This is a genomic window from Moellerella wisconsensis ATCC 35017 (assembly GCF_001294465.1).
Lineage (GTDB): Bacteria > Pseudomonadota > Gammaproteobacteria > Enterobacterales > Enterobacteriaceae > Moellerella > Moellerella wisconsensis.
On the sequence record NZ_LGAA01000014.1, the window covers coordinates 57,672 to 115,342 of the forward strand.

The 57,671-nt window shown below is 41.2% G+C and carries 46 protein-coding genes, 1 pseudogene and 1 riboswitch (1 of these 48 only partly in view); of the genes and pseudogenes, 35 read left to right on the forward strand and 12 right to left on the reverse strand.

Annotated features, from left to right (window positions below; all coding sequences use genetic code 11):
- Nucleotides 1-227 precede the first annotated feature (227 nt).
- On the forward strand, nucleotides 228-848 hold the full coding sequence (locus M992_RS06585; protein ID WP_053907838.1) for a malonate decarboxylase holo-ACP synthase: 621 nt from the start codon (nucleotides 228-230) through the stop codon (nucleotides 846-848).
- A 139-nt stretch (nucleotides 849-987) separates the two neighbouring features.
- Here M992_RS06585 and M992_RS06590 read toward each other — a convergent pair whose 3' ends face one another.
- Nucleotides 988-1,617, reverse strand: coding sequence for a glutathione S-transferase family protein (locus tag M992_RS06590; RefSeq protein ID WP_053907839.1), 630 nt, complete (start codon nucleotides 1,615-1,617; stop codon nucleotides 988-990).
- Nucleotides 1,618-2,049: 432 nt separating this feature from the next.
- On the opposite strand from M992_RS06590, the gene M992_RS06595 reads away from it, so the two are divergent.
- The 4 genes from M992_RS06595 to tehB all read left to right on the forward strand — a co-directional run bounded on the left by M992_RS06595 (nucleotide 2,050) and on the right by tehB (nucleotide 5,793).
- The gene (locus tag M992_RS06595; RefSeq protein ID WP_053907840.1) at nucleotides 2,050-2,607 is read left to right on the forward strand and encodes a cytochrome b; all 558 of its coding nucleotides are present in this window, start codon (nucleotides 2,050-2,052) and stop codon (nucleotides 2,605-2,607) included.
- A gap of 15 nt (nucleotides 2,608-2,622) precedes the next feature.
- On the forward strand, nucleotides 2,623-3,201 hold the full coding sequence (locus tag M992_RS06600; protein ID WP_053907841.1) for a YceI family protein: 579 nt from the start codon (nucleotides 2,623-2,625) through the stop codon (nucleotides 3,199-3,201).
- A gap of 400 nt (nucleotides 3,202-3,601) precedes the next feature.
- Nucleotides 3,602-4,681 (forward strand): linear amide C-N hydrolase, encoded by a 1,080-nt coding sequence (locus M992_RS06605; protein WP_053907842.1) that lies wholly within the window; start codon nucleotides 3,602-3,604, stop codon nucleotides 4,679-4,681.
- A gap of 239 nt (nucleotides 4,682-4,920) precedes the next feature.
- Complete coding sequence (tehB, locus tag M992_RS06610; RefSeq protein ID WP_053907843.1) at nucleotides 4,921-5,793, forward strand: SAM-dependent methyltransferase TehB; 873 nt, start codon at nucleotides 4,921-4,923, stop codon at nucleotides 5,791-5,793.
- A gap of 73 nt (nucleotides 5,794-5,866) precedes the next feature.
- On the opposite strand, the gene clcA is transcribed toward tehB, so the two are convergent.
- On the reverse strand, nucleotides 5,867-7,285 hold the full coding sequence (clcA, locus tag M992_RS06615) for a H(+)/Cl(-) exchange transporter ClcA (protein WP_053907918.1): 1,419 nt from the start codon (nucleotides 7,283-7,285) through the stop codon (nucleotides 5,867-5,869).
- Between the two features lie 392 nt (nucleotides 7,286-7,677).
- On the reverse strand, nucleotides 7,678-9,159 hold the full coding sequence (locus M992_RS06620) for an aldehyde dehydrogenase family protein (RefSeq protein ID WP_053907844.1): 1,482 nt from the start codon (nucleotides 9,157-9,159) through the stop codon (nucleotides 7,678-7,680).
- 320 nt (nucleotides 9,160-9,479) lie between these two features.
- Here M992_RS06620 and hcp point away from each other — a divergent pair, with 320 nt between their 5' ends.
- From hcp to M992_RS06635, 3 genes are all read left to right on the forward strand, one after another.
- On the forward strand, nucleotides 9,480-11,132 hold the full coding sequence (hcp, locus tag M992_RS06625) for a hydroxylamine reductase (protein ID WP_053907845.1): 1,653 nt from the start codon (nucleotides 9,480-9,482) through the stop codon (nucleotides 11,130-11,132).
- Nucleotides 11,133-11,177: 45 nt separating this feature from the next.
- Entirely contained in the window at nucleotides 11,178-12,230 is a 1,053-nt protein-coding gene (gene hcr, locus M992_RS06630) for an NADH oxidoreductase (protein ID WP_053907846.1), read from the forward strand.
- 616 nt (nucleotides 12,231-12,846) lie between these two features.
- A riboswitch (M-box (ykoK) riboswitch) is annotated at nucleotides 12,847-13,019 on the forward strand.
- A 74-nt stretch (nucleotides 13,020-13,093) separates the two neighbouring features.
- Nucleotides 13,094-14,170, forward strand: a complete 1,077-nt coding sequence (locus tag M992_RS06635) for a magnesium transporter (protein WP_053907847.1) — start codon at nucleotides 13,094-13,096, stop codon at nucleotides 14,168-14,170.
- Between the two features lie 111 nt (nucleotides 14,171-14,281).
- Here the strand turns inward: M992_RS06635 and M992_RS06640 are convergent, their stop codons facing one another.
- A complete protein-coding gene (locus tag M992_RS06640) occupies nucleotides 14,282-14,809 on the reverse strand; it encodes a SprT family zinc-dependent metalloprotease (protein WP_053907848.1) in 528 nt (175 codons plus the stop codon).
- A 113-nt stretch (nucleotides 14,810-14,922) separates the two neighbouring features.
- Here M992_RS06640 and M992_RS06645 point away from each other — a divergent pair, with 113 nt between their 5' ends.
- Genes M992_RS06645 through M992_RS06655 form a run of 3 tightly spaced genes read left to right on the forward strand, consistent with a single transcriptional unit; the run spans nucleotide 14,923 to nucleotide 16,106 of the window.
- A complete protein-coding gene (locus M992_RS06645) occupies nucleotides 14,923-15,246 on the forward strand; it encodes an ArsR/SmtB family transcription factor (protein WP_053907849.1) in 324 nt (107 codons plus the stop codon).
- A gap of 5 nt (nucleotides 15,247-15,251) precedes the next feature.
- Nucleotides 15,252-15,689, forward strand: a complete 438-nt coding sequence (locus M992_RS06650; protein ID WP_053907850.1) for a YeeE/YedE family protein — start codon at nucleotides 15,252-15,254, stop codon at nucleotides 15,687-15,689.
- 3 nt (nucleotides 15,690-15,692) lie between these two features.
- Nucleotides 15,693-16,106: a YeeE/YedE family protein gene (locus M992_RS06655; protein ID WP_053907851.1), complete on the forward strand. Its 414-nt coding sequence runs from the start codon at nucleotides 15,693-15,695 to the stop codon at nucleotides 16,104-16,106.
- Nucleotides 16,107-16,554: 448 nt separating this feature from the next.
- On the opposite strand, the gene metK is transcribed toward M992_RS06655, so the two are convergent.
- Entirely contained in the window at nucleotides 16,555-17,709 is a 1,155-nt protein-coding gene (metK, locus tag M992_RS06660) for a methionine adenosyltransferase (protein WP_053907852.1), read from the reverse strand.
- Nucleotides 17,710-18,381: 672 nt separating this feature from the next.
- On the opposite strand from metK, the gene speA reads away from it, so the two are divergent.
- The 3 genes from speA (at nucleotide 18,382) to M992_RS06675 (ending at nucleotide 22,790) form a co-directional block, all read left to right on the forward strand.
- The gene (gene speA, locus M992_RS06665; protein WP_053907853.1) at nucleotides 18,382-20,292 is read left to right on the forward strand and encodes a biosynthetic arginine decarboxylase; all 1,911 of its coding nucleotides are present in this window, start codon (nucleotides 18,382-18,384) and stop codon (nucleotides 20,290-20,292) included.
- Between the two features lie 225 nt (nucleotides 20,293-20,517).
- Nucleotides 20,518-21,438, forward strand: a complete 921-nt coding sequence (gene speB, locus M992_RS06670) for an agmatinase (RefSeq protein WP_053907919.1) — start codon at nucleotides 20,518-20,520, stop codon at nucleotides 21,436-21,438.
- 572 nt (nucleotides 21,439-22,010) lie between these two features.
- Nucleotides 22,011-22,790, forward strand: coding sequence for an acetoin reductase (locus M992_RS06675; protein WP_053907854.1), 780 nt, complete (start codon nucleotides 22,011-22,013; stop codon nucleotides 22,788-22,790).
- A gap of 139 nt (nucleotides 22,791-22,929) precedes the next feature.
- Here the strand turns inward: M992_RS06675 and M992_RS06680 are convergent, their stop codons facing one another.
- The 7 genes from M992_RS06680 to leuA form a co-directional block, all read right to left on the reverse strand.
- On the reverse strand, nucleotides 22,930-23,667 hold the full coding sequence (locus M992_RS06680; protein ID WP_053907855.1) for a TerC family protein: 738 nt from the start codon (nucleotides 23,665-23,667) through the stop codon (nucleotides 22,930-22,932).
- A gap of 108 nt (nucleotides 23,668-23,775) precedes the next feature.
- The gene (gene mutH / locus M992_RS06685; protein ID WP_047256327.1) at nucleotides 23,776-24,465 is read right to left on the reverse strand and encodes a DNA mismatch repair endonuclease MutH; all 690 of its coding nucleotides are present in this window, start codon (nucleotides 24,463-24,465) and stop codon (nucleotides 23,776-23,778) included.
- A gap of 544 nt (nucleotides 24,466-25,009) precedes the next feature.
- The gene (gene sgrR / locus M992_RS06690; RefSeq protein ID WP_053907856.1) at nucleotides 25,010-26,698 is read right to left on the reverse strand and encodes an HTH-type transcriptional regulator SgrR; all 1,689 of its coding nucleotides are present in this window, start codon (nucleotides 26,696-26,698) and stop codon (nucleotides 25,010-25,012) included.
- A gap of 463 nt (nucleotides 26,699-27,161) precedes the next feature.
- On the reverse strand, nucleotides 27,162-27,764 hold the full coding sequence (gene leuD / locus M992_RS06695) for a 3-isopropylmalate dehydratase small subunit (RefSeq protein WP_047256325.1): 603 nt from the start codon (nucleotides 27,762-27,764) through the stop codon (nucleotides 27,162-27,164).
- 14 nt (nucleotides 27,765-27,778) lie between these two features.
- A complete protein-coding gene (gene leuC, locus M992_RS06700; RefSeq protein WP_053907857.1) occupies nucleotides 27,779-29,182 on the reverse strand; it encodes a 3-isopropylmalate dehydratase large subunit in 1,404 nt (467 codons plus the stop codon).
- A 1-nt stretch (nucleotide 29,183) separates the two neighbouring features.
- Nucleotides 29,184-30,275 (reverse strand): 3-isopropylmalate dehydrogenase, encoded by a 1,092-nt coding sequence (gene leuB, locus M992_RS06705; protein ID WP_053907858.1) that lies wholly within the window; start codon nucleotides 30,273-30,275, stop codon nucleotides 29,184-29,186.
- A 2-nt stretch (nucleotides 30,276-30,277) separates the two neighbouring features.
- Complete coding sequence (gene leuA / locus M992_RS06710; protein WP_053907859.1) at nucleotides 30,278-31,855, reverse strand: 2-isopropylmalate synthase; 1,578 nt, start codon at nucleotides 31,853-31,855, stop codon at nucleotides 30,278-30,280.
- Between the two features lie 1,010 nt (nucleotides 31,856-32,865).
- On the opposite strand from leuA, the gene leuO reads away from it, so the two are divergent.
- From leuO to lpxC, 21 genes and pseudogenes are all read left to right on the forward strand, one after another.
- Nucleotides 32,866-33,846: a transcriptional regulator LeuO gene (gene leuO / locus M992_RS06715; protein WP_053907860.1), complete on the forward strand. Its 981-nt coding sequence runs from the start codon at nucleotides 32,866-32,868 to the stop codon at nucleotides 33,844-33,846.
- A gap of 400 nt (nucleotides 33,847-34,246) precedes the next feature.
- Complete coding sequence (locus tag M992_RS06720) at nucleotides 34,247-36,067, forward strand: AMP-dependent synthetase/ligase (RefSeq protein ID WP_053907861.1); 1,821 nt, start codon at nucleotides 34,247-34,249, stop codon at nucleotides 36,065-36,067.
- A 406-nt stretch (nucleotides 36,068-36,473) separates the two neighbouring features.
- Nucleotides 36,474-38,201, forward strand: a complete 1,728-nt coding sequence (ilvI, locus tag M992_RS06725; protein ID WP_053907862.1) for an acetolactate synthase 3 large subunit — start codon at nucleotides 36,474-36,476, stop codon at nucleotides 38,199-38,201.
- A 2-nt stretch (nucleotides 38,202-38,203) separates the two neighbouring features.
- On the forward strand, nucleotides 38,204-38,695 hold the full coding sequence (ilvN, locus tag M992_RS06730) for an acetolactate synthase small subunit (RefSeq protein WP_053907863.1): 492 nt from the start codon (nucleotides 38,204-38,206) through the stop codon (nucleotides 38,693-38,695).
- An 86-nt stretch (nucleotides 38,696-38,781) separates the two neighbouring features.
- Nucleotides 38,782-39,804: a catabolite repressor/activator gene (gene cra / locus M992_RS06735; RefSeq protein WP_047256317.1), complete on the forward strand. Its 1,023-nt coding sequence runs from the start codon at nucleotides 38,782-38,784 to the stop codon at nucleotides 39,802-39,804.
- A gap of 690 nt (nucleotides 39,805-40,494) precedes the next feature.
- On the forward strand, nucleotides 40,495-40,953 hold the full coding sequence (gene mraZ / locus M992_RS06740) for a division/cell wall cluster transcriptional repressor MraZ (protein ID WP_053907864.1): 459 nt from the start codon (nucleotides 40,495-40,497) through the stop codon (nucleotides 40,951-40,953).
- A 2-nt stretch (nucleotides 40,954-40,955) separates the two neighbouring features.
- Entirely contained in the window at nucleotides 40,956-41,909 is a 954-nt protein-coding gene (gene rsmH, locus M992_RS06745) for a 16S rRNA (cytosine(1402)-N(4))-methyltransferase RsmH (RefSeq protein WP_053907865.1), read from the forward strand.
- Nucleotides 41,909-42,226 carry a cell division protein FtsL gene (ftsL, locus tag M992_RS06750; RefSeq protein ID WP_047256315.1) on the forward strand — a complete coding sequence of 106 codons (318 nt, stop codon included), beginning with the start codon at nucleotides 41,909-41,911 and terminating at the stop codon, nucleotides 42,224-42,226. The genes rsmH and ftsL overlap by 1 nt, the downstream gene beginning before the upstream one ends.
- A gap of 28 nt (nucleotides 42,227-42,254) precedes the next feature.
- Nucleotides 42,255-44,024, forward strand: coding sequence for a peptidoglycan glycosyltransferase FtsI (gene ftsI, locus M992_RS06755; protein WP_053907866.1), 1,770 nt, complete (start codon nucleotides 42,255-42,257; stop codon nucleotides 44,022-44,024).
- On the forward strand, nucleotides 44,011-45,498 hold the full coding sequence (gene murE, locus M992_RS06760; protein WP_053907867.1) for a UDP-N-acetylmuramoyl-L-alanyl-D-glutamate--2,6-diaminopimelate ligase: 1,488 nt from the start codon (nucleotides 44,011-44,013) through the stop codon (nucleotides 45,496-45,498). The genes ftsI and murE overlap by 14 nt, the downstream gene beginning before the upstream one ends.
- The gene (murF, locus tag M992_RS06765; RefSeq protein WP_053907868.1) at nucleotides 45,495-46,877 is read left to right on the forward strand and encodes a UDP-N-acetylmuramoyl-tripeptide--D-alanyl-D-alanine ligase; all 1,383 of its coding nucleotides are present in this window, start codon (nucleotides 45,495-45,497) and stop codon (nucleotides 46,875-46,877) included. The genes murE and murF overlap by 4 nt, the downstream gene beginning before the upstream one ends.
- A complete protein-coding gene (gene mraY / locus M992_RS06770; protein ID WP_053907869.1) occupies nucleotides 46,871-47,953 on the forward strand; it encodes a phospho-N-acetylmuramoyl-pentapeptide-transferase in 1,083 nt (360 codons plus the stop codon). The genes murF and mraY overlap by 7 nt, the downstream gene beginning before the upstream one ends.
- 1 nt (nucleotide 47,954) lies before the next feature.
- Nucleotides 47,955-49,264, forward strand: a pseudogene (gene murD / locus M992_RS06775) (UDP-N-acetylmuramoyl-L-alanine--D-glutamate ligase).
- Entirely contained in the window at nucleotides 49,264-50,457 is a 1,194-nt protein-coding gene (gene ftsW, locus M992_RS06780; protein WP_053907870.1) for a cell division protein FtsW, read from the forward strand. The pseudogene murD and the gene ftsW overlap by 1 nt, the downstream one beginning before the upstream one ends.
- Complete coding sequence (gene murG / locus M992_RS06785; RefSeq protein WP_053907871.1) at nucleotides 50,454-51,539, forward strand: undecaprenyldiphospho-muramoylpentapeptide beta-N-acetylglucosaminyltransferase; 1,086 nt, start codon at nucleotides 50,454-50,456, stop codon at nucleotides 51,537-51,539. Before ftsW ends, murG begins: the two co-directional genes overlap by 4 nt.
- Before the next feature lie 97 nt (nucleotides 51,540-51,636).
- Complete coding sequence (gene murC, locus M992_RS06790) at nucleotides 51,637-53,055, forward strand: UDP-N-acetylmuramate--L-alanine ligase (RefSeq protein WP_218026257.1); 1,419 nt, start codon at nucleotides 51,637-51,639, stop codon at nucleotides 53,053-53,055.
- 2 nt (nucleotides 53,056-53,057) lie between these two features.
- On the forward strand, nucleotides 53,058-53,978 hold the full coding sequence (locus tag M992_RS06795) for a D-alanine--D-alanine ligase (protein WP_053907872.1): 921 nt from the start codon (nucleotides 53,058-53,060) through the stop codon (nucleotides 53,976-53,978).
- Nucleotide 53,979: 1 nt separating this feature from the next.
- Nucleotides 53,980-54,792 carry a cell division protein FtsQ gene (ftsQ, locus tag M992_RS06800; RefSeq protein WP_053907873.1) on the forward strand — a complete coding sequence of 271 codons (813 nt, stop codon included), beginning with the start codon at nucleotides 53,980-53,982 and terminating at the stop codon, nucleotides 54,790-54,792.
- Nucleotides 54,793-54,830: 38 nt separating this feature from the next.
- Nucleotides 54,831-56,087, forward strand: a complete 1,257-nt coding sequence (gene ftsA, locus M992_RS06805; protein WP_047256304.1) for a cell division protein FtsA — start codon at nucleotides 54,831-54,833, stop codon at nucleotides 56,085-56,087.
- 57 nt (nucleotides 56,088-56,144) lie between these two features.
- Nucleotides 56,145-57,302, forward strand: a complete 1,158-nt coding sequence (ftsZ, locus tag M992_RS06810; RefSeq protein ID WP_053907874.1) for a cell division protein FtsZ — start codon at nucleotides 56,145-56,147, stop codon at nucleotides 57,300-57,302.
- Between the two features lie 102 nt (nucleotides 57,303-57,404).
- On the forward strand, nucleotides 57,405-57,671 hold the beginning of the coding sequence (gene lpxC, locus M992_RS06815) for a UDP-3-O-acyl-N-acetylglucosamine deacetylase (RefSeq protein ID WP_047256302.1). The gene runs 651 nt beyond the window's last position; 267 of the gene's 918 nt are visible here — the first part of the coding sequence; the start codon lies at nucleotides 57,405-57,407; its stop codon lies beyond the right edge, outside the window.

Consider the following 57,671-nt stretch of genomic DNA (forward strand, 5'->3'; position numbering starts at 1 on the left):
TAGTTGTCTATATTTTTATCTATTAACTATGTTTTTTAATAACGATTTTTATAGTAAGTTTTATTGCATTAATTTAACCTCAAATTTATTTTTATTAATGATTTTTGTAATATGAAGAACAGCTACCTATGGCTTGTGATAACATGGAACCCGCGATTTAAGTCATTTTTTATGTATATACTAGCCATGTAAATTATACGATTGTTCACCATAAGGAATACCGCAATATGCAGCTTAACCCTCATGATTTTGTTTGGATTAATGATGCCAGTGAAATTATTTCAGAGCAGCCATTACCTGAATGGGTAAGTATGCAGTGGAACTCATCATTGCCGTTAATTGTGCTTAGAAAACAGCAATATGATGGAAAAATTGTTGTAGGATTGCGGGGAATAAAGCGCAGTGAAAGGTTCGATGTGCTTATTGATAAATCATCAATTACTCATATGATGAATATTGAATCGTTAGTTTCTAATCCTATCGAGTTACAGCGCTCAATGTTTATTGCTTTACCTCAGGTTCAGGTATTACTGTTAATTTCTCAGCATCAATGGCCATGGAAGTGGGGAGTAATCGGTAGCTGTGCTTATACATTGGTTACTGATATTCAGTCTATGTATTCAGATAGTGATCTAGATATACTAATCCGCTGTCCTACTTTGCAGCAGAAAGAAGATTTTGCCCAATTTGCTATCAAAGCTAATACACCATTGTGTCGCATTGATATTTATGTAGAAACACCAAAAGGTGAGTTTTCATTATCTGAATGGTTTAAAAATGATCAGGTTAGCTTAAAGACAGCAACAGGAACGATTTTAACTGCATTTCCTTGGGGTGAGAATATTTAACTAAGTAAGTGGGTTTATTATAACTAAACAAAAATTAGCGCTATAATAATTTTGATGTTCGAGTGGGTGATTTAATTTTATTCATATTAATTAATACCGCGCTTAAATAAACGTTAGGCGCGGCAGATAATACTTATGGTTAATGCTCGATCAGTTCTTCGTTGCTGGCGGCCTGATACCATTCTTGCATCGCGCTTAACGTTAATGTTTGTTCAACCCACTGTTGGACGAGGTCATTGACGGGGAGTTGATAACTTTGAATTCTAAAAGCAATGGGTGCGAAAAAAGCATCCACAGCGGTAAATTGCCTACCTGCTAACCAAGGACCGCCAAATTTATCTAATCCTTCTTGCCACAGTGTCTCTAGGCGCATGATATTTTTTTTAAGTTCGTTAGATATCTCGGGCATGACGAGGCGAGTCGTACATTCCATCGGACAATTTTGGCGTAGCGCTAGAAAGCCTGAGTGCATTTCTGCGGCAGCGCTTCTGGCCCATGCTCTTGCCTGTCTATTTTGTGGCCATACATGGGGATGATCTTCGGCGATATATTCACATATAGCGAGTGAATCCCAAATAATCTGTTGATCATCAATTAGGCAGGGAACTTGACCTGTGGGTGAAAATACGGTGAATTTTTCATAGCTGCTGCCGCCTGAATTAAACAAAGCTTGATGTTCTTTAAACGGAATATTTAAAACTTTGAGCAAAACCCAAGGGCGTAGAGACCAGGAGGAGTAATTTTTATTGGCTATCCACAGGGAGTACATTTTTTTTCCTACAACATGTTGTCGTACTAATAAATATAGTTTTTTTGACAGACGTTATCTAGTGAAGATTCTTTTGAATACCAATTTATATGGAATAATTTTACATTTGCTAAAAATAAGTCTCTCAGAAATTCACTAATATCATCGTATTGACGATTCTTGTTATAATATTTTATTATTTCTTATAGCTAAAGATAATTAATTTATAACTTTAATCAGATAAATTAATTTAAAACTAAGCTGATAAATTAATTTATTTATCCTTTGTCTTATTGACTTTTATAAAGATTAATTAAATTTAACTGAGTTGATGGAATTTGAATATCTTCAACAAAATATTTGTTGAAGAAAACGATATATAAAAATGAAAAATAGATTATGATTAACCTAAGTTAAATATTTACTCGATGATTAATATAAAAAGGTTATGATATGCAATGGAAGAATACTTCCACTCGCTATGGACATGTGTCACTTTTAATTCATTGGCTGGTGGCAATAACGGTATACGGCATGTTTGCTTTAGGCCTATGGATGGTATCGTTAGGTTATTATGATAGCTGGTATCACCAAGCTCCGGAGATACATAAAAGTATTGGCATTATCTTATTTATCGTGATGTTATTTAGAGTGATTTGGCGTTTTATTTCTCCGCCACCGAAGCCACTCCCAAGTTACAGTCGAGTAACTAAAATTAGTGCAGCCATAGTTCAAATACTTATTTATATATTGTTATTTAGTATTTTAATTAGTGGTTATTTAATTTCAACGGCTGATGGTCAAGCGATCAATGTGTTTGATTGGTTTAGTATTCCGGCTATTTTTACCGGGCAAGCCGCTCAGGCAGATACTGCCGGAGAAATACATCTTTATTTAGCTTGGTCTGTAGTTTTACTTTCTGTATTACATGCACTGGCTGCTTTTAAACATCATTTTTTTGATGCTGATTTTACCTTAAAAAGAATATTAGGATTTAATCCTAATAAATAAAACGTGGAGATAAATATGTTGAAGAAAACGGTTCTTAGCCTTGCAACAGGTGCACTATTATTAACCGCCGGTTCTGCGCTGGCAGCAACCTATAAATTTGATAAGCCAGGACAACATGCGTTTATTGAATTTCGTATTCAGCATTTAGGTTATAGTTGGGTATACGGAAGTTTTAAAGATTTTGATGGTAGCTTTACTTATGATGAAAAAGATCCGGCAAAAGACCGTGTTGATGTACTGATTAAAACTAACAGTATTGATACTAATCATGCTGAGCGAGATAAACATTTACGCAGTGCTGATTTCTTAAATGCAGCAAAATTCCCAGAAGCAAAATTTGTTTCAACCAACGTAAAAAAAGAGGGTGACAAATACCTCGTTAGCGGTGACTTCACCCTAAACGGTGTAACTAAACCGCTGACATTAAATGCTAAGATTCTGGGTGAAGGTAAAGATCCTTGGGGCGGTTACCGAGCAGGATTTGAAGCTTATGGTAATATTAAGCTGAAAGACTTTAACATCAAATCTGATTTAGGCCCTAAATCACAAGAAGTTGAGTTAATGATTTCTGTTGAAGGTGTACAGCAGAAATAAATTTTTAGATTTATATTCTTATTTCGAGACCCGCTTAATCACAATAAGATTAAGCGGGTTTTTTATTGTTTATATGTCACTTGAATAGTATAAAATCACAAATTAATAGATAAATAGCGATATACCATAAATAACATAATGTTACTTCAATTAAGTATCGGAAGTTATTATCATTCTTATTTTGTATTTAGTGTTTTGATGATTGGAAGAATTGATCTTTGTATAAACTCACTTACACTTATTCTTACTATAAAAGTATTATTTTCTGTATGCTGGAACCGCAGTTTATATAACGCAGTTTATATAAATAGTTGAGTGCAATTAACTAGATTATCGAGATACTGGCTAAATAGAATCGATAAATAATCTATCGATAATTTTAACCAAACCGGGAGGTTTGATGTCAATATTAAAGAAATGCATAGTGGCAGGGCTAACATTAGCCGCAACATCGATGACGGCGATAGTCAGCCAAGCATGTACTAGAATTGTTTATCTTGGTGAAAATCAACAAATTATGACCACCAGAACCATGGACTGGAAATATGATATTGGTACCAATTTATGGATATTTCCTCGAGGGATGGAACGCAATGGCGTCGCAGGGGAAAACTCCTTAAAGTGGCATTCTAAATATGGCAGTGTCGTTGCCTCAGGCTATGATATTTCTACCACTGATGGAGTGAATGAAAAAGGATTAGTCACCAATTTATTATGGTTAGCAGAATCGGAATATCCTAAAGAAGGCGATAAAAATCCGGCATTATCTATTTCAGTTTGGGCGCAGTATATGTTGGATAATTACGCCACGGTGGCTGAAGCTGTGGCTAGTTTAGAAAAATCCCCCTTATCGGTTGTCACAGATAACGTTCCTGGGCAAACTCGATTAGCGACACTGCATTTGGCTTTATCTGATGCTAGTGGTGACAGTGCTATTATTGAATATATCGATGGTAAGCAGGTTATTCATCATGGTAAGCAATATCAAGTGATGACTAATTCACCAACATTTGAAAAACAGTTAGCTATGGAAGAATACTGGCAAGGGATTGGTGGAACCGTCATGTTGCCCGGCACAAATCGTTCTGCAGATAGATTTGCTCGTGCCAGTTTTTATATCAATGCTATTCCACAAAACACGACAGCTAATAAAGCGGTTGCTAGTGTTTTCAGTGTGATCCGTAATGTTTCCGTACCTTATGGTTTAAATACTACGGATGCACCGGAGATATCATCAACTCGCTGGCGTACCTTAGTTGACCATAAGCGTCAGCTCTATTTTTTTGAATCCGCATTGACGCCTAATATCTTTTGGACCGATTTGAAGAAAATTGATTTTTCTGCTGAAACTGGCAAGGTGCAAAAATTAGATCTCGGTGTAGAGCAAAGCAATATTTTTTCTGGGGATGCGACTGCACTCTATAAAGAAAGTAAACCTTTTATATTCCAAGGGCTGACAGAAAAAGAGCTAGGGTATTAAGTTTTTATTTAGCTCAAATTTAGAGGGTATAATTCCTGAGTGAGTTTAATCAATCTCCCGATATAGCACGGCTATTAGTACGACCATAGTTCGGCATAGTTCGGAATAGTGAAATAGTGCTGAATACGTAGTACGGGAGATTGATATTTATCAAGCCCAATTAATTTGAGTAGATTACTCTTTGCAGAGTAACTTAATTAGCTATAAGATGTATTTAAAATGCAACTTAAGGTGATGATATGACAGATTTAGTATGTTATAAAATAATGCCTACTTGGAATAAAAGTACGCTTCCTTTGATGTTCCAACAGCGCCATAATACCCAAGAGGGCAGTTATGCTCAGTTGGTTATTCTGCAAGGTAGTTTAGATTTTGTTAGTTTTGAAGAAGATGGTCGCGAACAGTTGTTTCATTTTGATACACAACATCAGCCACCAATGATTGAACCACAAAAATGGCATCGCATTGCTGATTTTAGTGATGATATGCAATGCCAACTTTCTTTCTTTTGTCATCCTGATGTTAAGTTTTATAAGCAGTATGGGCTGTCATTACCGCATTCTGAAGTGCGATTTATGGTTGAACAGCAGATTATTAAGCCGTGTAAAGTATTAGATTTAGGCTCGGGAAGAGGTAGAAATAGCTTCTTTTTGGCCCAGCAGGGGTATGATGTGACTGCGGTGGATATCAATCCTCAGCATATACAGGCCATTGAGTTGGTTAAAAAAGATGCCAATTTAGACAACATAAAAACTGCCATTTATGATATTAATAGCCATCAAATCAAAGAAGAATATGATTTGATTATTTCAACAGTGGTATTAATGTTCTTAAAACGCGAAAATATTGCTGATATTATTAAAAATATGCAGCAACAGACACGAGCGAATGGGGTAAATTTAATTGTTTGCCCGGTAGAATCTCCAGATGTTCCTTATGATGAAGTCCCCTTTAAGTGTTTTTTACAACCCGGTGAATTAGAACAATATTATCACGATTGGGAAGTCATTAAATACAATGAAGATGCTGGGTATCTGCATAAAAAAGATCAACACGGTAATCCAATTAAATTAAATTTTGCGACCCTAATCGCCCAGAAAAAGGCAGTTTAAATCCGGTTAAACAGACAACGGATAAGTAATAAATAGTCCGTTGTCTGTTAATTATCACTTTGCTATTCTTCGTCTATTCCGCTGGCTTTTCTACCACCGGCATTTTATTCTCAGTCGTTTTATTTTGCTGTGCATTTTGTTGGAGTTTACGCTCTAATAGTACGCTATACAGCGGTCTTCCGCCTAATGCCTGTGCGAGCATGGTTGCCCCAAGACAGGTAATAATCATGGGTAAAATCAGCTGGTAATTATCGGTCATTTCTAATACTAAAATAATACCTGTCAGCGGTGCTCTGACGGTAGATGCAAATAATGCGCCCATACCCGCAATGGCAAAAGTACCAATTTCTATCGTATATTCAGGGAATAAATTTAATGCGATGTAGCCAAAGGCGGTGCCAAATAAAGTGCCTAAGGCTAACAATGGAGAAAAAACACCACCAGCAGCACCAGAACTAAAGCTGAGTGTTGAGGTTAAAAAGCGTAAAGCAAAAAATACTAAAATCATGGCGAGACTAAAAGTACCCGCGGTTGATTGGTGGATAACATTGAAACCACCTCCAACAATTTCGGGCATTAAAATACCAATTGCGCCACAACTGCCGCCAATTAATCCGCCCATTAATACAAAGCGTGACAGTTTGCCTTGATAAAATTGCAGAAATTTATCTTGTAGATAAAGTAATAAATTATTAAAGGCGATACCTAATACACCGAATATCATACCGAGAATGAGATACAGCCATAATGTATTTAAGGGCGCTGATGAGAACTGCCCAATATCAAGTATTGCACTTTGTCCGCTAATCAATCTAAATACAATGGTAGCCATAATTGCACCGATAAATACTGCTTTAATCGAAATTAGGCTATATTTAAATTGTGGGCGCATCTCTTCAATAATAAATAAAATACCGGCTAATGGTGCATTAAATGCAGCAGATAACCCAGCGGCAGCCCCGGCTGCTAATAAAGTATGGCGCGATTCTTTATCTTTTATACGGAAGATATCATTGATCATCTGGCTGATATTTGCGCCTAATTGCACCGTAGGCCCTTCTCGTCCTAGCACCATGCCAGAGCCTAATGTTCCTAAGCCGCCAAAAAATTTGACCGGCAATACTCGCCACCAGCGCACTGGGCGTAAATCTTGTAATGCACCTTCGATCTCAGGAATACCAGAGCCTCCTGCCTCGGGAGCGAAGCGATTAACGAGATAATAGCCAATCATCGCCAGTATGGCTGAAATAACAAACATTGCAGGGATCATCAGCCATTTATCACTGAAATAAGCACTTACGGCGTCGGTTCGTTGGTTTGAAATCCACGTAGTACCGATTTCAAATAATACTCCGACTAATCCTGCGAGCGAGCCAATAATCGCTGACAGTAATAAGATAATTAGTGGTGTTTTATCTTTTTCTTTTAATCGTTTCAGTACTCCAAATCGGTATTTTATTTCATTGGCGCTAACTGAGTTTTTGTCTGCCATTGTATCTGCCATTTTGTCTGCCATATTGTTATGACTCTCTTGCTCTTGAACGATCTAATCAATCAGTATATAGCATCAACTATACCAAGGAGTTTGCTTCTTGATATAAAAAAGGGTCTATTTAGCCGCAATCATTTTATCACAAATATTTTATAAAGCAGCGTAGTGATGATTAAGGTTAAATAATTAGGGTTACTCTAAAAAAGAAATAAAATTTTTTTTCATTCTTAATAAGACAATAAATATTGAATTTAATGAGCTTAGAATATAAGGATTAATAACTAAATAACCTATAGTTGAAATAAAAAAATCCCGATAAACGTGGTGTCAGTTTATCGGGACAAATTAACTATTTATTTTAATTAACTATTGATAGAAATTCTGGATATAATTTATTCACTGGTACTGATGATAATGTTTTTCACTTCAGTATAAGCGTCTAACATCATTTTATGCGTTTCACGGCCTAATCCGGATTTTTTATAGCCACCGAAAGGTGCATGAGCCGGTAATTCATGGTAGGTATTAACCCACATACGACCTGTCCTGACGGCTTTCGAGACGCGGATTGCTCGGTTAATATCTTGTGTCCATACCGCGCCGCCTAAGCCATATTCGGAGTCATTGGCTAAATCAATAACTTCTTGTTCATCTTTAAATTTAATCACGCACAATACCGGACCAAAAATTTCTTCGATAGCTACCTGCATATCATTGGTCACGTCAGAAATTATGGTTGGCTGCATAAAGAAGCCTTTATCTAGACCATTCTCGGTAAGGCGTTTGCCCCCAGTAAGAATGGTTGCACCTTCTTTTTTGGCGATATCGACATAATTTAAAATGGTATTTAATTGCGCCTCACTAACTTGGCTGCCCATTTGGGTATCAGTAGCCATTGGATCGCCCACTTTTACTGATTCAAAGCGAGTTTTTAATGCCGCTAAGAACGAATCGTAGATATCTTCGTGTAGGAACAAGCGAGAGCCCGATTCGCAAGCTTGGCCTTGGTTCATCAAGATGGCGATGGCGGCATATTTGACCGCTTTTTCCATATTGGCATCAGGGAATACGATATTAGCCGATTTCCCCCCCAGTTCGAGTGTAGCGGGGATCAGTTTTTTGGCTGCCGCTGCGGCAACGGTGTAACCCACGCTAGTTGAACCAGTAAAGGCTAATTTATCAATGCCAGGATGTTCTAAAATAGCTTGACCAACCACAGATCCGCGCCCAGTTACGATATTAACCACACCAGCAGGCACGAATGCATTGATAATACGACCGAGTTCTAACAGGCTGATTGGGGTTAGGCTAGCAGGATTGATAACGACAGTATCACCGGCAGCAATAACCGGAGCGAGCTTCCACGCTGCCATTAATAATGGGAAGTTCCAAGGAATAATTTGGCCGACAACACCTAAAGGTTCGCGAATAGCTAAGCTAATAGTATTGGCATCGATAATTGATGTTTCATCAGTATGTGAACGGATCACGCCAGCAAAATAGCGGAAGTGATCAATCGCTGCCGGTAAGTCTATTTTAGATGATTCATTGTAAGGTTTACCGTTATCGAGAGATTCTAATACGGCAAAACGTTGTTGTTCTTGTTCGAGCTTATCTGCAATTTTAAGCAAAATATTTTGACGTTCAACTGGCGTACTGTGCTGCCAGCTGACAAAGGCTTTTTGCGCAGCGGCAACGGCTAAATCAACATCTTCTGCTGAACCTTCTTGATATTCGGTTAATAATTCACCCGTGGCTGGATTGTAACTTTGGTTAGTTTTGTGCGAAACGCTATCAGTCCATTGTCCATCGATCAGTAATTGGTAACATTTTTTAGGTTGGTTCTCGGGAGCGATGTCTTTTAATGTGATCATGGTAATTCTCCAATAGTAGGGCCTGTAAGTCGGAGTTTGTTATTAACTATTAACTAACCATCAAATAATTAGTTAGCTAATAGTTAATCATAGTACATACAGCCAATAAATGTTATCGGTCAGTGCTATAGGTAATACCTATCGAAAAGTATTAATTTAATGTTTGTACCGATTAAATAAGCCATAAATAGTTATCATTACGTTTTATTTTTGCGGCAGATCAATAACAAATTAAGTTGTAGATAAAACACCTGTTATAAATTTAGGAAAGTACTAACCTTATTGGTGTATTTAAAATGCAACTTATAAGGGTAATATTCATGTACTGTGTGCAATGTGAACAAACAATGAGAACACCAGTGGGTAATGGCTGTGCATACGCACAGGGCATGTGCGGTAAAACTGCTGAAACCTCCGATCTACAAGATTTATTAGTTGCCGTTCTGCAAGGATTATCAGCTTGGGCAGTTACCGCGCGCGCGCTAGAAATTATCGATCATGATATTGACAGTTTTGTTCCTCGAGCGTTTTTCGCCACATTAACTAATGTGAATTTTGATTCAGATAGAATTATTGGTTATGCCCGTGAAGCGATTTATTTACGCCAACAATTAGTTAAACGTTGCCAGGCCAAGAACAGCCTAGTTCAGGTCGATCATCCGATGGCAAATTTGCAGTTACAGGGCTCGGATTTACCGGCTTTGTTAGCACAAGCCACTGAATTTGCATTAAATCGTGATTTACAGCAGGTTGGTGAGGATATTCATGGCTTACGTATGTTGTGCCTATATGGTTTAAAAGGTGCGGCGGCCTATATGGAGCATGCCCATGTTTTAGGTCAGTATGACAATGATGTTTATGGTCAATTCCATCAAATAATGGCATGGCTTGGAACATTACCAACAGAGATAGATGCGCTGCTTGAACAATCAATGGCTATCGGGATGATGAATTTCCGTATCATGGAATTACTTGATGCTGGGGAGACCAAAAAATTTGGTGATCCGATCCCTACGCAGGTTAATGTGCGTCCTGTAGCAGGCAAATGTATTCTTATTTCTGGGCATGATCTGAAAGATCTCCAATTGTTGTTAGAGCAAACAGCAGGAACCGGAATTAATATTTATACCCATGGTGAAATGTTACCGGCTCATGGTTATCCTGAATTAAAAAAATACCCACATTTAGTCGGTAATTATGGCAGTGGATGGCAAAATCAGCAGATTGAATTTGCTAAATTCCCTGGACCAATCTTAATGACCTCAAACTGTATTATTGATCCTGATGTTGGTCAGTATAAAGAGCGTATTTGGACGCGCAGCATTGTCGGTTGGCCGGGTGCGAAGCATGTTAATGGTGATGATTTTTCAGCCATTATTGCACAAGCACAAGCGCTTAGTGGTTTTCCTTATACCGAAATCGAACATAAAATTACGGTAGGATTTGGGCGTAAAACCTTGCTAAGTGCCTCCGACGCAGTCATTGATTTGGTGGCTCAAGGTAAATTACGCCATGTATTTTTAGTTGGTGGTTGTGATGGTAGCCGAGATGAGCGCAGCTATTACACTGATTTTGCGCGTAGCGTACCTCAAGATTGCTTAATAATGACCTTGGCGTGCGGTAAATATCGTTTTAATAAACTGGATTTTGGCACCATTGAAGGTTTACCGCGTCTGCTTGATGTAGGTCAGTGTAATGATGCCTATTCCGCTATTATGCTGGCGGTTAATCTGGCAGAGAAATTAGGCTGTGGTGTGAATGACTTACCGCTAAGTTTAATTTTGTCGTGGTTTGAACAGAAAGCGATAGTTATTTTATTAACGCTATTGTCTCTGGGCGTCAAAAATATTTACACTGGGCCAACGGCCCCGGCCTTTTTGACTGAAAATTTACTGAATATACTGAATGAAAAATTTGGTATGCGCAGTATTACTACTGTTGAACAGGATCTGGCAACTATTTTGCCGGCATAAATTCGTGCAGGGGAGAGCTTATTCTCCCTATTGAGGACTTTTTTTATGACCATGCCAACAACCTTATGCCCGAATCGTATGCAGGTACATTCGGTATATCAGGAAACCCCCGATGTTTGGACGATTAATCTAATTAATCATGATTTTTATACTTATGATCCGGGACAGTTTGCGTTAGTCAGTATTGAAAATAGCGGTGATACCCTGCGCGCATATACACTTTCATCTTCGCCGGGATTAAGCCCGTTTATAACCATAACCGTGAGACGTCTCGATAATGGTATGGGTTCCAATTGGTTGACTCAATCGGTAAAACCGGGCGATTATTTGTGGCTTTCCGATGCACAAGGGGAGTTTAGTTGCGCCAATATTGCCCATGATAATTATTTAATGCTAGCAGCGGGGTGTGGTGTTACCCCAATTATGTCTATGGTTCGTTGGTTATTAGCGAATAAGCCTAGTGCCAATATTAAAGTATTATTTAATGTGCGTGATGAGCAGCAAGTTATTTTTTCCCGAGAGTGGCAATATTTATTAGGCCAATATCCACAGCAATTACAATTGTGTATTATGCAGGAATCACCCGATCAGGGCGAAATAACTCAAGGCCGTTTAACTCAACAAAAATTAGCAGCCTTGGTGCCAGATATTCAATCCCGCGTAGTAATGACCTGTGGACCCGCGGCTTATATGCAGAATGTACAGAATTTTGCCACGGAACTGGGGGTAGATGCCGCCAATTTCTTTATGGAACGTTTTTCTACTGAGCCGTTACTTTCTGAGACTACACTTACAGAATATAAGCCATCAGATGCGGGAAAAAGTGCTGAAAATACGCAAACAGTAATGTTAAAAGTGCGCCATCAATTAACCGATTATTCCGTACCGGTTGGAATGTCGTTATTAGCAGCGATGGAGTTAAATAAGCTGCCTGTGGTCGCGGCGTGTCGTGCAGGTGTTTGTGGGAGCTGTAAAACCCAAGTAATTACTGGCGATTATACACAGAGTAGCCAAATGACATTAACCGCGGAAGAAATTGAGCAGGGGTATGTTCTTGCTTGTAGCTGTCAATTACGTGGCAATATTGAAATTGCATAAATAATAATGCTGTAGATTATCTCCTTAATATCGATTGTTATAATAGGTTTTAGGGAGATAATTAGTTTATCTTCAGCTCATTTATTACTAAAATATATTTTCATTAGCCTTTATTTGATCTTCTTTTTTTTATAATTATTTTATTATTTTATTATTTTATTATTTTATTTGGTCAGTATAATTTATAAAGATATCGTTATGATTATTTTTTATTTTGAATTTATTTGTCATTATAACAGAGGGTATATTAATTGATATATTAAAAAATATATTTATCTAATATAATTTAGGGTTTTCATATAATCTTGTGGTTAATTTTTTGATTCTATTTTTATACATGAAGTTATGGTTTAATTTTCTTTTAATGCTCTGGGATATAAGTGATAAATAGTAGATATTCTTTATATTTTTTAGAGATAATATTAGCATTGTAGTGATTTTTTCGGCATTTATTTACAATAATGTTACTAATAATTATATTTATTTATAAAGAAGTATTTTTTAATTCACAAAGATAAACAAAGCTTAAACAATATGAATTTTGACATAATTAGTCACATATTCGGGATGGTAATCCTGATGTCAATGGTTATAATTCGCGCCGCATCTTAATAGTGCAGTATCTCGTTAGGCGAGGCTCCTATACAAACACAGGTTGCTGATCTGACGACGTCGAGAGACGCCCAAGATTAGGACAGGATATATCGATCGAAGGTATATCCCCATGTAACTTCCCGTAATAATCGGGATACGTTGTATAGTGCTAAAACCGAGACGTAGAGATAGCCATAGCATTCTCTCATCTGGTTTCGCCCCTATTTGAGTGCTGTTTGAGTTAACAACAGTAATAGGGTCCAATTAAAATGACATTCTCTTCTCAGAATAAAGCGCAAACAGCAGCAGCAGTTGTTGCTAAATCCGCGATGAAAGGCGATCAAATGAATCGCCAGCAAAATAAACCTATCAAAAAAGATGAATCAATTGTTAGCGCGTATATGAGTCAATCTTATATCTCTGCGTCTGTTGGTGATTCTATCGCTCACGTTAAAAGTAATCTGATCAACAAAATTGAAGGAGAACAAATTCCAACATATGTATTTGTTGTCGATCAGAATAATTATTTAAACGGAATTCTGTCAGTTAAATCATTATTAACCGCTGCAGATAACTTATTTGTGTCTGATATTATGCGACACAATTACTTCTCTGTTGCACCCGATCAATCGCGCCATGAAGTGAATGATTTAATTAATAATAGCGGAATCGATATGATCCCCGTAGTTCAGTTTGGTAAAATTGTTGGCGTATTACGTCCACAAGATATCTCTGATTTAATTGAAGATGAAAATACACTGGATGCGCAATTACAAGGGGCGACAACTCCCTTAGATGAACCGTATTTAGAAACCAGCCCGTGGACATTATGGCGCAAGCGCGTGGTTTGGTTATTAATGCTATTTGTCGCTGAGGCCTATACGGGAACGGTATTAAAAGCCTTTGAAGATCAATTAGAAGCGGCTATCTCATTAGCCTTCTTTATTCCATTATTGATTGGTACTGGCGGAAACAGTGGTACGCAGATCACTTCAACTTTAGTCCGAGCTATGGCATTAGGTGAAGTTAGTCTGAAAAACGTTGGTGCGGTACTGAGAAAAGAAGTCTCAACTTCGGTACTCGTCGCGGTAACTATCGGCGGTGCCGCATTAATTCGCGCATGGGTCTTAGGCGTGGGTATGGAAGTTACCATTGTTGTTAGTTTAACCATTGTGGCGATCACTATGTGGAGTGCAATTGTTTCATCTATCATTCCCATGGTCTTACAAAGAATGAAAATCGACCCAGCTGTAGTTTCTGCGCCATTTATTGCGACGTTAATTGATGGAACCGGTTTGATTATCTATTTTGAAATTGCTCAGCAGGTAATGACTGAATTCGCTTAATTAAGTGACTAAATATTATCATCACGCCCAAGTGAAGTCTGGTTGGGCGATTTGATTCTAGCTGGATAAGTGATTCAATGAGTTCCAGGCTATTTCGCGACAGGAAAGAAATTAGCTTTTCTGTTGCGGAGTCGCCAACCAAGAGAGCGGTTCTTTGCATTTACGGCACAGATATTGGCTTGTTCCACGTTGGACTTTGTTATGTCGTCTCAGGCTCAGTTCATGCGGCTGCGGACAGCGACAATGATACATAAATCCTTGACTTTTTACTGACTCAACCGAGAACTTATGCGTTCTTTGTGGCGTTACTTCGAGCACTTCCTGCATCATCCATTGCCATTCTTTACCGTGCGGCGTAATACCTGCGCGTCCAAAGCAACGATACACTAATAAATGCGCTAATTCATGCGGGATAACTTCTTGAATAAACGCCTCGCCATTTTCAATTAATAACACAGGATTAAGGCGAATTTGCCACTCGGCTAAATAAGCACTACCGGCAGTTGTTCCCCGCTGGCGATAATTAAGTGTAGGCTCAGTAAATGTTTTTTCGAGCTTGTTACTGGCGAGCTCGAGCTTTTCTCGCAATAAGCGTATCGCAGAAAGTTGTAGAGTGAGAGGAACACGAGGTATTTTCATCGCGGCAGCATAGCGCAGTCATTTTTTCCATTCAAGCGTCAATTGCAACTCAATATATAAAATGATATATTGTTTTTTTGTAAATTATAGCGATGCAGTTAATAGAGAGATTTATGGCAAATTTATTGGATTCAGCAGTGCTTACCGCAATGAAAATTGCCGCTACAGATACTGCTAATTTATTAAAAACACTGGGAAACGCTGATAGGTTACTGTTGTTGTGTCAATTAACTCAGGGTGAAGCTTGTGTGAGCGAACTGGAGACGCTGCTGCAAATACAGCAACCGACGTTATCTCAACAATTGACGGTATTGCGTAACGAAGGTTTGGTGATCACCCGGCGAGAAGGTAAGCGTATTTATTATTCGATCGCTGATGAAAAAATAGCAATATTACTCAATACTTTATATCAACTTTATTGCCCTGCTAAGGAGTAATTTTTATGACTATTGACTGGGCGAATTTTACTCCATTATCAGCGGCGATGGGGGGCGTATTTATCGGCGTTGCCGTCGCTATTTTGATTTTGTTCAATGGCAGAATTGCTGGCATTAGCGGAATAATTGGTGGAATAATCAAACCAATCAAGGGTGAGTTTTTGTGGAAAGTGGCATTTATGATTGGCATTCTGATTGCTCCTTTACTATTTTCTTGGTGGTTTTTTGTGCCAGTAATTCATATTGCTGCAACCACACCACTATTGATTATTGGCGGATTATTGGTGGGCTATGGAACACGGTTAGGCAGCGGCTGTACCAGCGGGCATGGAATTTGTGGCATGGCACGTTTGTCTAAACGTTCGCTGGTGGCGATGCTTATTTTTATGATCAGCGCATTTGTTACTGTTGCCATCATCAATAATATCAATCTAGGCGGGTAAACTATGGCGGCGATTAGCGCATTATTCAGTGGCTTACTGTTTGGTTTTGGATTGATTATAGCGGGGATGAGTAATCCTGCTAAAATTTTGGCCTTTTTAGATATTACAGGTCAATGGGATCCTTCATTATTAGTGACGATGGCGATTGCCATGCTTATTAGCGCCGTGGCTTTTGGGATTGCCAAGCAGCGAAAAAGCAGTCTGTTGCATTGTGATATACAGATCCCGACTAAAACCGTTATCGATAAAAAATTAGTGCTTGGAAGTTTGTTATTTGGCATAGGTTGGGGGCTCGCCGGTATTTGTCCGGGGCCTGCGGTATTATTAACTGGAGCAGGGCAGTGGCAGGGGATTATTTTTACATTCGCTATGGTGTTGGGAATGTGGATTTTTCAGCGAGTTCATCAACCGAAATAATCTAAGTTAGCAAACGATTTATGGCAGTTATAATAATATGTTTATAACAATACGCTTAGACAATGCGTTTAGATAATCGATTATGGCTCAAAAATTATAAACATGGAGTGGAGTAGTAAAAGGGAGAACTAGAAGAGAGTACAAGATAAGCGGTAACAAACAGCAAACAGAAGTAAAAATAACAATTAAAAACAATTAATTATAAATTAACTGACTTTAAATTTTATAGGCGGTGAATTAGGTTATCGAATATTTAATAACGCCCTAATAAATGACTATATGGTGATATTGATAGCTGTTTGATCAACCATTTAATAAACGCGTATTCGATGAATGATTATTGGATAAATAAGCAGGTAGCGCAGACTCAGCGAGATAGGGATATAAACTGATATGGCGGGAGTTATCCCGCCATTAACTGAACCAATAAGCATGTTAAATCTGAGGCTTATTTTAAACCCGCGGCTTCGCGTAGCAGTGCCGCTTTGTCTGTTTTTTCCCAAGGGAACTGAGAACGACCAAAGTGACCGTATGAAGCGGTTTGTTGGTAGATTGGTTGCAGTAAATCTAACATTTGAATTAAGCCATATGGGCGTAAATCAAAGAATTCACGCACCAACAGAACTAATTGCGCCGTTGGCACTTTTTCGGTACCAAAGGTTTCAATCATGATAGACGTTGGTTCAGCAACACCGATGGCGTAAGAAACTTGAATTTCGCAGCGATCTGCTAAGCCAGCAGCAACAATGTTTTTAGCCACATAACGTGCCGCATAAGCCGCAGAACGGTCAACTTTAGACGGATCTTTACCTGAGAATGCACCGCCACCATGACGCGCCATACCGCCGTAGGTATCGACAATAATTTTACGACCGGTTAAACCACAGTCACCCATTGGGCCACCAATAACAAAACGACCGGTTGGGTTAATAAAATATTTAGTGGTTGGAACTAACCATTCACTTGGCAGCGTCGGCTTGATAATTTCTTCCATTACTGCTTCGTGTAAGTCTTTTTGACTAATATCTTCAGAGTGCTGAGTTGACAGGACCACGGCATCAATACCGACAACTTTGTTATTGTCGTATTGGAAAGTAACCTGACTTTTAGCATCTGGACGTAACCAAGGCAAAATTCCACTTTTACGGACTTCAGCTTGACGTGCAACTAAACGGTGAGCGTAAGTAATTGGTGCAGGCATTAATACGTCGGTTTCATTAGTTGCGTAACCAAACATAATACCTTGGTCGCCGGCGCCTTGTTCGTAAGGATCTGCACGGTCAACACCCTGATTAATATCAGGAGATTGCTTACCTATCGCGCTTAAAACCGCGCAAGAATCAGCGTCAAAGCCCATCGCTGAACTAGTGTAACCAATATCACGAATGGTTTTACGAGTAATTTCTTCGATATCAACCCATGCACTAGTGGTGATTTCACCGCCCACCATTACCATGCCGGTTTTAACGTAAGTTTCGCAAGCAACGCGTGCTTTTGGATCTTGCTCCAGAATTGCATCAAGCACCGCATCAGAAATCTGATCGGCTATTTTATCCGGATGCCCTTCTGAGACTGATTCAGAAGTAAAAAGATGTATGGTCATTAGATTTAATACCTTGAGTGATTCTGGGATTTATGTGTGTATGGATGTTTTAACATCTAGACGTCTATTCTAGGTCGAAAGGTAAAAAAATTCCAGATTTTTTTTAGTATGGTTAATAGATGAATATATTATTTCTCTGAAAATTAAATTTTATTGGCATAAGAGATAATTAGATTTTGCATTTATCATCTAATGAAGGTATAAACTGCTCCCGTAACAGAGACATTGATCTCATGGTTGCATACCAGCAGATATAGTCTGATTAATCTAAAATTAGAACTTATAAATCTAGGATGATATTCCTAGTTTTAAACTGCTTTCTATCAGGACTGTCGAATACGACAATGATGTTTGGGGGTTAATGGGTAATGATCCATAATCTGCTGAATAACAGTACCACACGGCCATGCAGCTCTCGCTGTGTGTCATTGCCTTTGGCCTTCCTGTCTTTGTCAACATCATCACGAAGTTACCAATTCATCTATACAACCCAACATATTAGCAGGTAATGCTGGTATATTAATGGTTTGCACATCCATTGTTTAGTTTCACTAAGCACTTTGTTAATCTGAGTAATAGCTGTTTTCCCCACGTATAAATTCGGCACCATCATGGCTGATGAGCTGCAATGAAGGAGAAAGCGTCACTCACCCCTCCATAAAGGAGTCTGCTATGAATGATAATATCGCTCGTAAAATGCGCCAAACATATAACATCGCATATTGGGGCGGAGGTTACTATCAGGTGAATGAACGCGGAAACGTCTGTGTTTGCCCTAATCCTGAGGAGCCAGGCGCATCCATTGATTTAGCCGATCTGGTTTATCGGGTAAAAGAAGAACAAGAACATTTACGTTTGCGTTTGCCTGCGTTGTTTTGTTTTCCTCAAATCCTTCAACATCGTTTGCGCTCAATTAATGCGGCGTTTACACGTGCTCGTGAGTCTTATGGTTATAAAGGCGATTATTTTTTAGTTTATCCGATTAAAGTTAACCAGCAACGTCGTGTGATTGAATCATTAATCAATTCTGGGGAGCCGTTAGGATTAGAAGCCGGCTCTAAAGCCGAATTAATGGCCGTACTGGCGAATGCGGGACGGACGCAAACAGTGATTGTGTGTAATGGTTATAAAGACCGTGAATATATTCGCTTAGCGTTAATTGGTGAAAAACTGGGTCACAAAGTGTATCTGGTTATCGAGAAAATGTCTGAAATAGACATGGTGCTCAAAGAAGCTAAAGCGTTAGATGTTATTCCGCGTCTCGGCGTTAGAGCACGCTTGGCTTCTCAAGGCTCAGGCAAATGGCAAGCCAGTGGCGGTGAGAAATCTAAATTTGGCTTAGCGGCAACTCAAGTTCTGCAACTGGTCGATATGCTGCGTGCAGCGGATCGATTAGACAGCTTGCAACTGCTGCATTTCCATTTGGGCTCCCAAATGGCCAATATTCGGGATATCGCTACCGGTGTGCGTGAAGCAGCACGTTTTTATGTCGAATTGCATCAACTGGGCGTTAATATTCAATGTTTTGATGTTGGCGGTGGCTTGGGTGTCGATTATGAAGGTACCCGTTCTCAATCTGATTGTTCGGTTAATTATGGCTTAAATGAATACGCTAATAATGTGATTTGGGCTATCGGTGATGCATGTGAGGAGTTCGACCTTCCACATCCAACGGTGATCACTGAATCTGGCCGTGCTCTGACGGCACACCATACGGTATTGGTTTCTAACGTAATTGGTGTCGAACGCAATGAGTTTACCAAAACGTCTGCACCGGAGAAAGACGCACCGCGTTCATTGATTTCATTGTGGGAAACGTGGCAAGAGATGCAACATCAAGGCAGTAGCCGTTCATTGCGTGAATGGTTGCATGATAGTCAATTTGACTTACAAGAAGCTCATACTCAGTATGCTCATGGGGTGCTCAATTTAACTCAACGTGCATGGGCTGAAGAACTGTATTTGAATATTTGTCGTCGTATTCAGCAAGATCTCGATCCTAGCAATCGTGCGCATCGTCCGATTATTGATGAGCTGCAAGAGCGTATGGCGGATAAATTTTATGTTAACTTTTCGCTGTTCCAATCTATGCCGGATGCATGGGGTATCGATCAGGTTTTCCCAGTATTGCCGATTGAAGGGCTGGATAAACCGTTAGATCGTCGTGCTGTTCTGTTGGATATTACCTGCGATTCTGATGGTATTATCGATCACTATGTTGATGGTGATGGTATCGAAACTACGATGCCGATGCCGGCGTATGATCCTGAACATCCACCGATGATTGGCTTTTTCATGGTCGGGGCCTATCAAGAAATTTTGGGCAATATGCATAACTTGTTCGGGGATACTGCCGCCTTAGATGTGTGGGTTGATAGCCAAGGTAACAGTAGTTATCTGCAAAGTGAAGAAGGCGATTCGGTGGCGGATATGCTGCAATATGTCAAATTGGTGCCTGAAACTCTACTAGAAAGCTTTACTGAGCAAGTTAAGAACACCGGCTTAAGCGAGCAGTTACAAAAAGATTTTGTCGCTGAATTCGAGAGCGGTTTGTATGGCTATACCTATCTTGAAGAAGAGTGATCGGTCTTGAGGTCGTGTAATTTTGCACGCTGAAGCCAGTTTTTAACAGTGAAATCTAATATTTTCATTAAGTTCAGCGATGCTCATTCAAGGTATCGCTGGCAGTAAAAATAAACAGAATATAACGCGTTGTTCCTTCGTATGCGTTAATTTATCGTTAAGATCATCGACGATGAGAGGGAGCAACGAATGCGTATGATGCATATTGCGTATAAAGGACAGATAATGATAAACAGCACTTTGGGTAATGAAACCGATAACTCTTTGGTTTCCAACGCGTTTGGTTTTTTACGTTTACCGCTGAACTTCCAACCTTATGACTCTGATGCCGACTGGGTCATTACGGGGGTTCCGTTTGATATGGCGACATCTGGCCGCGCGGGGAGCCGTCATGGACCTGCTGCTATCCGCCAAGTTTCAACTAATCTTGCGTGGGAAAGTCATCGCTGGCCGTGGAATTTCAAGCTTACCGAGAAATTGAAAATTGTTGACTGCGGTGATGTCGTCTTTGCTTTCGGCGATGCACAGGATATGAGTGATAAATTACAAGCACATACCGAAAAACTTTTGGCTGCGGGCAAAAAATGCTTAACATTTGGTGGTGATCACTTTGTTACTTTACCGTTGCTGCGCGCTCATGCTAAGCATTTCGGTAAAATGGCATTAGTGCATTTTGATGCCCATACCGATACTTATGGCAATGGCAGTAAGTTTGATCATGGCACGATGTTTTATCATGCGCCAAAAGAAGGCCTGATTGACCCAACTCATTCAGTCCAAATTGGTATTCGTACTGAGCATGATAGCGACAACGGTTTTACCGTATTAGATGCCGGTCAGGTAAATGATAGAGCGGCAGCTGATATTATTGAGCAAGTGAAACAAATTGTTGGTGACATGCCGGTTTATTTGACTTTTGATATTGATTGTCTCGATCCTGCATTTGCTCCGGGAACCGGAACACCTGTGGTTGGTGGCTTAACGTCTGATCGCGCACTAAAAATCTTGCGTGGACTGCAGTCACTGAATATCGTCGGTATGGATGTGGTTGAAGTTGCGCCAGCCTATGATCAATCTGAAATTACCGCGCTTGCAGCGGCAACGGTAGCGTTGGATATGCTGTATATCCAAGCCGCTAAAAAGTAATTTACTACATTGATTTATAAGAAAAATCTGTTATATAAGTGTAGTTATAAATGTAATTATAAATGTAGTTACGAATGTAGTTACGAATGTAGTTACGAATGTAGTTATAAATGTAGCTATAAATGTAGTTATTTTAATCGTATATAACGGTTTAAACGTCAGTTGTAGAAGACGAATCGCCTGCAACTGACGAAATGGATTAACAAGGATCTCTGCCTAAAGTGCAGAATAGAGCAATTATTAATAGTCATAATTTCCTAGAGTTACACCGTATAAAATACGGTATCGCCCCCTCAATTGTTTGATTTTCGTTCATAAAATAGTCAATAGCACTTTTGGGATACTCCTTTAGTGGTATCTCAATGGCATAAAAAACTACCATCAAAAGCAATATAACTATTTTATTTCTTCAATTTATTCATATCACGATTTTATTTAATCATTATTTAGATTTTTGGCTAATTATTAGCATAACGTCATTTTTTTGTATCTATTCCTGATTATTGGTAGGGTGTTATAACTTATTGTTGATAATCGTTATCAATAACTAGAGACATCCTTGGAGAAAAATAATGGCATTGAATAGCAAAGTTATTTTAGTCACAGGTGCAGGACAAGGCATCGGACGCGCAATTGCTCTTCGTTTAGCGAAAGAGGGCGCAGACATCGCTCTAGTTGATCTCAACCAGGACAAATTGGCTAATGTGGCGAAAGAAGTTGAAGCATTAGGCCGTAAAGCCACTACGTTTATTGCGGATGTTAGTCATCGTGATGAAGTATTTGCCGCAGTAGCGCATGCTGAGCAAGCCTTAGGTGGCTTTGATGTTATGATTAATAATGCCGGTATTGCTCAAGTTAAAGCCTTAGCGGATGTGCGTCAGGAAGATATGGATCGTATCTTCAAAATTAACGTTAATGGTGTGACTTGGGGGATCCAAGCGGCGACTGAAAAATTCAAACAGCGCGAGCAAAAAGGTAAAATTATTAATGCCTCTTCAATTGCCGGCCATGATGGATTTGCGTTATTAGGTGTCTATTCTGCAACTAAATTTGCGGTTCGCGCATTAACTCAAGCAGCAGCCAAAGAATATGCCAGTGCGGGGATCACCGTTAACTCTTATTGCCCGGGGATTGTTGGTACGGATATGTGGGTCGAAATTGATGAGCGTTTCTCTGAAATTACCGGTGCACCGATTGGTGAAACCTATAAAAAATATGTTGATGGTATCGCTTTAGGTCGTGCTCAGACTCCAGACGATGTGGCGGCACTGGTCGCTTTCTTAGCCAGCGATGACGCGGATTATATTACCGGCCAATCTATTTTGACCGACGGCGGAATTGTTTATCGTTAATACGCCTGAGTTTACAGCAATTGATGACTAATCATTGATTATCTTTGGTTGACTGAATAAAAAGCCTTATTGAAAAATAAGGCTTTTTTGTGATCTGTACCAAGTTCTATCTCTACGTTATCAAGCCTATTAATCACCGTTATGAATGTGATTTTTGTTTTAGTGATTTCTGTTTTTTGCTGCGCAGAATATTGAGTAACTGCACTGCCATTGAGAAGAACATCGCGAAGTAAATATACCCTTTAGAAACATGAACTTGTACGCTTTCTAAAATCAACGTAAAGCCAATCAAAATCAAGAAAGATAACGCCAGAATTTTAACTGATGGGTAGCGATCGACAAACTCCCCAATCGGACGTGCCGCAAACATCATCACACCCACGGCAATAATGACTGCGGCCATCATAATAACTAAATGTTCAGATAAACCGACGGCGGTGATCACCGAATCGAGACTAAAAATAATATCGAGTAAGGCAATCTGAATAATGGCATTCCAAAAAGAATGAATTTTTTGTGTTGGTTGTTCATCTTCATCTACTTGATCTATCGCTTCATGGATCTCTTTGCTGGCTTTCCAAATGAGAAATAATCCACCGGCGAATAAGATGATATCGCGCGCCGAAATAGGTTGTTCCCACAATATAAATAAAGGATGCGTTAAGCGGATAATAAAAGTAATTGAGGCCAGTAAGGCTAAACGCATGAGCATTGCTGCGAGTAGCCCCGTTCGGCGTGCTGCATTTTGCTGATGGGTGGGGAGTTTACTGACCACTAACGCCAAAAAGATAATATTATCAATGCCTAAAATGATTTCTAGAATGGTCAATGTTGCTAAGGCCATCCAAGCATGTGGGTCTATTAACCACTCGAACATGATGACTACCTTTTAATATTTATTAAATTATTGATGAGATGATTATAGGCTTCTGGCATAGTAATAAAAATATTTTTGCCGAACAGCCAGCCAATTTATTTAGCTAACTTATTCATTTATTGCACGGAAATGCCGTGCTAATAATGGGCCGGTAAAATCTTTTTTAAGATAAAAGCCTCGCGGTAAGGTCATAATTGGTTGTCCTTCTGGGCCAATCCCTTCGGTTAGCGCTTTACTGTTGGCGGCTTTAGGTCGAATTTGCAAAACTTGTCCGTGTCGAGCCGTTATAGTTTCCACTTTGCCAAGAACAATTAAATCCATTAATTCTTCCCAATCTTGTTTTAGTAATTGATCTTCTATTGCTGAAGGACGCCACAATAAGGGACTGGCAATCCGCCGCTCAGCTAAAGGTATTTGTCGTTCGCCTTCAATTGGAAACCACAATACACAGGATAATTTATGCCGTACATGGCTGTTTTCCCAAGTAATTCCGCTATTTCCTGTTAAAGGAGCAACACAAACAAAGGTGGTTTCTAGCGGGGTTCCTGTGCGATCAATTGGAATAGTTTTAAGTTCAATTCCTAGATTGGCGAAGTCTTGCTCGGCTTTACTGCCTGCCGACGCGCCTAATAAGTATTCTAGTAACATCCCAACCCAGCCTTTGTCTCGTTTTAAATCGGCAGGGATTGGCAATCCGGCGTAATTTGCTAATTCGCCAAGCGTATAGCCAGCCAATGCGTCTGCACGCGCCATTAGTGTAGCTTGATCCGTTGGGGGAGCGGGAGCGATAAAATTCATTGTTTTGATTAAAAAATAACCATTAAGTTGAGCGATAAGTTATTCAGTATAACATTTTAAATAATAATTTTTTAATTGGATGATTTACAAAGTAAATATTTAACAAGTTAGCGTTAAAATGCCAATAATATTTGGCTTATGCCTTTTAATCCCCAATTAATAACAGGATCTTATACTAGGTTATCCACAGGTTTGTGGGATAACTGGAAAAACATCGAACTACTGGCTAAATTTACAGGCTTGACTGTTGCGGTTTTTTACGAGTTTTAGTGCTATTTGTGCAACTAAGATACATATCCTGTGGATAAATACCTTATTGGTTGTTTTTTGTTCTTTGGGGTTTTGAGGGCATTTTATTATGGTAATAAATAGTCTATTTAGGCATTTTATTTTATGTTATCCATATGATTATAAATAAGTAATTTAAAATTTGTAAAATATTGTCAGCCAATAACTCACAAACTATACCCCGATTGTTATGATGTTGTTCACATGGATATCCACAGAAAAAGTGAATAAAATCCTTATCATCTACTTTGGGTGTTTATAACTTTAAGGGTTTCTGTGTATTATCTTCCAACGGCTTAAACCATGCTGATTTAAAATCGAACCAACCAAAAGTATTCATTCTAACCCCGCGTAATGTCCTCTGGCCTTGGATCTCTAATCGATGGTGTAAAAGGGGATGGAACATTTGACTGTCGACCATACTCGCGCACCAGCGCTCAATATTAAGCTCTCTCTGCCGCCATTGAGAAAGTTCGGCACTAAAGGAGGTATTTAGACATTTATGCAATAAAGGCATTTCATACAGTGTAGAAAAAAGGGAGAATTCGAGAGGGCGAATAAAATTAGCGGTCGCTAGCCAAATGTCACTTTCTGCGTTGCCATTGAACCAATCGTCATAATCAATGATATTAATATTGAGTTTTACGCCCTGCATAGCGAGTACGTGCTGCATGATCTGGCTGATAGTATTAAATTCGTGATGATGATGATAAAAAGTCACCGTAAGCTCTGTTAATTCAGGCGGTTTCGGTAAATAAGATAACGTTTTGCTGTGATGCCAATGCAGCAGTAGCCCATAAGCAGGCGCCCAATGGCGTTGATAGAAAGGATCACAATGGGCTAATAGATTGATTGGGGTAAGAAAACTGCATAGCCACTGGCGTATATCATCACGCTGGCTAAGTTTAGAGCGTGCATCCATCAATAAAAAATAGCACCCATCTTCCATTCTACCTTCAAGACAGTCACTGTTTTCTTCATCGCCTTCCATTTTTAAAGTGGTACATACCATTTGTTGTGATAATTCGGGTAATACCCAAATAGAAACTTCATCGAGTAATGAGCGATAACCAAAATAACGATCAAAGGCGCTAATCGTGAGTTTATTGGGCGTATTTTTTGTGACTTGATACGGTCCTGTACCGATAGGATGTTTAGAAAAATCCTTAATTTGCTGCCATTCATTCGGTAGAATAGCTGCATGTGGACTGCCCATTAACCAAGGAAATTGTTTATCACGCTCAGTAAGATAAATATCAATTATATAGGGCAGAGGGGAATCAATGTGATCGATATGAGAAAATAGCGGCCAGCTGCTTTTTAAGCGTTGAAGAGATGTAATAATATCGTTCATTTGTAATTCGCGCCCATGATGAAAATAAATGGCTGGACGCAAATAAAATCGCCAGTGTGTTTCACTGATGGCTTGCCAATGGTGCGCTAATCCGCTTTCCACTTCCTCTTTTTCCTCATTTATATGAATTAAGCCATTAAATATCTGGCTGAGCAAGTGGATTTCTGAACGTCGAAGTGGGGTTCCGGGCAATAAATTAGGAAATGCTCGGTAATAAACGATACGTAATAGACTTTTTCCTTGCCGGTAGCTACGTTCTAACTCTGATAGTACCGTTTGACGGATAGCATCTTTATCACCGACCAGTGCTACGAGCTTTTCAATGCCCTCTTGTTGTAATAATTTTTCGGCTTGAGCCTGCTGTAATTCGAGCCCGTTACGATGAAATTGCAGCCAAGAAAGCTTTCCTCGCCCGGCAGCTGCCTCCCATGAGAGCCAGCCATTAGCCTGCATTTCATTCAATAGGGTTCTGACATGGCGACGAGAGCAATATAAAATCTCGGCAAGAGATTGTAAGTTGGTTTGGCTGTTTACACCATTGAAGTGCCGCCACAGGCGGACAAATTGATTTTGTAAACGAGGGCTTGGCATAAAAGAGGAACCTCAATAGATTTTTCATCAATTTTAATTTCCGCATAACCGAGCATAATGTCAAGCAGTTAAACATTCTAGTCAATCGGGCTTTGGTCGGATTGAACGCCAATTTATTGAGTAATGGTGATTTTACCAGCCGATATTTATTTTATCGGCCTTTTTCTGTGTCAGCTATTCTTACAATAGTCTTATTTATTTTTATTATTTAAATTTCCTCTTTTATTTCGATTATTTTTTTTATCTCATCTCATATAGATGTTCGTTATTTATTATTCTGTATTGCTGCTTATGGTCTTGAATTTTAATCGCATTACATAAATGAAAATTGATAGACAAACATGGAGTTATAAATATAGAGAGGAAAATCAAATTGAAATGGATAATACCAGGAAGAAAATTTAACTGTAGAGGAGGAGCATAAAGTACGCCGCAGAAGATATCCACGGCGCGTGGAGACAGATTAACGCAAAAATACCGGAATATTGGCCTCGAAGGCGTTGATTTGGTCTTGATATTGCAATGTCAAACCAATGCTGTCTAATCCATTCATCATACAGTGGCGGCGAAAGCTATCAATTTCAAATGGATAGCTATTATCACCGGCGATGACGGTCATCTCGTTGAGATCCACAGTGAACTGGCAGCCGGGATGCTGTGCAACATAATCAAATAACTGATCAATTTGTTCTTCAGTTAAGCTGATAGGTAATAATTGGTTATTAAAGGCGTTGCCATAAAAGATATCGGCAAAACTTGGCGCGATAACTACGCTGAAGCCAAAGTCGGTTAGTGCCCATGGCGCATGTTCGCGCGAAGAACCACAGCCAAAGTTTTCACGCGTTAGCAAAATACTCGCCCCCTTAAACTCGGGGCGGTTTAATACAAACTCTGGGTTCGGTTGCTGGCCGGCATCATCTAAAAATCGCCAGTCATTAAACAGATGTTGACCAAATCCGGTGCGGGTTACTTTTTGTAAAAATTGTTTAGGAATAATAGCATCGGTATCAACATTGGCTGCATCTAATGGCGCGACAATCCCGGTATGAGTGATCAATTTTTCCATGTTAGTCTCCTTGATTAAGCCTGAATGTCACGAACATCAGCAAAATGACCACAAATAGCGGCGGCGGCAGCCATTGCTGGGCTAACTAAATGTGTCCTTCCCCCTCGGCCTTGGCGACCTTCAAAGTTGCGGTTACTGGTCGATGCACAGCGTTCGCCCGGGTTTAAACGGTCATTATTCATCGCCAAACACATTGAGCAGCCGGGCAAACGCCATTCAAATCCGGCATCAGTAAAAATCTTATCTAAGCCTTCTTCTTCTGCTTGCGCTTTTACTGGGCCAGAGCCAGGCACAACAATCGCTTGGACGCCTGTAGCCACTTTTTTTCCTTTCGCGATAGCCGCAGCTGCGCGTAAATCTTCAATTCGTGAATTGGTGCAGGAGCCAATAAAGACCTTATCAATCGCAATGTCTGATAATTTAATTCCAGCGGTTAATCCCATATATTCCAAGGCTTTTTCTGCAGAAGCGCGTTCAATAGGGTCCACAAAGGATCCCGGCATAGGAATCGGCTGGTTAATTGCAATCACTTGGCCCGGATTGGTACCCCATGTGACTTGAGGCGCAATATCTTCAGCTTGCAGGGTGACGGTTGCATCAAAGACTGCATCAGGATCGGATTTTAAGCTTTTCCAATATTCGACCGCTTGTTCCCACTCTTGGCCTTTAGGCGCAAATTGGCGTCCTTGCATATAGGCAAAGGTGGTTTCATCTGGAGCGATAATGCCGGCTTTAGCGCCTAATTCAATCGCCATATTACATACGGTCATGCGGCCTTCCATGGTTAAATTCTCGATAGCTTCGCCGCAGAATTCAACAATATAGCCGGTACCGCCTGCACTGCCTACTTTACCAATAATTGCTAAGACGATATCTTTAGCGGTGATCCCTTCGGCTGTTTTCCCCACCACTTCAATTTTCATGGTTTTGGCTCGAGCTTGTTTCAAGGTTTGTGTCGCCATAACATGCTCAACCTCGGAGGTTCCGATACCAAATGCTAATGCACCAAATGCCCCATGAGTCGCCGTATGGGAATCGCCACATACAATGGTGGTTCCCGGCAAGGTAATCCCTTGCTCAGGACCCATTACATGGACAATTCCTTGATAAGGATGATTTAAATCATACAATCGGACGCCGAATTCTTCACAGTTTTTAATTAATTCTTGCATCTGGATCCGAGCCATCTCACCGCAGGCATTAATATCTTTGGTTTGTGTCGAGACATTATGATCCATGGTGGCAAAGGTTTTACTCGGCTGATGCAATGGGCGATTTTTGGTTCTTAACCCATCAAATGCTTGCGGCGAGGTCACTTCATGCACTAAGTGGCGGTCAATATAAATCAGCGGTGTTTCTCCGGCGACTTCACGGACAATATGCGCATCATATAATTTTTGATATAAAGTTTTCGCCATGTTAAGCCTCTTCGATAATGTTACGCGCGATGATATCGCCCATTTCACGGGTAGTAATTGGATTGCCATCTTTGGCTAAATCAGCCGTGCGGTAGCCATCTTCTAAGGCTTTATTTACGGCACGTTCAATCGCATCTGCGGCGGTATTTTGATTTAAGCTAAAGCGTAATAACAGAGCTGTAGATAAAATTTGTGCGATAGGATTGGCAATGTCTTGCCCTGCGATATCCGGCGCAGAGCCACCCGCAGGTTCATATAAACCAAAACTTTTTTCATTTAAACTCGCAGAAGGTAACATACCCATAGAGCCGGTTATCATGGCGCATTCATCTGAAAGAATATCGCCAAAAATATTTGAACATAACACCACATCAAATTGAGATGGCGCTTTGATCATCTGCATGGTGGCGTTATCAATATACATATGATTGAGCTCAATTTCTGGATACTCTTTGGCAACTTCATTGACCACTTCACGCCATAAAATTGAACTTTGTAATACGTTAGCTTTATCAATCGAGGTCACTTTTTTACGGCGCTTAGCCGCAGATTCAAAGGCAATACGTGCAATACGTTCGATTTCGTAGCGGTGGTAAATTTCGGTATCGAAGGCGTGCTCATTATCGCCTTCACCTTTACGTCCTTTCGGTTGACCGAAGTAAATTCCCCCGGTTAATTCACGGACACATAAAATATCAAATCCTTGAGTGGCGATATCGGCACGTAAAGGGCAGAACGCTTCTAAGCTTGAATACAAACGTGCTGGGCGCAAGTTACTGAATAATTTAAAATGCTTACGCAATGGCAGCAGTGCACCGCGCTCAGGTTGTGAGTCCGCGGGTAAATGCTCCCATTTAGGGCCGCCAACCGAACCAAATAATACGGCATCGGCTTTTTCACAACCTGAAACTGTCGCAGGAGGCAGTGGATGACCATGACGATCAATCGCTATCCCACCCACATCATATTCGCTGGTCGTTATCGTCATTTGAAAACGCTGGCGGATAGCCTCCAACACCTTATAAGCCTGAGCCATAACTTCGGGCCCGATTCCGTCACCTGGCAATACGGCGATATGATAGCTGTTCGACATAGTTATTCTGCTTCCTTTGTGTTTGGTTGTGAATTTTGATGTATTTTATTTTTTTCTTTTTCGACTTGCTCTGAGCGCCAAATACAGTTGAGTACGTGGATCATTGCATTGGCGGACGAACCGACGATATCGGTAGCTAATCCCATACCGTGGAAACGACGATTATTGTATTCGACCACAATATCCACTTGTCCTAAGGCATTTTCCCCCTGACCTTTGGCAGACAACTGGTAAGAGACTAATTTTATTGGATAACCAGTGATTTTATTAATTGCTTGATACACCGCATCTACGGGACCATTGCCGGTGGCAGCTTCTGATTTTTGCTGTTCGCCGCAGATCAATTTTACTGTAGCGGTAGCCAGGATACTTGAGCCAGATTGGGTGCTGAAATATTCCATTTTGAAGTGTTCGGCTTCTTCTTGTTGCTGAGCGAAGAATGCCAAAGCTTCTAAATCGTAATCAAACACTTGGCCTTTTTTGTCGGCTAACTGTAAGAATGCTTCATATAAGCTATCTAAAGCAAAATCTTTGCCTTCTTTATAGCCCATTTCTTCCATACGATGCTTGACTGCGGCTCTGCCAGAGCGTGAAGTCAAATTTAATTGAACTTCTTTTAAACCGATCGAGGCCGGCGTCATAATTTCGTAAGTTTGGCGATTTTTTAAGACACCGTCTTGGTGGATCCCAGAGGAGTGCGCAAAGGCATTACTGCCGACTACCGCTTTATTTGCAGGGATGGGGGTATTGCACAATTGGCTGACCAGCTGACTGGTACGATAAATTTCTTTATGATTGATATTGGTGTGTACGCCCATCATTGATTCACGCAATTTGATGGCCATAATAACTTCTTCTAACGCACAATTGCCTGCGCGTTCACCTAATCCATTAATCGTCCCTTCAACTTGGCGTGCGCCAGCTTGTACTGCACTGATCGAATTTGCTACCGACATGCCTAAATCATCGTGGCAATGAACCGAAATAATGGCTTTATCAATATTTGGAACGCGGTTATATAAAGTTTTAATAATATTGCCGAATTCAAAGGGTGTGGTATAACCCACGGTATCAGGAATATTGACAGTGGTTGCGCCAGCTGTAATTGCGGCTTCTACAATGCGACATAAATTATCGATATCGGTACGGCCAGCATCTTCACAAGAAAACTCAATATCGTCGGTAAACTTGCGTGCATGTTTAATTGAATCAACTGCCATGACCAAAGCATCGTCGAAGGTTTTTTTCAATTTATGTTCAACATGCAAATTGGATGTGGCTAAAAATAAATGTAATCGAAAGGCTTCTGCGACTTTTAATGATTCTGCCGCCACATCGATATCCTTTTTTACACAACGCGATAAGGCACAAATTCGACTCTTTTTAATTTCACGGGCGATAGTCTGAACAGATTCAAAATCGCCAGGTGAAGAGACGGGGAAGCCGGCTTCAATAACATCGACACCTAAGCGCTCTAAAGCAAATGCAATTTGTAATTTCTCTTTAACGGATAAACTAGCCTGCAATGCTTGTTCGCCATCACGTAAGGTGGTATCGAAGATAATGACTTGGTTGCTCATGTTGTATTCCTTATTTCGAAGGTGGCTTTTTAGAGTGTTACAGCGGCTGCAGGCATAAAAAAACCCGCGGCTTGCGCGGGTTTTCTTAATCTAGTGGAAGATTTCTCAGCTTATTTTCCACCTATAAGCATACCGCGCACTCGAGATGCGATTAGTAGTAGGCTTAGTAGGCGAATTGATTTAATCATAATAGCTGGCTCATTCCAATTTAACTTAAACTCTGTATGCCTTTATTGTTACGTTATCTTTGAGTGGCTGTCAAATGCTGTTTTTTATCTCTATCCAGTATGGGGTTTCATCTGTGTTGATATATAATTTAAACTTGGTGGTTATGGCTGATTTCTAAATTATTAGTGATGTTTTTGTCTATATCACTACATGATAAACGGATAAAATTCTTTTTATGAAATTTTCGGTTATGATATATAGTCAGAAGTTATGTCTTGATGCTTTTTTGTTCGATTAATAGCTAGGCTAATCATTTATTGAAAGTAATATATTAGCTAAAAAAATATTAATTAATTATTAATACTTGGTTTATATATAATAAAAAGAACATAATCGTTGTAATTAATCTGATTGTTTATAATACCAAGAAAGAAATAGATACTTTTATTATGAATTCTTCGGTAAATTGTTTTATTATTAACAGAGCAATGAAGAGTTAATTTTAATGATTTCGATATATTAATTTAAAATATGAATGTTTAAATGGATAGCGAGTGATGATGACCATTTAACTTAATTAAACGTATTAATAACGTTAATAATTAATTCGGCATTGGTCGGCTAATTTATGTTAATGAACAACTCAAGTTAAAATAACTTGAGTGAATAGTAATTGATAAGAACGTCGTTTCAATCATGCAGGGAAAGCAGAGTAATTCATTATATTGATGATTTATTCATAAAAGTAAAATTTGATGAATATATAAAATTGCCAAATAGTTTTATTAAATCGCTGGTTATTATATTCATAAAAAATGATACATATATTAGTGGAGTGAAAAATGACTGACTACAATACAGTTTCAACAACCAAAAAAGAACACTGTGATATTCATTTGCGTAATGTTGATCTAAATTTATTAACCGTATTCGATGTTGTGATGCAGATGCAAAATGTCACGCGAGCAGCTCAAGTTCTTGGTATGTCTCAGCCGGCAGTCAGTAATGCTGTATCACGATTAAAATCAATGTTTAATGATGAATTATTTGTTCGTTATGGCCGTGGTATTCAACCGACTTCACGTGCAAAACAATTATTCGGTCCTGTAAGACAAGCCTTACAGTTAGTACATAATGAGTTGCCTGGTGCCGGTTTTGATCCACAGCAAAGTGAAAGAACCTTTAATTTATCTATATGCAGCCCATTAGATATTCGTATTGCCGCAGGAATTGTTGATAGATTTAATTATAATGCTCCCCATATTGATGTGATGATCCGCTCATATCTTGATGATAATATTGCTCACCAATTAAAGTATCAAGAAACTGAATTTGTTATTAGCTATAATGAATTTGAAAAAGCAGAATATCAGCATAAAGTGTTATTTAATGATGAACTTGTCTTAGCTGTTTCGCAAAATCACCCAAGGATTTGTGATTGTATTTCATTAGTTGATTTAGCTTGTGAAAAACATGCGATAATGTCTTTAGATAGCGTGGGATCATTTAGTAAACCTTATTATACTAATACTGAACTATCCCATTCAATTAGTTATCAAGGTACCGATTTAAATAGCGTTTTAAATATTGTTTCGCAAACTTATTTAGTTGCGATTGCTCCAAGATGGTTAGTGGAATATTATTCATCGAGTCTTAAACTTCGTGCTATTAGTTTGCCGTGGAAAGAAACATATCGCCCGTGTTATTTAATTTGGCATGAATCTACAACTCGAGATAAAGGTCATCAGTGGATGAAATCTCAGCTTGGCCAGTTATCTGAAATTAATGACTATATGTGTGCTAATCATAAGGGTACTAAATAGTACTACAGCTTCAGTATTGCAGCTTCGCGGGCATAAATATGTCTGGGGGCTGATATACATATAATCGTAGCGAATATCAATCTATTGATTTAATTCCATGCGTAATAGTGTGTTAAGTGTTGAATATTATTCCATTAAAATCACTGGTTATCGAGTTATTTTAATAATGGCGTTATAACTCCAATGCCTAGCCCATTGCTAAGATATTGTGATGGGTTTTGGCATGTTAAATAAATTTGCAAATATTTACCCGATATGTCTTTTCTGAATCGCATTTAATAGATAAACTCTGTTGAAAACTAAGCTAACACTTGTAAGCTGAAATTATTGCTCAGTTCAATAAAACTGTGTGTTTACCAGTTTTATACAGTTAACAACTGTTATTCACAGGGAATACAATTTGATTACTGAAAATCTGCATTCTTATCACTTAGTCAATCGACTACAGTATCGGATTAACGCAACAGAATTTGCTAGCAGAGTTGCCTTTCGTCAATGGGAAAAAGGGCTACAGACCCAATTGACCTGGGGTGAAGTCGGGGAGAAAACCCACGCATTATCACTGGCGCTACTTGCTTTGAATGTTGATTGTCAGGAAAACATTGGTTTATTCGCTCAAAATAGTATGAATTGGTCATTGGTTGATTTGGCTATTTTGCAAACCCGAGCGATAACAGTGCCGCTTTACAGTACCAGTAGCCAAGAGCAAGCAGCCTATATTATCAATGATGCTAACATTCGGATTTTATTTGTCGGCGACGCAGATCAATATGCTATCGCTCGCGAGCTCCCAGCTCTCTGCCCGCAACTTAATGCGATTATTGTGTTAAATGATTCGGTGGCGATTGAAAAATCAGACTCCGTATTCTATTTATCTGATTTTATTCAATTAGCTGCGCCACAGTATCAAGCTATGTTAGATACGCGTATTGCGTCTCATAATCTAAGTGACTTATTCACGATTATCTATACGTCGGGAACGACGGGTGAACCTAAAGGAGTCATGTTGGATTATTACAACATGGCGGCGCAGCTCTATTTACATGATCAACGTCTGAAGCTTACTGAAAGCGATGTTTCTCTCTCATTTTTGCCGTTATCTCATGTTTTTGAACGGGCATGGAGTTTTTATGTTATGCATTCCGGCGCTCAAAATGTGTATTTAACCGATACTAATGCGGTGAGAGAAGCGATGACCTCGGTAAAACCAACGGTAATGTGTGCGGTGCCGCGGTTTTATGAAAAAGTATATAGTGCAATTCAGGATAAAGTCTCCAAAGCCCCGTTGATACGCCGTAAATTATTTGCTTGGGCAATTAAGCAAGGGAACGCTAAAGTTAATGCCCATCAACAAAATATACCGTTGAGCAGCTTTGGTCGGGCTAAAGTTAAAGTAGCTGAAAAATTAGTGCTCAGTAAATTACGTAATATTCTCGGTGGCCGGATTCGTTTTTTGCCGGCTGCGGGTGCACGTTTAGACGATGAAATTATTCGTTTCTTTTTGGCCGCAGGGATAAATATTAAATACGGCTATGGCATGACAGAAACCTGTGCGACAGTTTCTTGTTGGGAAGAGAATCAATACCGTTTGGGCTCTATTGGTACGCCATTAAACGGGATTGAGGTGCGTATTGGTCCTGAAAATGAAATTCAGGTTAAAGGTCCGATAGTGATGAAAGGTTATTATAATCGACCTGAAGATACAGCGCAGACCTTCACTGACGACGGCTGGTTACGTACCGGAGATGCCGGTCAGATTGATCAGCAAGGCAACTTATATATTACTGAACGTTTGAAAGATTTGATGAAAACGTCAAATGGCAAGTATATTGCTCCTCAAATGATCGAAGGTACTTTAGGGCAGGATAAATTTATTGAGCATATCGCGGTAATAGCGGATGCGCGTAAATTTGTTTCTGCGCTAATAGTGCCGTGTTTTGATTCATTAGAAGAATATGCCCGTTCGATTAATCTTAAATATCATGATCGCTTAGAATTATTAAAAGACTCACGTATCGTAGCTTTATTTGATAGTCGATTAAAAGAAATGCAGCATAATTTTTCTAATTTTCATAAGGTTAAGCGTTTCACTTTATTGTCGAATAACTTTTCGATGGAAAGTGGAGAATTGACACCCACATTGAAATTACGGCGTAAAATAATTTCTCAGCGTTATCATTCTGAAATTGAATTGATGTATGGTGATAAATCGTTGCGCTAGATTGACGATTAAAGACTAGAAGGCCGCCACTTAATAGGGAGATTATAATTCGCTGTTATGGGGCGGTTTTTTTTGGCAATTAATTTTTCTAAATTTTTTACGCCATCTAGATTAGCTTACTGCATCCTTGTTATTCCCAAAGGATAAATTGACCCCCCGTATTATTCTGTAAAATTGTTTAATTTCAGACAAATCCATGGTAGAGCAAAGTTAATCCAGTTTTATCTTATAAACTCGTCTATTTTTACAAAAATGCTATTTGCGAACTACAAAATGGAACGTTATGTTATTAGGAGGCTGGCCTGTTAATATTGGAGTTAGCTCGAAAATCAAATAACAAAATGACATAACAAAAAGAAGGATCCATCCTTCTATAAACTTGCAAACTATGCTTGGAGGCAAACTCATGGAGATGTTCTCAGGAGCCGAGATGATCGTCAAATCGTTGATTGATCAGGGGGTAAAGCACGTATTTGGTTACCCTGGTGGCGCTGTTTTGGATATATACGATGCACTGCATACTGTGGGTGGGGTTGAGCATATTCTAGTTCGCCATGAACAAGCTGCGGTGCATATGGCTGATGGCTATGCCAGATCAACGGGTGATGTTGGGGTGGTGTTGGTCACTTCAGGCCCTGGAGCGACTAATGCAATTACCGGAATTGCCACGGCGTATATGGATTCAGTACCACTAGTTATCTTATCGGGACAGGTGGCTAGCTCATTGATTGGTAATGATGCATTTCAGGAATGTGACATGGTTGGGATCTCGCGCCCAATCGTAAAACATAGTTTTTTAGTCAAAGATGCCCAAGATATCCCTGAGACGATTAAAAAAGCCTTTTTTATTGCAGCGAGTGGGCGTCCGGGACCCGTAGTTATTGATTTTCCCAAAGATACAGTAAACCCAGCAATTAAAAAACCATACCATTATCCTGCTGAAGTTAGCTTACGCTCTTATAATCCGACTATCCAAGGGCATAAAGGGCAGATTAAAAAGGCATTATCCAAATTATTGGCGGCACAAAAACCGGTGCTTTATATTGGTGGTGGTACTATTAACTCGGCATGTTCAGCTGAATTGCTGACATTAGCTGAAAGCTTACGTCTCCCGGTAGTATCGACGTTAATGGGGTTAGGCGCGTTCCCTGAAACGCATACGTTATCGGTTGGTATGTTAGGCATGCATGGTACTTATGAAGCTAATAAGGTCATGCATAACGCTGATATTATTTTTGCTGTTGGTGTGCGATTTGATGACCGAACGACTAATAATTTGGATAAATATTGCCCAAATGCCTCGGTGATCCACATTGATATTGATCCTGCATCAATTTCGAAAACTGTATCGGCAGATATCCCGATTGTTGGCGATGCAAAACAGACGTTACAGCAAATGCTGAGCCAGCTGTCATCAGCAGAATCAAAACAAAATAAGTTAGCCTTAGCTGAATGGTGGAAACAGATTGAAGATTGGCGTAGCCGTCATTGTCTCGATTATCCACAATTAAAAGATAAAATTAAGCCACAGCAGGCAATTCAAGCTATCTATCGTTTAACCGCAGGTAATGCATATGTGACTTCAGATGTTGGTCAACATCAAATGTTTGCGGCGCTGTATTATCCATTTGATAAACCAAGACATTGGATTAATTCTGGTGGGCTGGGGACCATGGGCTTTGGTTTACCTGCGGCGCTAGGAGTTAAACTCGCACATCCCGATGCTACCGTGGTTTGCGTTACGGGTGATGGTAGTATCCAAATGAATATTCAGGAGTTATCAACGGCGTTGCAATATAGCTTACCGGTATTGGTGCTTAATCTTAATAATGGTTTTTTAGGTATGGTAAAGCAGTGGCAAGATATGATTTATCAAGGCCGCCATTCTCAATCTTATATGGAATCCTTGCCGGATTTTGTCAAATTAGCGCAAGCTTACGGTCATATCGGGATTTCGATTAAGACCCCTGATGAGTTAGAAAGTAAATTAACACAAGCATTAGATTACGTTAATAATCATCAGCGCTTAGTGTTTGTAGATATTAATATTGATGAAACCGAACACGTTTACCCAATGCAGATCCGCGGGGGCGCGATGGATGAAATGTGGTTAAGTAAAACGGAGAGGACCTGATTATGCGCCGTATTTTATCGGTATTATTAGAAAATGAATCAGGGGCATTGTCCCGAGTTATCGGATTATTTTCACAACGCGGTTATAATATTGAGAGTTTAACTGTTGCTCCGACAGATGATCCTACTTTGTCTCGCATGACAATTCAGACAAAAGGTGATGCGAAAGTACTGGAACAGATTGAAAAACAATTGCATAAATTGATCGACGTTCTTCGTGTCAGCGAATTAACCGCATCAGAGCATGTGGAGCGGGAAATTATGTTGGTGAAATTGCAAGCGAGTGGTTATGGACGTGAAGAGATTAAACGCAGTGCCGATATTTTTCGTGGCCAAATTATCGATGTGACACCAACGCTGTATACCGTTCAGCTAGCCGGTACCAGTGATAAACTCGACGCATTTATTGAATCTGTGCGAGGGGTTGCTGAAATTGTTGAAGTCGTACGCTCTGGAATTGTCGGAGTTTCTCGCGGCGATAAAATTATGCGGTGAAAAATATGTAACACGAGGTTAAAATACATCAAATGTGACGCTCAGAATGATTCTGAGCGAGTTACCTGACTTTTAAAGAGGTTAAAGTGAAACTGGATGAAATAGCCCGTTTAGCAGGTGTTTCGCGCACGACGGCTAGTTATGTGATCAATGGCAAAGCCAAGCAGTATCGAGTTAGCGATAAAACTGTTGAAAAAGTGATGGCAGTTGTCAGAGAACACAATTACCATCCAAATGCTGTTGCTGCAGGTTTGCGCGCAGGCAGAACGCGTTCTATTGGGCTGGTGATCCCTGATTTGGAAAATACCAGCTATACGCGAATAGCTAACTATCTTGAACGTCAGGCTCGTCAGCGTGGTTATCAGTTGTTAATTGCCTGCTCTGAAGATCAGCCCGATAATGAAATTCGTTGTGTTGAACATTTATTGCAGCGTCAAGTTGATGCGATTATTGTTTCGACGGCTTTACCGCCAGAGCATCCGTTTTATCAGCGTTGGGCAAATCGTTCTTTGCCGATAATTGCTTTAGACCGTGCATTGGAACGAGAGCATTTTATCAGTGTGGTTGGCGATGATCAGGAAGATGCGACAGTCATCTCTGCTGAGTTAAGCAAATTTCCTGCTAAGTCTGTGCTGTATTTAGGCGCATTGCCTGAATTATCAGTAAGTTTTTTGCGTGAGCAAGGATTCCGTGCTGGTTGGCACGGTGATCAGCGCGAAGTAAGCTATTTATATGCCAATAGTTACGAGCGTGAATCCGCTGCTGAAGCCTTTACTCAGTGGCTGGATAAAGGTAATGATATGCCGGATGCTTTATTTACAACCTCATTCTCACTATTGCAAGGCGTATTAGATATCATATTAAAACGCAGCGGACGATTACCTGAGCATATGGTTATTGCCACCTTTGGTGACAGTGAATTACTAGATTTTCTTGAATGTCCAGTATTGTCACTTGCTCAGCGTCATCGAGATATAGCCGAACGAGTTTTGGAATTAGTATTGGCGAGTTTAGATGAGAAGCAAAAACCGGAAGCTGGAATTACCAAAATTCGCCGTGATTTATGCCATAAAGGTAGTTTGGGCAGAAAAGCGTTATTTGTTGAATGAAGATAAATTAAATTAATAAATTTATGCTATTTCGTATCAAATAATCAGTGATATAGACAGCATTCAGTACTAAAATACTGCCCCTGATCTCAGGGGCTTTTTTTATTTTGGTAAAGTGAGGGTGAAAATTTCACTTTAAGAAAAATCTTAACTGATTGACTATTTTTTATTTAATCTCTGCTAGCTAATGCTCACCAAAGATTAGGCAAAGTTAACTAAAATTAAGACTAATTATTTAAATTTAATTTAAATTAACTACTGTTTATTTATCAGTATTTGTATCTTATTGATATAAATGAGTATTATATTTTTGGAAAGGATGTTTTTTTAGCCAGCGATATATTTTGTTAGTTTGTTTTTTTTTAATCATTAAATTAGACGTTATTTAATTGTATAAAAATGAGACATTCACAGCAGATATAATAATTTATTTTATCTATCACGTATTTATGGATATATTTTAATTAATTGTTATTATATTGAAAATAAACCAATTATATCATGATGTTAATTTATTTTTTTTGCCCTCGAGAATATTTTTCTACAATATATCGACTCTACGCACACTGTAAATAAAGCTAAAGCGCGCAACCTCTGGCTTGACAAGGTTTTCATACCATCCGTAAACTTCATGGGTGGTGATTTGTGGGGGAGTGTGGAGAAAGTGGAAATTTAGGGGGAATAACGAGTATGTTTCGTGGGGCAACGCAGGTTAATCTCGACAGTAAAGGCCGAATTACCGTGCCCACCCGATATCGGGCAGTGCTGCTTGACGAATGCCAAGGACAAATGGTGTGTACTATCGATCTTCATCAGTCCTGTCTGTTGCTATATACCTTGCCTGAATGGGAAATTATTGAACAAAAATTATCGCGTTTATCCTCAATGGAACCGATGGAACGTCGTGTACAGCGCCTATTACTAGGCCATGCTAGTGAATGTAAAATGGACAATGCTGGACGTCTTCTGTTAGCCAATACTTTGCGTCAGCACGCAGGGCTAACAAAAGAGGTCATGCTCGTTGGCCAAATTAATAAATTTGAACTCTGGGATGAACAACGTTGGTATCGCCAAGTTCAGCAGGATATTGCCGCTGAGCTGGAGAATATTCAGCCGTTATCAACCCGATTACAGGACTTGTCACTATAATAATGCCAGAACAGCAATTTAAGCACGTTACCGTATTACTTGATGAAGCAGTAAACGGATTAAATATTCAGCCAAATGGCATTTATATCGATGGAACATTTGGTCGTGGCGGGCATTCCCGTCTGATACTTTCACAATTAGGTGAACATGGACGCTTGATTGCTATCGACCGCGACCCGGAAGCGATTAAAGCTGCTGAAGCGATAGATGACCCACGGTTTAGTATTAAGCATGGACCTTTTTCTGCGCTAGCTGATTATGTCGAAGAAGACGGTTTAATAGGAAAAATTGACGGTGTGTTGCTCGATTTAGGCGTATCTTCGCCACAGTTGGATGATGCAGAACGTGGATTTTCATTTATGCGCGATGGACCTTTAGACATGCGTATGAATCCCACCAAAGGCCAATCGGCATCACAATGGTTAATGAATGCAGAAGCCGATGATATCGCATGGGTATTAAAAACCTTTGGCGAGGAACGCTTTGCTAAGCGAATTGCTAGAGCTATTGTTGAGCGTAATCAAGACCCTGAGAAAGAACCGTTAACTCGAACTCGTCATTTGGCTGAGCTAATCGCTCAGGTTAGCCCGGTAAAAGAACGCCATAAACATCCGGCTACTCGTAGTTTCCAAGCGATCCGTATTTATATTAATAGCGAGCTGGAAGAGATTGAACAGGCACTGAATGGCGCGATGGCGGTATTAGCACCGGCAGGGCGTTTGTCAGTAATTAGTTTTCACTCTTTAGAAGACAGAATTGTAAAACGCTTTATTCGCCATAACAGCCAAGGGCCTAAAGTGCCAGCGGGGATCCCGTTGACCGAAACACAGATTAGAGCCTTAGGTGCGGCCAAATTACGTGCCTTAGGTAAAATGAAACCACCAGAAGCTGAAGTCGCCGAGAACCCAAGAGCGCGTAGTTCGGTGCTTCGCTTTGCTGAAAGAGTAGAAGATTAATGCCTCCTGAAAGACACAGTCTATTAAGAGTTATTGGTCGCGATCTGTTCAGTTATGGAATTATTCCATTGATTTTGTTGATAGCGATTATTATCAGTGCTGTATCGACGGTGACGACGGCACATGAGTCTCGTTTATTAACGGCTGAAAAAGATCGCCTTTTTGAAGAAAAGGACGCCTTAGAAATCGAATGGCGTAACCTGATCCTCGAAGAGAACGCGTTAGCGAATCATAGCCGAGTCGAGCGTCTATCGGTCGAAAAATTGCAAATGATCCATGTCGATCCGGCGCAAGAAAATATTGTTGTCACTAATTAATAATTATAAGTAATCACTAAGGGTTCGGATGAAAGCGCCTCGTTCCAGCAAAAACAAACGACAAGAAGAACAGAGCAGCTATGTCGGCTGGCGTTTTGCGTTGTTATGTGGGGGCATACTACTCGCATTAGTCGGTCTATTATTTCGTGTCGCTTATTTGCAAATTATTAGCCCTGAAAAATTGGTAAAAGAAGGTGACATGCGCTCATTGCGAGTGCAAGAAGTCGTGACTACCCGCGGTATGATTAGTGATAGAGAAGGGCGACAATTGGCGGTTAGTGTTCCTGTTGATGCTATTTGGGCAGACCCCAAAATTGTGCATGAAGAAGGTGGGGTAACTAATGATGAACGTTGGAAAGCGCTGGCTGATGCCCTAGAAATCCCATTAGAACAAATTAATACTAAAGTTAATGCTAATCCTAAAGGCCGTTTTGTTTACCTCGCTCGCCAAGTTAATCCGTCGATTGGCGACTATATTCGAAAATTAAAATTGCCGGGTATTTATCTGCGCAAAGAATCTCGCCGCTATTATCCTTCAGGCCCGGTTGCCGCACATTTAATTGGCGTCACCAATATTGATGCTGAAGGGATTGAAGGGATTGAAAAAAGTTTTGATCGCTGGCTTAAAGGCTCTTCCGGTGAACGTATCGTGCGTAAAGATCGTGCGGGGCGCGTGATTGAGGATATTTCTTCGACCGATAGCCAAGCCGCGCATAACTTGGTACTCAGTATTGATGAGCGTTTACAGTCGCTGGTTTATCGTGAGCTGACCAAAGGGGTGCAGGAAAATAAAGCCGAATCAGGTACCGCGATTCTGGTGGATGTAAACACCGGTGAAATACTGGCAATGGCAAATAGCCCATCTTATAACCCGAATAATTTAGCCGGCACTACGATGGATTTAATGCGTAATCGGGCTATCACCGATATTTTTGAGCCGGGATCTACGGTGAAACCGCTGGTGGTTATGAGCGCTTTACATAATGGTATTATCAAAGAAAACACCGTGCTAAATACTTATCCGTATCGGATTAATGGGCATGAAATCAAAGATGTTGGACATTATCCTGAATTATCGATTACCGGTATTTTGCAGAAGTCGAGTAACGTTGGGGTGTCTAAATTAGCTTTAGCAATGCCAGCCTCTGAGCTGGTTGATGTCTATTCTAATTTTGGTTTTGGTAAGCCGACGAATCTGGGACTGGTGGGTGAAAGTAGCGGTATTTTCCCAAACAAGAAGACCCGCTGGGCTGATTTAGACCGTGCGACTTTCTCCTTTGGTTACGGCTTAATGGTCACACCGCTGCAGCTGGTGAGAGCCTACGCGACTATCGGCAGTTTTGGTATTTATCGTCCTTTATCGATCACCAAAGTTGATCCACCTGTACCTGGAACGCGAGTTTTCCCAGAATCGACCATGAAAACCGTGGTACATATGATGGAAAGTGTTGCCTTGCCTGGCGGTGGGGGAACACGTGCAGCGATTAAAGGCTATCGCATTGCGATTAAAACTGGGACAGCCAAAAAGGTGGGTCCAGACGGCCGTTATGTGAATCAATATATTTCATATACTGCCGGTATTGCGCCTGCGAGTAAACCTCGCTATGCGTTAGTTATCGTGATTAATGACCCGAAAGCAGGAAAATATTACGGTGGGGTCGTCTCGGCACCAATCTTTGGTGCCATCATGGGCGGTGTTCTGCGGATTATGAATATCGAACCTGATGCGTTGGCGACAGATGCAAAAAATGAATTAGCGATTAATAAAATAAAAGAGGATAAAAGTGGCAGATCGTAATCTTCGTGATTTGCTTGCGCCATTTGGTGTGAGCGCGCCTGAGATTAATCTAGGTGAGATGACGCTGGACAGCCGTAAAGCTGCCGCAAGTGATCTGTTTATTGCCATTAAAGGCCATGAAGTTGATGGGCGGCACTATATTCCTCAAGCGATAGCTCAAGGTGTGGCAGCCATTATTGCTGAAGCTGATGGCCAAGCTGACGAAGGCGAAATCAAATATCAGCATGGCATTCCGGTAGTTTATCTGCATGATTTAAATCATAAGTTATCCCAGTTAGCTGGCGAGTTCTATCAGCATCCGTCACAAAAAATGCGCTTAATCGGCGTGACGGGAACGAATGGTAAAACAACCACTACTCAGCTAATTGCTCAGTGGGCACAAGGTTTAAGAGAAACCAGCGCGGTCATGGGGACGGTCGGGAACGGATTATTAAACCATGTGACGCCGAGCGAAAATACCACCGGCTCTGCGGTCGATATCCAACTTGAGTTACAACAATTATTAAAACAAACCGCCAGCTTTACCGCGATGGAAGTTTCTTCTCACGGGTTGGTTCAAGGCCGAGTCGCTGGGTTGGATTTCGATGCCGCGGTATTTACTAATCTTAGCCGTGATCACCTAGATTATCATGGCGATATGGCTGCGTATGAAGCCGCGAAATGGTTATTGTTTTCGACTCATCATGCAAAAACAAAAATTATCAATGCAGATGATCCCGTTGGTTTGCAGTGGCTAGCTCGTTTACCTACCGCTTGCGCCGTGAGCATGGAAAATGCCTTACCTAATGATTGGCAAGGATCATGGGTTTTGGCGCATCAGGTTGATTATCATGATAAAGGCGCTAGCATTCAATTTAATTCATCTTGGGGTGAAGGGATTATTCATAGCCCACTGATGGGGGCGTTTAATGTCAGTAATTTGTTGGTAGCAATGGCGACATTATTGATGTTGGATTACCCATTAGAGGCTTTATTGGCTTCCACGCAGGTGTTAACTCCGGTTTGTGGGCGCATGGAAGTCTTTAGCGCGCCGGGTAAGCCAACGGTTGTGGTTGATTATGCCCACACGCCAGATGCGTTAGAAAAAGCCTTAACTGCTGCACGATTACATTGTACCGGTCAGTTATGGTGCGTATTTGGTTGCGGCGGCGATCGTGATAAGGGTAAACGACCATTAATGGGCGGCATTGCTGAGCAATGGGCAGACCGAGTAATCATTACCGATGATAATCCGCGTAGCGAAGAACCACAGTCTATTATTGACGATATTATGTCGGGAGTTTTAGACAGTAGCCGCATTGTCGCGATAGCGGGACGCGCAGAAGCCGTCACTAGCGCCATCATGCAGGCTAAGCCTGACGATATGATTGTGATTGCAGGTAAAGGCCATGAAGATTATCAAATTATAGGGCATCGTCGCTTAGATTATTCAGATCGCTTAACGGTGGCTCGGTTGTTGGGGGTAATGGCATGATCCCAGTAAGTTTACGCCAACTGGCCGCAGTCACCGGTGGTACGCTAATCACTGAAAATACTGCTGCTGCGGATACACTGATTATCCAGCAAGTCAGTACCGATAGCCGTCAAATTGGTGAACAATGTTTATTTATTGCCTTAAAAGGTGAACGTTTCGATGCGCATCAATTTATTGATCAGGTCATCGCTGCGGGCGCGAGCGCATTATTGGTCGAGCGCCAATTAGCGGTTAATTGCCCTCAAATTAAAGTTGAAAATACCCATATAGCGTTAGGGCAGATTGCCGCGTGGGTTAGACAACAGAGCTCTGCGCGTGTTGTCGGGTTAACCGGGTCTTCGGGGAAAACTTCAGTTAAAGAGCTAACCGCCGCTATTTTACGTCAACGAGGCAAAACGCTTTATACCGCGGGCAATTTAAATAACGATATCGGTGTTCCATTGACCTTATTGCGTTTAACCGACGAGCATCAATATGCGGTTATCGAAATGGGCGCTAATCATATCGGTGAAATCGCCTACACCACCCATTTGGTTAAACCCGAAAGTGCCTTAGTAAACAATTTATTTGCGGCACATTTAGAAGGTTTTGGTTCGCTTGAAGGCGTTGCACAAGCGAAAGGTGAGATTTATCAAGGGCTGCCAGATGAAGGCACTGCAATTATCAATCTGGACAGTAATGATCAGACGCAGTGGATAGCACAACTTGATCCGCGGCAAACGGTATGGCGCTATTCTTTAACCGCACAAGATACTGCGGATTTTTACCCGACAGATATCGTGGTTAATCAATTAACTACAGAGTTTACTCTGCATACGCCGGTAGGTAGCGTGCAGATTTCATTGCCGTTACCGGGCATGCACAATGTATCTAATGCGTTAGCCGCAAGTACGCTGGCGTTATCCGTGGGCGCGACACTTGATGATATTAAACAAGGCTTGGCCCAGGCTCAAGCGGTGCCGGGGCGTTTATATCCAGTCCATCTCGCTGATGGCAAAATCGTGTTTGACGATACTTATAACGCCAATACAGGCTCGATGATAGCGGCTATTCGTGTTCTCTCACAAATGCCGGGATATCGTATTTTTGTCACTGGTGATATGGGCGAATTAGGTGAATATGCCAAAGAATGCCACCAGCAAGTGGGTGAAGCGGCACACGAGTATGGCTTAGACAAAGTTTTCAGTGTGGGGCAGCTCAGCCATGAAATTAGCCAGGCCAGTGGCTGCGGCGAACATTTTGCATATAAAGCCGATTTATTAGCCCAATTACTTCCGTTGATTCAACAAAATGACGTTGTTTCTATTTTAGTTAAAGGTTCACGCAGTACTGCGATGGAAGATATCGTAGACGCATTAAAGGAGTGCTACACATGCTAGTTTGGCTGGCCGAATTATTAGCCCATAAATTTACCGGGTTTAACGTTTTCTCTTATCTGACGTTTCGGGCTATCGTCGGTTTGCTGACTGCGTTGGTGATTGCTTTATGGATGGGGCCGCGGCTGATTGCTTTTTTACAGAAAATGCAAATAGGGCAAGTGGTACGCAGCGAAGGGCCAGAATCTCATTTTAGTAAGCGCGGTACCCCAACCATGGGGGGGATATTAATTCTGTTCTCGATTACGGTCTCCGTATTACTGTGGGCAAGATTAGAAAACCCTTATATTTGGTGCGTGTTATTTGTCCTGGTGGGCTACGGGATTGTCGGCTTTGTGGATGATTACCGCAAAGTGGTGCGTAAAGATACCAAAGGCTTAATTGCCCGCTGGAAATACTTTTGGCAGTCTGTTATCGCCTTGGCCGTGGCTTTTACCATGTATGCCGTCGGCAAAGATACCCCTGCAACCCAATTAGTCGTGCCATTCTTTAAAGATGTGATGCCTCAATTAGGCATGTTGTATATTTTGCTGACTTATTTTGTGATTGTCGGTACCAGTAATGCGGTTAACTTAACCGATGGCCTTGATGGCTTAGCTATTATGCCAACGGTGTTTGTCGCTGCCGGTTTTGCGTTAGTCGCTTGGGCGACCGGTAACGTCAATTTTGCTAATTATTTGCATATCCCTTTTATTCCTCATGCCGGTGAATTAGTGATTTTCTGTACCGCCATGGTTGGGGCAGGGCTCGGTTTTCTGTGGTTCAATACCTATCCAGCACAAGTCTTTATGGGCGATGTCGGTTCGTTAGCATTAGGCGGCACCTTAGGAACAATTGCAGTGTTACTGCGCCAAGAGTTTTTATTAGTGATTATGGGCGGGGTATTTGTCGTTGAAACCTTGTCGGTTATTTTACAAGTCGGTTCGTTTAAACTACGGGGTCAGCGTATTTTCCGCATGGCGCCTATCCATCACCATTATGAGCTGAAAGGCTGGCCAGAACCTCGCGTCATTGTACGTTTTTGGATAATTTCGCTGATGTTAGTTCTGATTGGATTAGCAACACTGAAGGTACGTTAAGATGGTTGATTATCAGGGTAAAAAAGTCGTTATTATTGGGTTAGGGATCACGGGTCTCTCCTGCGTTGACTTTTTTCTATCACGCGGGGTTATCCCAAAAGTGATAGATACCCGAGCAGCACCTCCGGGTATGGAAAAACTCCCGCCCGAGGTGGCTTGCCACAGTGGCAGTTTTCAACCTCAATGGCTGGCTGACGCTGATTTAATCGTTGCCAGCCCGGGTATTGCTCTTGCGACGCCTGAGCTACAAACTGCGGCTGATAATGGCATTGAAATTGTTGGCGATATTGAACTGTTTTGCCGTGAAGCTAAAGCGCCTATTGTGGCGATTACTGGCTCTAACGGTAAAAGCACGGTTACCTCGTTAGTCGGTGAGATGGCTAAAACAGCGGGGTTATCGGTGGGGATCGGTGGCAATATTGGGATCCCTGCGCTGTCCTTACTGAAGGCTAATCATCAGCTTTATGTGCTTGAACTTTCTAGCTTTCAATTAGAAACCACTGACAGTTTACGGGCGACAGTTGCTACGGTAATTAACCTCAGTGAAGATCATATGGATCGCTATCCGCACGGATTACAGCAATACCGTGCCGCTAAATTGCGAATTTATAATCAGGCCAAATACTGTATTGTTAATCAACAAGATGCGCTAACACTACCCGCTACGGGAGCAGACCAACGCTGTATTAGCTTCGGTGTAGGGCAGGGCGATTATTTTTTGATCAGCAACAGCGCCAATTAGTGGTTCATGGACAGCCCATTTTAGCGGTTAGCGACATGCTATTAAGTGGTCAGCATAATTATACCAATGCGCTAGTGGCGTTAGCACTGGCGGATGCGGTGGGTATTCCTCGTAAGGCCAGTATTGAGGCGTTAAAACATTACCCGGGTTTAGCACATCGTTTCCAATTAGTGCATTTTAATCATGGCGTACGCTGGATAAATGACTCTAAAGCCACGAATGTTGGCAGTACCGAAGCCGCTTTGCAGGGGCTTAAAGTCGAAGGGACTTTATTCTTGCTGCTGGGAGGGGATGGTAAATCCGCCGATTTTTCTACGCTAAAAAAATATTTAGCTGCGGATAATATTAGAATTTATTGTTTTGGTCGTGATAGAGCACAATTAGCCGAATTACGCCCTGAAATAACTCAACAGACTGAAACTATGGAACAATCAATGCAATTAATCGCTAAGCAACTACACAGTGGCGATATGGTATTGCTTTCTCCTGCCTGTGCCAGCCTGGATCAGTTTAAAAGTTTTGAACACCGTGGGCATGAATTTGCTCGCTTAGCGAAGGAGCTTGGCTGATGACCTTGCCTGGAATGCTGCGTTTAAAGGGGTGGATAACTGGCGAACGCGATGGCTTGATGCTGGGGACGACACTGTACGATAGAACGCTGGTGTGGCTAGCTTTTGGGTTAGCGACAGTAGGGTTTATCATGGTGACATCCGCCTCAATGCCAGTAGGGCAACGACTGACTGACGATCCGTTCTATTTCGCTAAACGCGACGCTCTGTATATTGTATTAGCCTTCATTTTGGCAATAATCGTGCTGCGTATTCCGATGCTGGTATGGGAAAAGTATAATTATATTATGCTGATCGGCTCATTAGCCATGCTAGCGGTTGTTTTAGTTGCCGGTAACTCGGTCAATGGTGCTTCGCGGTGGATAGACATTGGTATCGTTAAGATTCAGCCGGCTGAGCTATCAAAATTATCCCTTTTTTGTTTTGTTTCTAGCTATCTAGTGCGTAAATCAGAAGAAGTAAGAACTCGCTTTCTTGGGTTTATTAAGCCGATGGGTATTTTGATAGTCATGGCATTCTTGCTGTTATTACAGCCGGACCTTGGTACCGTGGTGGTATTGGTTGTTACTACTCTCGCCTTATTGTTCTTAGCGGGCGCACGCTTAGCGCCATTTATTATTGGTATTGCCATTTGTGTCGCTGGGGTGGTTGGTTTGATTTATTTCGAACCTTACCGTGTACGCCGTGTGACTTCGTTCCTAAATCCATGGGAAGATCCATTTGGCAGTGGCTATCAGTTAACTCAATCATTAATGGCTTTTGGCCGCGGTGAAGTCTTTGGTCAGGGCTTAGGTAATTCAGTCCAAAAATTGGAATATCTGCCCGAAGCACATACCGACTTTATTTTCTCTGTTTTAGCCGAAGAACTCGGATATATCGGCGTAGTTCTGGTATTGCTGATGGTATTTTTAGTTGCGTTCAGAGCTATGATGATTGGTCGTCGTGCATTACAGGCGAATCAAAAATTCTCCGGTTATTTGGCCTGTGCTATAGGAATTTGGTTTACCTTTCAGGCGTTGGTTAACGTCGGCGCTGCCGCGGGTATGCTGCCTACCAAAGGATTAACCTTACCGCTAATTAGCTACGGTGGCTCGAGTTTATTAATTATGACCATCGCGATTGCGATTTTATTACGTATTGATTTTGAAACACGTCTGGAACGAGCTCAGGCGTTTGTAAGGAGCGCTAAATGAGTCAGCCAAAACGACTTTTAGTGATGGCAGGGGGAACCGGAGGACATGTGTTCCCGGGGCTTGCGGTCGCACATTATTTAAAAGCACAGGGATGGGAAATACTGTGGCTAGGAACGGCTGATCGTATGGAAGCCGATTTAGTACCGAAACATGGTATCGATATTGAATTTATCAAAATTTCTGGTTTGCGCGGCAAAGGAATTAAGGCGCTTTTAGCTTCACCATTACGGATTTGGAATGCGATTCGCCAAGCTAAAGTGATTATTAAACGCTATCAACCTGATGTTGTTTTGGGGATGGGCGGTTATGTCTCAGGCCCGGGAGGAATTGCCGCGTGGTCGTGCGGTGTTCCTGTGGTTCTGCATGAACAAAACGGCATCGCTGGTCTGACGAATAAATGGTTAGCTAAAATAGCTAAGCGTGTGTTACAGGCCTTTCCGGGGGCATTTCCAAACGCGCCAGTCGTCGGAAATCCAGTGCGTAATGATGTCCTTGCATTGCCACTACCGCAACAACGACTGGCTGAACGTCAAGGTGCGATCCGTGTATTAGTGATTGGCGGCAGTCAAGGCGCGCGTATTTTGAATCAAACCATGCCTGAAGTTATATCAATCGTTGATCAAAAATACGCCAAACAGTTAAATATATGGCATCAAGCGGGAAAAGGCGCACAGCAATCTACAGAAGCGTTGTATAATGAGGCGAGTAAAAATTCAGTCGATTCTGAGTTTAAAGTCACTGAATTTATTGATGATATGGCGCAAGCTTATGCATGGGCAGATATTATTGTTTGTCGCTCCGGTGCATTGACCGTGAGTGAAGTCGCTGCAGCCGGATTGCCGGCTATTTTTGTTCCATTCCAGCATAAAGACCGGCAGCAATATTGGAATGCGTTGCCATTAGAGCAGGCCGGTGCCGCCAAAATATTAGAGCAGCCCCAATTTACGGCTGACGCGGTTGCCCAGTTGCTCGGTGACTGGGACAGAGCACAATTGCTCGCCATGGCAGAAAAAGCGCGAGCCACCGCTATCACGGATGCAACAGAGCGTGTCGCTGCTGTTTTGATTGATGTGGCTAAATAGGTTTTCACCGCTGTGAAATGAGTTGTAACCCTAAGATATAGTGAAAAATAACGTGAATACACAACAATTGGCGAAATTACGAGCATCAGTGCCTGAAATGCGTAGAGTCAGGCATATTCACTTTGTCGGCATTGGTGGTGCTGGCATGGGGGGGATCGCCGAGGTGTTGGCTAACGAAGGCTATGAAATCAGCGGGTCTGATTTAGCGCCCAATGCAGTGACACAACAATTAAGTGCACTCGGTGCGACTATTTATTTTAATCATCGTCCTGAAAACGTTGAAAATGCTAGTGTAGTGGTAGTTTCTACCGCTATCTCGGCTGAGAATCCAGAAATTATCGCCGCCAATGAATTACGTATCCCGGTGATCCGCCGTGCAGAAATGTTGGCTGAATTAATGCGCTATCGCCACGGAATTGCGGTGGCAGGAACGCACGGAAAAACCACGACTACCGCGATGATTTCCAGTATTTATGCCCAAGCAGGGCTAGATCCGACGTTCGTGAATGGTGGATTAGTTAAAGCTGCGGGCACTCATGCCCGTTTAGGAACCAGCCGTTATTTAATTGCTGAAGCCGATGAAAGTGATGCTTCGTTTCTACATTTGCAGCCTATGGTAGCAGTAGTAACTAATATCGAAGCAGATCATATGGATACCTATCAAGGTAACTTTGAAAATCTAAAAGATACTTTTATTAATTTTCTGCATAATCTGCCGTTTTATGGGCGCGCAGTGTTATGTATTGATGATCCTGTGGTTCGCTCTATTTTACCAAAAGTCGGACGCTATATTACTACTTATGGTTTTAGCGAAGATGCCGATGTGCGCATTACCCAGTATGAGCAGAAAGGTAATCAAGGATTTTTTACTATCGCGCGTGAAAATCTGCCTGAGCTAACTGTAGTGCTGAATGCACCGGGACGACATAACGCGTTGAATGCGACAGCCGCGGTTGCGGTTGCTACAGAAGAAGGCATCGATGATCAGGATATTCTGACGGCACTGGTTGAGTTTCAAGGAACTGGGCGTCGCTTTGATTTTCTCGGCAATTTCCCACTGCGCCATGTGAATGGCTCAGAGGGTGAAGTGATGCTGGTGGATGACTATGGGCATCATCCAACCGAAGTTGATGCGACAGTGAAAGCAGCACGTGAAGGCTGGCCAGATAAACGAATTGTGATGCTTTTTCAACCACATCGTTATAGCCGTACGCGCGACTTGTATGATGACTTCGCTAATGTATTAGGCCAAGTCGATGTCCTGTTGATGTTGGAAGTTTATCCGGCAGGAGAAAAACCGATTGCAGGCGCGGACAGTCGCGCATTATGTCGGACAATACGTAATCGCGGACAAATCGATCCTATTTTAGTGTCTGAACCTGATCAAGTGGCCGATATTTTATCTAAGGTTATTCAGAATAATGATTTAATTCTAGTACAAGGTGCTGGAAATATAGGTAAAATAGCGCGTAACTTAGCTGAATCAAAATTACAGCCTACATTGAGTGAGGAATAATCATGGCAGAGAAAGTCGCTGTATTGTTAGGGGGGACTTCAGCAGAGCGTGAAGTGTCACTGCAATCAGGAAAAGCAGTAGTTGAAGGATTGCTTGACGCTGGAGTTGATGCTCATCCTGTTGATATAAAAGATTTTCCTGCAACTCAATTAAAAGATGCTGGGTTTGATAAAGTCTTTATTGCCTTACATGGCCGTGGGGGTGAAGACGGCACTTTGCAAGGTGTATTGGAATTTTTAGATTTGCCTTATACCGGTAGCGGTGTGATGGCGTCAGCATTATCGATGGATAAGCTGAGAACTAAACAACTTTGGGCGGGCGCAGGATTACCTGTTTCGCCTTATGTTGCATTGAATAAACAGCAGATGCAGCAATTAGATGATCAACAACTTAACGATTATGTTCATCATCTAGGGCTGCCATTGATCGTTAAGCCGAGCCTTGAAGGTTCAAGCGTAGGGATGAGTAAAGTCGATTCCTTAGCTGATTTAAGCGCTGCGTTAGAATTAGGCTTTAAACATGATACTGTCGTGCTAATTGAAAAATGGCTAAGTGGCCCTGAATATACAGTGGCATTTCTCGGTGAAGAGACATTACCATCAATTCGTATTCAGCCACCGGGTGTGTTTTACGATTACGAAGCTAAATATTTGTCTAATGAAACGCAATATTTTTGCCCAAGCGGTTTGAGTGCAGAGCAAGAAGCGGCTTTAGCCGAGTTATCCATGCAAGCGTATAAAAGTGTGGGTTGCTCCGGTTGGGGACGTGTGGATGTGATGCAAGATAGCGATGGTGAGTTCTATTTATTAGAGATTAATACCTCACCGGGTATGACTAGCCATAGCCTAGTACCAATGGCGGCTAGACAAGCAGGCCTCAGCTTCTCTGCGTTAGTTTCTCGTATTTTATCTTTGGCTGATTGATATGTCGCAGGCAGCGTTAAATGTGCGTCACCGCCGAAAACAGGATGAGGGGCCTGATAATGATAATTCAGGCCAAAGCAATGGGGCTTATCTTGCTGGGTTAATTTTCTTTCTGATGGTGTTAGGGACGATTATCTGGAGTGGCTGGATGGTTATGAACTGGATGAAAGATGCCGACAGATTACCAATGTCAAAATTGGTGTTAACTGGTGAGCGTCACTACACCTCCAACGATGATGTTAGAAAAGCCATTTTATCGCTTGGGCAGTTGGGCACATTTATGACTGTTGATGTCAACGCTATTCAGAATCAAATCCGTTTGATGCCGTGGATTAGGCAAGTTACGGTGCGTAAACAGTGGCCTGACGAATTGAAGATCCATCTGATAGAATATGTACCTTACGCCCGTTGGAATGACCAAAATATGGTCGATGACCAAGGGCGAGTGTTTAGTTTGCCGGCGGATCTGAACGCTAAAGGACACTATCCGATGCTGTATGGCCCACAAGGCAGCCAGACGGAAGTATTAAACGAATATGCCCGAATTAAGGCAATTCTGGCCAAGAATAATCTGCAATTAAAATCAATATCTATGACCGCTAGAAATGCTTGGCAGTTGATATTAGATAATGATGTTCGGATTGAGCTTGGCAAGCAGGATATTTTAGGGCGGTTAAATCGCTTTCTTGAGCTTTATCCGCTTTTGTTGCAAACCACAGATAAACGAGTTGATTATGTTGATCTTCGTTATACCAGTGGGGCAGCAGTGGGGTGGGCACCGCTTTTAGTTGATGCGCCACTAGAGTTACAATAATAAATATTGCTAACAGCTCAGAAACAGGCAGAACCATAATGATTAAAGCGACGGACAGAAAACTAGTTGTTGGCCTTGAAATAGGAACTTCCAAGGTCTCTGCCCTGGTAGGTGAAATTCTGCCCGATGGTATGGTGAATATTATTGGGGTGGGAAGTTGTCCATCTCGGGGTATGGATAAAGGTGGCGTTAACGATCTTGAATCGGTGGTTAAATGTGTTCAGCGAGCGATTGATCAAGCTGAACTAATGGCGGATTGCCAAATATCCTCGGTCTATTTAGCGTTATCAGGCAAACATATTAGTTGCCAAAATGAAATTGGAATGGTGCCGATTTCAGAAGAAGAGGTGATGCAGGAAGATGTTGATAGCGTAGTTCATACGGCGAAATCAGTGCGAGTTCGTGATGAGCATCGTATTCTTCACGTTATTCCTCAGGAATTTGCTATCGATTATCAGGAAGGGATCAAAAATCCAGTAGGATTGTCTGGTGTTCGTATGCAGGCTAAAGTCCATTTGATCACTTGTCATAACGATATGGCAAAAAATATCGTTAAAGCGGTTGAGCGTTGTGGCTTAAAAGTTGATCAACTGATTTTTGCAGGCTTGGCTGCGAGCTATGCAGTCTTAACCGAAGATGAACGGGAATTAGGCGTGTGTGTGGTTGATATCGGTGGTGGTACCATGGATATGGCGGTTTATACCGGTGGAGCACTGCGCCATACGAAAGTTATTCCTTATGCGGGTAACGTTGTAACCAGCGATATTGCTTATGCATTTGGTACACCGCCTACTGACGCTGAGGCGATTAAAATTCGTCATGGTTGTGCGCTGGGATCTATCGTCGGTAAAGATGAAAATGTTGAAGTGCCTAGCGTGGGTGGACGACCACCAAGAAGTTTGCAGCGGCAGACATTGGCTGAAGTGATTGAACCCCGTTATACCGAATTACTGAATTTAGTGAATGAAGAAATTCTTAAATTACAGGAACAGTTACGTCAACAAGGTGTCAAACATCATTTAGCCGCTGGGATCGTATTAACCGGCGGTGCAGCACAAATAGATGGCTTAGCTGAATGCGCTCAACGTGTGTTTCATACACAAGTGCGTATTGGCACGCCATTAAATATAACGGGTTTAACGGATTATGCTCAGGAGCCTTACTATTCTACCGCAGTAGGGCTACTGCATTACGGTAAAGAAAGCCATTTAGGTGACGATACCGAAACGGAAAAACGTGCTTCAGTTGGCAGTTGGTTTACAAAAATTACCAGTTGGTTGAGAAAAGAATTTTAATTTTTATTCAGAAGCATATTATTTAGCTTCGAAGTAAGCACAAAACGGAGAGACATTATGTTTGAACCAATGGAGCTAACCAATGATGCGGTGATTAAAGTCATCGGCGTTGGTGGCGGCGGCGGCAACGCTGTCGAACACATGGTACGTGAACGTATCGAAGGTGTTGAGTTCTTCGCTATTAATACAGACGCCCAAGCATTACGCAAAACGGCTGTTGGCCAGACCATTCAAATTGGTAATGAAATTACTAAAGGTCTAGGTGCAGGAGCTAACCCAGAAGTCGGTCGTAACGCGGCGGAAGAAGATAGAGAAGCCCTGCGCAATGCATTAGATGGCGCAGACATGGTCTTCATCGCTGCAGGTATGGGCGGTGGTACGGGAACAGGAGCAGCCCCAGTGGTTGCCGAAGTTGCTAAAGAATTAGGTATTCTGACTGTAGCTGTCGTGACTAAACCTTTTAATTTTGAAGGCAAGAAGCGCATGGCATTCGCAGAGTCAGGTATTACTGAGCTGTCAAAACATGTCGACTCATTGATAACCATCCCTAATGATAAATTATTAAAAGTATTGGGTCGTGGGATCTCTTTGTTAGATGCGTTTGGCGCGGCGAACGACGTACTGAAAGGTGCGGTACAAGGGATTGCAGAACTGATTACTCGCCCTGGTTTAATGAACGTTGACTTTGCAGACGTGCGTACAGTGATGTCAGAAATGGGCTATGCAATGATGGGCTCTGGCGTTGCTCAAGGCGAAGATCGTGCAGAAGAAGCCGCAGAAATGGCTATTTCAAGCCCACTGCTGGAAGATATCGATTTATCTGGTGCACGCGGTGTGCTGGTTAATATCACGGCTGGTTTCGATTTACGTTTAGATGAGTTCGAAACTGTGGGGAATACCATTCGTGCATTTGCGTCTGATAATGCGACCGTCGTTATCGGTACTTCATTAGATCCTGACATGAATGATGAGTTACGCGTTACTGTAGTTGCAACAGGGATTGGTATGGACAAACGTCCAGAAATCACCTTGGTCACTAATAAAGCAACACAACAAGCATCGATGGAACAGCGCTATCAGAAAATTCAAAATAGCATGTCTTCATTGAACGAAGAAAAACCTGCTGCACAAGTAGTGAATGACCAAAATACGCAAACAAATAAGGAACCAGATTATCTGGATATTCCTGCTTTCTTGCGTAAGCAGGCTGATTAATAATTATAAATTAATTGGACTCTCCGCTTTTTGTGCTAAACTGTTTTGCTAATTATCATGTACGATAATTGGCAAGACGGCTAACATAGTGAGAAAATAACGATGATCAAACAACGGACATTAAAACGTATTGTTCAAGCGACTGGTGTCGGTTTACATACCGGCAAAAAAGTCACGCTTACATTACGTCCAGCGCCGGCAAATACCGGGGTCATCTATCGTCGTACTGACTTAAATCCACCGGTTGATTTTCCGGCAGACGCTAAATCTGTACGTGATACTATGTTGTGTACCTGTTTGGTAAATGAAGACAACGTACGTATTTCGACAGTTGAACATTTAAATGCAGCACTAGCAGGTCTCGGTATC

Bases quoted from the DNA above. Each gene is read 5' to 3' on its own strand.
- M992_RS06585 (WP_053907838.1), top strand. From the start codon at position 228: ATGCAGCTTAACCCTCATGATTTTGTTTGGATTAATGATGCCAGTGAA.
- M992_RS06590 (WP_053907839.1), bottom strand. From the start codon at position 1,617: ATGTACTCCCTGTGGATAGCCAATAAAAATTACTCCTCCTGGTCTCTA.
- M992_RS06595 (WP_053907840.1), top strand. From the start codon at position 2,050: ATGCAATGGAAGAATACTTCCACTCGCTATGGACATGTGTCACTTTTA.
- M992_RS06600 (WP_053907841.1), top strand. From the start codon at position 2,623: ATGTTGAAGAAAACGGTTCTTAGCCTTGCAACAGGTGCACTATTATTA.
- M992_RS06605 (WP_053907842.1), top strand. From the start codon at position 3,602: ATGTCAATATTAAAGAAATGCATAGTGGCAGGGCTAACATTAGCCGCA.
- tehB (WP_053907843.1), top strand. From the start codon at position 4,921: ATGACAGATTTAGTATGTTATAAAATAATGCCTACTTGGAATAAAAGT.
- clcA (WP_053907918.1), bottom strand. From the start codon at position 7,285: ATGGCAGACAAAAACTCAGTTAGCGCCAATGAAATAAAATACCGATTT.
- M992_RS06620 (WP_053907844.1), bottom strand. From the start codon at position 9,159: ATGATCACATTAAAAGACATCGCTCCCGAGAACCAACCTAAAAAATGT.
- hcp (WP_053907845.1), top strand. From the start codon at position 9,480: ATGTACTGTGTGCAATGTGAACAAACAATGAGAACACCAGTGGGTAAT.
- hcr (WP_053907846.1), top strand. From the start codon at position 11,178: ATGACCATGCCAACAACCTTATGCCCGAATCGTATGCAGGTACATTCG.
- M992_RS06635 (WP_053907847.1), top strand. From the start codon at position 13,094: ATGACATTCTCTTCTCAGAATAAAGCGCAAACAGCAGCAGCAGTTGTT.
- M992_RS06640 (WP_053907848.1), bottom strand. From the start codon at position 14,809: ATGAAAATACCTCGTGTTCCTCTCACTCTACAACTTTCTGCGATACGC.
- M992_RS06645 (WP_053907849.1), top strand. From the start codon at position 14,923: ATGGCAAATTTATTGGATTCAGCAGTGCTTACCGCAATGAAAATTGCC.
- M992_RS06650 (WP_053907850.1), top strand. From the start codon at position 15,252: ATGACTATTGACTGGGCGAATTTTACTCCATTATCAGCGGCGATGGGG.
- M992_RS06655 (WP_053907851.1), top strand. From the start codon at position 15,693: ATGGCGGCGATTAGCGCATTATTCAGTGGCTTACTGTTTGGTTTTGGA.
- metK (WP_053907852.1), bottom strand. From the start codon at position 17,709: ATGACCATACATCTTTTTACTTCTGAATCAGTCTCAGAAGGGCATCCG.
- speA (WP_053907853.1), top strand. From the start codon at position 18,382: ATGAATGATAATATCGCTCGTAAAATGCGCCAAACATATAACATCGCA.
- speB (WP_053907919.1), top strand. From the start codon at position 20,518: ATGATAAACAGCACTTTGGGTAATGAAACCGATAACTCTTTGGTTTCC.
- M992_RS06675 (WP_053907854.1), top strand. From the start codon at position 22,011: ATGGCATTGAATAGCAAAGTTATTTTAGTCACAGGTGCAGGACAAGGC.
- M992_RS06680 (WP_053907855.1), bottom strand. From the start codon at position 23,667: ATGTTCGAGTGGTTAATAGACCCACATGCTTGGATGGCCTTAGCAACA.
- mutH (WP_047256327.1), bottom strand. From the start codon at position 24,465: ATGAATTTTATCGCTCCCGCTCCCCCAACGGATCAAGCTACACTAATG.
- sgrR (WP_053907856.1), bottom strand. From the start codon at position 26,698: ATGCCAAGCCCTCGTTTACAAAATCAATTTGTCCGCCTGTGGCGGCAC.
- leuD (WP_047256325.1), bottom strand. From the start codon at position 27,764: ATGGAAAAATTGATCACTCATACCGGGATTGTCGCGCCATTAGATGCA.
- leuC (WP_053907857.1), bottom strand. From the start codon at position 29,182: ATGGCGAAAACTTTATATCAAAAATTATATGATGCGCATATTGTCCGT.
- leuB (WP_053907858.1), bottom strand. From the start codon at position 30,275: ATGTCGAACAGCTATCATATCGCCGTATTGCCAGGTGACGGAATCGGG.
- leuA (WP_053907859.1), bottom strand. From the start codon at position 31,855: ATGAGCAACCAAGTCATTATCTTCGATACCACCTTACGTGATGGCGAA.
- leuO (WP_053907860.1), top strand. From the start codon at position 32,866: ATGACTGACTACAATACAGTTTCAACAACCAAAAAAGAACACTGTGAT.
- ilvI (WP_053907862.1), top strand. From the start codon at position 36,474: ATGGAGATGTTCTCAGGAGCCGAGATGATCGTCAAATCGTTGATTGAT.
- ilvN (WP_053907863.1), top strand. From the start codon at position 38,204: ATGCGCCGTATTTTATCGGTATTATTAGAAAATGAATCAGGGGCATTG.
- mraZ (WP_053907864.1), top strand. From the start codon at position 40,495: ATGTTTCGTGGGGCAACGCAGGTTAATCTCGACAGTAAAGGCCGAATT.
- rsmH (WP_053907865.1), top strand. From the start codon at position 40,956: ATGCCAGAACAGCAATTTAAGCACGTTACCGTATTACTTGATGAAGCA.
- ftsL (WP_047256315.1), top strand. From the start codon at position 41,909: ATGCCTCCTGAAAGACACAGTCTATTAAGAGTTATTGGTCGCGATCTG.
- ftsI (WP_053907866.1), top strand. From the start codon at position 42,255: ATGAAAGCGCCTCGTTCCAGCAAAAACAAACGACAAGAAGAACAGAGC.
- murF (WP_053907868.1), top strand. From the start codon at position 45,495: ATGATCCCAGTAAGTTTACGCCAACTGGCCGCAGTCACCGGTGGTACG.
- mraY (WP_053907869.1), top strand. From the start codon at position 46,871: ATGCTAGTTTGGCTGGCCGAATTATTAGCCCATAAATTTACCGGGTTT.
- ftsW (WP_053907870.1), top strand. From the start codon at position 49,264: ATGACCTTGCCTGGAATGCTGCGTTTAAAGGGGTGGATAACTGGCGAA.
- murG (WP_053907871.1), top strand. From the start codon at position 50,454: ATGAGTCAGCCAAAACGACTTTTAGTGATGGCAGGGGGAACCGGAGGA.
- murC (WP_218026257.1), top strand. From the start codon at position 51,637: ATGCGTAGAGTCAGGCATATTCACTTTGTCGGCATTGGTGGTGCTGGC.
- M992_RS06795 (WP_053907872.1), top strand. From the start codon at position 53,058: ATGGCAGAGAAAGTCGCTGTATTGTTAGGGGGGACTTCAGCAGAGCGT.
- ftsQ (WP_053907873.1), top strand. From the start codon at position 53,980: ATGTCGCAGGCAGCGTTAAATGTGCGTCACCGCCGAAAACAGGATGAG.
- ftsA (WP_047256304.1), top strand. From the start codon at position 54,831: ATGATTAAAGCGACGGACAGAAAACTAGTTGTTGGCCTTGAAATAGGA.
- ftsZ (WP_053907874.1), top strand. From the start codon at position 56,145: ATGTTTGAACCAATGGAGCTAACCAATGATGCGGTGATTAAAGTCATC.